Below are 57,671 nucleotides of genomic sequence, written 5' to 3'. Positions count from 1 at the left end.
GTGTACCAAGCTGTTCATCGGCTATATCAATCATTGTGTTAAGAATTTTGACTCTTAGCTTTTCGTCAACCAATTCTTGTTCTAACCGTTTAATTTTTTGCGCTGGAGTTTCTTCTGATTTTGACATAGTATAAATAATTGGTTTGCTCCAATCTAAGTTGCCATATTTTCTTAGCCAAACCAAAACTGTACTTTTTCCTTGTATTCCATAGCATTTTTGAGCTTGTTTGTAAGTAAAGTCGCCTTTTTCTACTTGAGAAACAACGGCTAATTTAAAGCCCAAGGTATAATCGCGCTGTGTTCGCTTTTTTCTCTCTAAATCTGATGATTTCATAATAAGTTGATTTTAGTGTCAACTTATTTCAGGACGGGACAATGTAATAAAAAAAGTCCTTTCTGTAGAAAGGACTTTTTTGTGATATGAGATTAATCGAATTAGATTAATGGTCCACCAGATAATAATTCTGGAGTTGCAAATTCCGCAAATTTCTCGAAGTTTGCTTTAAATTTACCTGCTAATTCTTTGGCGTTGTTTTCGTAAGCTTCAGGCGTATCGAATGATGTTGCTGGATTTAATTTTTCAGCATCTACTCCTTCGATAGCAACTGGTACTTCAAATCCGAAATATGGATCTTTTTTGTATTCTACGTTGTCTAAATCTCCTCTTAATGCAGCGTTAATTACCGCACGAGTATCTTTTAAAGACATACGTTTTTTCTGTCCATTCCATCCCGTGTTGATTAACCAAACGTTCACCCCTGTTTTCTCCACTTTGTCGCTTAACATTTCAGCATACTTCGTTGGATGTAATGGCATAAATGGAGCACCAAAACAAGAAGAGAATGTTGTTTGAGGTTCTGTAACACCTGCTTCAGTTCCCGCAACTTTTGATGTGTATCCAGAGATAAATAAGTAAGCGGCTTGATCTGGATTTAATTTTGCAATTGGAGGGAAAACTCCATAGGCATCAAATGATAAAAAGAAAATATTTTTAGGGTTTGTACCTAATGAAGGTTCAGCGATATTTTCGATGAAATCAATCGGGTAAGAAACACGTGTATTTTCTGTAATATCAGTATTTGCGAAATCAACTTCTTTTGTACCTTCAAAGTAACCTACATTTTCTAATAAAGCACCTTCTTTAATTGCTCCATAGATTTCTGGCTCTCCTTCAGCTGATAAGTTAATTACTTTAGCATAACACCCACCTTCAAAGTTGAATACCGTATTGTCATCTGTCCAACCGTGTTCGTCATCACCAATTAAACGACGATTTTTATCCGCAGATAAAGTCGTTTTACCAGTTCCTGATAAACCAAAGAACATTGCTGTATCTCCGTTTTCACCAGAATTAGCAGAACAATGCATTGGTAAAGTATTTTTCTCTACAGGTAAAATAAAGTTTAACGCTGAGAAAATCCCTTTTTTCATTTCCCCAGTGTATCCTGTACCACCGTTTAAAACGATTTTACGTTTAAAGTTTAAGATAGAGAAATTATGTTGTCTCGTTCCATCTGTAGCAGGATCAGCCACAAAAGTTGGAGCATTAATAATTGTCCATTCAGAATCTCCAAATGATTTTAATTCTTCCTCTGTAGGACGAATAAACATATTATAGATAAATAAGTTTGCACCTGGAGTTTCAGTTATAGCTCTAATTTTCGTTTTGAAGCGATCATCAGCACAAGCAAAAGCATCACGAACATAGATGTCTTTTCCGCTTAAATGAGCAACGACTTTGTCGTATAAAGCATCAAATTTTTCAGAATCGAAAGGAATATTAATGTTACCATCCCACCATACGGTTTCTTCCGTAATATCGTCTTTTACGATAAAGCGGTCTTTAGGTGATCTACCTGTAAACTCTCCTGTTAAAATATTAACAGCGCCAGATGTAGTAATTTCACCCTGACCAGTTTCAACCATTTTCGTAGTTAATTCTTCTGGGCTTAATTGATAGTGTATCGTGGAATTTAAAATTCCGTATTTTGCCAATTCTACGCTCATTTTTGTGATTTTATTATAGTTTTTTTTATTTTTATGTATAAATACGCGACAAATTTAAAAAAAATATAGCACTTAAATTTTGATTTATGTCATTTACTTAAACGATTTCGTAATCTTAAAATTATGCTATATTTAATGGTTCTTATGCATGCATATAAAAAAAAACTTGCATATCATTTAAGTTTTCTATTTTTGCAGTAGTTTACAACAATTAAAATTAGAATATTATGTCTGACATTACATCAAGAGTGAAAGCGATTATCGTAGATAAATTAGGAGTTGACGAAAGCGAAGTAACTCTAGAAGCAAGCTTCACTAACGATTTAGGAGCTGATTCATTAGATACAGTTGAATTAATCATGGAGTTCGAAAAAGAATTTGATATTCAAATTCCAGACGATCAAGCTGAGAAAATCTCTACTGTAGGTCAAGCTGTTAAATACATCGAAGACTTAAACAAGTAATAGTTCCTTATTCTATATGGAATTAAAAAGAGTAGTAGTAACAGGTTTAGGCGCTCTTACACCAATTGGAAACACTTACCACGAATACTGGGAAGCGTTAAAAAATGGTGTAAGTGGCGCTGCGCCTATTACGCTATTTGATGCTTCTCAATTTAAAACACAATTTGCGTGTGAAGTGAAAAACTTCAACATCGAAGATCACTTTGATCGTAAAGAAGCACGTAAGTTAGACCGTTGTGCACAATTAGGAATAGTTGCTGCTAGAGAAGCTGTGAAAGACAGTGGTATTTTAGACGATGCCAACGTAAACAAAGAGCGTATAGGTGTAATTTGGGGTTCTGGTATCGGAGGAATTAAAACATTCGAAGAAGAGGTTACAAGCTACGCAACCGGGAATGGAACACCACGTTTCAATCCATTCTTCATCCCAAAAATGATTGCAGATATTACTCCAGGGCATATTTCGATGGAATATGGTTTTATGGGGCCTAACTATACAACTGTTTCAGCATGTGCTTCTTCAACGAATGCCATTATCGATGCATTTATGTTAATCCAATTAGGAAAAGCTAATGCAATCGTTACAGGTGGTTCGGAAGCTGCAGTAACTGAATCAAGTATGGGTGGATTTAATGCTTTACATGCATTATCGACACGTAATGATGATCCAAAAACAGCATCTCGTCCATTTGATAAAGACCGTGATGGTTTTATCATGGGAGAAGGTGGAGGATGTATCATCTTAGAAGAATATGAACATGCCGTTGCGCGTGGAGCAAAAATTTATGCTGAATTAGTAGGAGGTGGACTTTCTGCTGATGCTCACCACTTAACTGCACCACATCCAGAAGGATTAGGAGCATTTAATGTGATGAAAAATGCATTAGATGATGCAAATATTCGTCTGGAAGATATTGATCACATCAATATGCACGGAACATCAACTCCATTAGGAGACATCGCAGAATCAAAAGCAATCACTAAATTATTTGGTGATCATGCCTACAATATTCAAATTAACTCGACTAAATCGATGACAGGTCACCTTTTAGGTGCAGCTGGAATCATAGAAGCTATTGCAGCGATTAGTGCGGTTAAAAACGACATTGTACCTCCAACCATTAATCACTTTACGGATGATGAAAATCTTGATCCAAAAATTGATTACACATTCAATGTGGCAAAAGAAAGAGTAGTTAACTACGCTTTAAGTAACACATTTGGATTCGGTGGACACAATGCATGTGTGATATTCAAGAAGTATAAGTAATGTTTTTTCTTCAAAAATTATTTTCTTTTAAAAAAAAACGAGTTGAGTCACCAGATGACGCACCTTTATTAGAGTTTTTACGATCGATTTTAGGATACTATCCAAGCAATGTAGAAGTTTTTAAAGAAGCATTTACACATCGATCTGCACAGAAAAAAGATGATAAAGGCAACAGTATTAATTTTGAAAGATTAGAATTTTTGGGAGATGCATTACTTGGTGCTTCTGCCGCTACACACTTATACTACCAAGCTCCAGATCAACAAGAAGGTTATTTAACGAAAATGCGTTCAAAAATTGTTTCACGTAAGCAATTGAATACCATTTCAAAACAATTGGGATTATTAACACATTTAGAACCCAAAAATAACCACGCCAATTTAGGGGAAGATGTGAATGGAGATTTATTAGAAGCCTTAGTTGGAGCAATCTATGTCGACAAGGATATCCAAGCCGTAGAATCTTTTATCAAAAGCAAAATTATCGATCCTCATGCGGATTTAGATCGTTTAGAGCATACCATTACCAGTCATAAATCATTGATTTTGGAGTGGTCTCAAAAAACGAGAAATACGTTGAGATTCAATACTTTTGAAGAACAAAATGCGGAAGATCTACAAGTATTTGTTTCGGTTATCCGTTTGAATGATAAAGTGATTGCGAAAGGAAGAGGAACTTCTAAGAAAAAAGCAGAAGAGAGTGCATCAAAACGCGCTTACTATATGCTACAGAAAAAAATGGATAATATATAATTGAATGGCAGAATACCTCTTATTAGACGATTTTATTGACTTTCAGTTAGTAGGAGTACATTCTTCATTTGAATCCTCGTTTCAATTTATATATCATTTGAATCAAACCTTTGATACCCGTTTTCATCGGATCAAAGATTTAGATATCTTGATTAATCAACAAGAATTCTTTTTTTCTACTTACCATTGGTTCGATACATTTAATAAAATCGAATATTATATTATTAAAAATCGCCCTATTCAGGTGGTTTCTAAAAATAAAGAAGTAGATTTATCTCAGCTATTTCAGGCCGAATTTCCTTTAATTCAAAAATATAAGGAATGTAATTATATCCTAAAAGTAGCAGGATGGGAAGATGATATAGAAAATTTGATTATTCCTTTCAAAACCAATAATTTTATAAATAATATTGAAGTTTATGATATTGATACGATTAGTGATGCTGATCGATTGATATTTTAACGATAAATAGTGTGCAAAAAAAGGGAAAAATATGGTTTACGATAAAAACTATCTGAAAAAAACAAAAATTGTTGCGACTTTAGGTCCTGCAACAGAACGTCGCGAAGTAATTCTTGAAATGATGAAAAAGGGAACGGATGTCTTCCGTATCAACTTTTCGCATGCGGATTATGCAGACGTAAAAAACAAAATTGATACAATACACCAATTGAACGAGGAGTTCGGTTATAATACTGCAATTTTAGCCGATTTACAAGGTCCAAAACTACGTATCGGTAAAATGGAACACGAGGATTTTGTAATTAATCCAGGGGACATTTTAACGTTTACAAATGAGGATGTTGTTGGGACAAACGAAAAAGTCTTTATGACGTACAAAAAGTTTGCTCAAGATGTACAAGTTGGCGAAAACATCTTAATTGATGATGGGAAGTTAATCTTAAAAGTAATTGAAACTAATGGAGTAGATGTTGTAAAAGCAGAAACAATCCAAGGTGGACCATTACGTTCTAAAAAAGGGGTTAATTTACCTAATACTAAAATTTCATTACCTGCATTAACTGAGAAGGATAAAGAAGATGCGAAATTCGCTATTGAAAACCGTGTGGATTGGTTTGCTTTATCGTTTGTACGTTCTGGGCAAGATGTAGTGGATTTACAAGAATTTATTAAAGAACATGCTTCATTTAAAATTCCAATTATTTCTAAAATTGAGAAACCAGAAGCGTTAGAAAATATCGATGATATCTTAGTTCATTCGGATGGATTGATGGTCGCTCGTGGAGATTTAGGAGTAGAAGTTCCTTTTGAAATTGTTCCAAAAGCGCAAAAACAATTAATTGATAAAGCGAAATTAGCGCGTAAGCCAGTTATTGTTGCAACGCAAATGATGGAAACAATGATTTCGAGTTTAACACCTACTCGTGCTGAAGTTTCTGATGTTGCGAATGCCGTGTTTGATGGAGCTGATGCTGTAATGTTATCAGGAGAGACTTCTGTAGGTTTATATCCTGTTCAAGTAATTGAAAAGATGACAAAAATTCTTCAAACAGTAGAAGATGATCATCACATCAATATTCCAGAACATAAGCCAAAAGTGAAAAATGAGCGTTTTGTAACAGATATTGTATGTTACAATGCAGCAAAAATGGTATCTCATACGGATGCCAAAGCTATTGCTACCTTAACGTATTCAGGGTATACGGCTTTTCAAATTTCATCTCACCGTCCAAATGCCTTTATCTTAGTCTTTAACCCAAGTAAACGTATCAATCGTATGTTGAACTTATTATGGGGGGTAAAATCGATCAACTATGATCCACGTGATACTTCAACAGACCAAACGGTAACGGAGGTAAATATCTTAGCAAAAAACCACGGATATGTGGATTATGGAGATTACATCTTAAATTTAAATGCAATGCCAGCTTTCGAAAAAGGAATCACGAATACATTACGTATTTCTATGGTATAAGCTTTTTTGTTAGTTTCATATATTATCCTTCTAAATTTCGGTTTAGAAGGATTTTTTATTCGTGAATATCCACGTTAAAAGTTGTCTATTCAGTTGAATAATTGTTAAATTTGTATCCAAATCGGTTTTAAATTATGATTGACCAAATCAAACAATATATAGAAGAAGTGAAAAACTTCCATTCGACAAATGCTGCCGAAATTGAGGAGTTTAGAATTAAATTTTTAGGTAAAAAAGGAATTTTAAATGACTTGTTTGCACAATTCAAAGCAGTTCCTAACGAAGAGAAGAAAGAATTTGGTCAAGTTGTAAATGAATTAAAAACATTAGCAACAGAAAAAGCGACTGTTCTTAAAAACGAAATTTCGTCTGAAGGTACAACGGACGCTGGATTAGATTTAACACGTCCAGGTGAGCCATTTACTTTAGGTTCTCGTCATCCAATCAACATTACGAAAAACAGAATTTTAGAAATCTTCAAACGTATTGGTTTTGGAGTTTCTGAGGGGCCTGAAATTGAAGATGATTGGCACAACTTTACAGCCCTAAATTTACCAACATATCACCCAGCACGTGATATGCAAGATACGTTCTTCATCGAGCAAGACCCAGATATTGTTTTACGTACACATACATCGTCTGTACAAATTCGTCATATGGAAAACCATCAACCACCAATGCGTTTCTTAGCGCCAGGTCGTGTTTACCGTAACGAAGCGATTTCTTCTCGTTCACACATGATGTTCCACCAAATCGAAGGGTTATACATCGATAAAGGAGTTTCTTTTGCCGATTTAAAGCAAACATTAAGCTACTTTACACAAGAGTTATTCGGTAAGTCAGAAATTCGTTTACGTCCTTCTTATTTCCCATTTACAGAACCTTCTGCTGAAGTTGATGTGTACTGGGGATTAGAAACAGAAACAGATTACCGTATGACAAAAGGTACAGGATGGTTAGAAATCATGGGATGTGGTATGATTGATCCTAACGTATTGAAAAACGTAAACATCGATCCAGAAGTTTATTCAGGTTATGCTTTCGGTATGGGAATTGAGCGTATCGCTTTATTATTATATCAAATTGGAGACATCCGTTTATACACAGAAAATGACGTTAGATTCTTAGAACAATTCAAATCAGAATTATTCTAAGGGTTTAATATTATTATAGACTTTAAAAGGAACTCCTCGGAGTTCCTTTTTTTATTTTAATTGTTCATAATAATATAATTCATGGGTTGGGAAAAGCTCTGGATGAAAAATTTTCCCTAAATCTTTTAATATAATGTCGGGACGAACGATTCCTGATTCATAAATATCCAATGCTCCAATCTTATTTTTACGTTTTGAATAATTATATACATGGCCCGTTTTATAGGCCTTAAACCAAGAATATTCCTTACGATCATTGCTCATTTGTACCAATGAAGAATAATTAATCACGTTTAACCAATGAGTAGCATCTTTCGCCTTTGTATATACTTCTTCGAAGGAAGAATTGGTCACCAAATCATCTCCTTTTTTGCCAAAAATATAATTTCCTTTTGCGTCTTCAATCAATTGAACTTGAATTGATTCTTTGTTGGGGATGTACCAAACGTCTCCCATCATGGTATTTAGAAAAGTTGAAACATTAGGGTTACCTTTTTCTTGAATTAACGCTTTTGTTTCTAAATAACTGTTTTTAATGGTTTCAAATTTTTGATGCGCAACCTCTTCTTTGCCAATCAACTTTCCGATTACTTTTAGATATTCTGCTTGTGCTAAAGGTGTTTTCTCTTTGTATTCGTCCAAATAAAGAATCTTAATTCCATTTTCTTTTAATTGATGATGATATTTAGCTAAAACAGGATTAGTGTTCGCTATTATTAGTTGAGGCCGATGTTTTAATATAAGTTCTGTATATAATTCGTTAGAGGCACCTATTTCTAGTATTTCTTGAAGAGTTATTTTATTTCTAATTTCAGCATTATAAATATAATTAGGATCTGTCACACCTTTTACCAAAGAAAGTGCTTCTAATTCGTTTAAATAAGCTACAGCAGCAGAACTTTCTACCATTATTGATGTGATAGGTAAATCATTTGGAGTAAAAGTTATAATTTCTTCACCAACTCGATAACTAATTTTTTCTTCATCATTAGTAACAACGATATTTTCGATATAATCGAACGATTTAGATTTTGTATGTTTTATTGGTTCATTTTCCTTGCTGCATCCGATGATAAGAGTAGTGGCAAGTAATAAAATGTAAAATTTACTCATTTTGAATTTTATTTTCTGACGTTGAAGGTAATAAATAATCGAAAGATAAAATTATTTTAAAATTTAAGTGTTTGAAAAAGATAGGATTATAAAATATTTTAAAAATTATTCAAAAAACGTTTGGAATTATAGTTTGAACTACCTTATATTTGCATCCGAATTAAAGAACAAACGTTCTCTCTTTCAAATGGCGTCGTGGCGCAACTGAATAGCGCACTTGATTACGGCTCAAGAGGTTGCAGGTTTGAATCCTGCCGACGTCACAAACTAAAACTCATCAAGCAATTGATGAGTTTTTTTTATGTCTTTACTTTTTTGGATTACTAAACTGTATCAAGTTTAAATGATTGTAGTAATTGGTTGAAATTTAGTGTATTAATTTTGTAATCGTCAGTATTAAATACTTCAATATTAAAAGTACTATCAGTTTTAAAAGCTGAAAAAGTTCTACCGGAATGTCCGACATAACTTTCATTTAATTTACTGTCAATTAGAGTTTTTAAATAAGTGTTTATAGCTTTTTTATGATTATTTGTAAGTTTAATCGTATCATTTTTAATCCATTGATGAAATTCTGGATCACTATATAATTCACTAATTGTATTGCAATCAACTCTTGATTTTCTGTAATTTAAGTAAACTTGGTTATCTTTTCCAAAGAATTCTAAAATTTCATCGTGACCACCCCATTCTCCACATTCATCAAATGAGGCAGTGATATAAAACCTTAATTGATTATTATTTTGACCTAATTCGTGACTACTGAAGAAGTGATTTAATTGGTTATTCTCAATAGGTTTCTGTTTGTTACACGATGCAAAAATTAATAGAAGATTTAGGAATAGAATTTTTTTCATATACAGGAGAATGACCTTACTAAAAATAATAAAAAAAGCCATCCCTTTCGGAATGGCTGAAGAAATTATTTTTTTCTGAAATAAATTTCGATTGGAACACCTGAGAAATCAAACTCACGTCTTAAATGATTTTCAATAAAACGTTTGTACGGATCTTTCACATACTGTGGTAAGTTTGCAAAGAATGCAAACTGAGGTGTTTTTGTTGGTAATTGTGTTACATATTTAATCTTAATGTACTTTCCTTTGATTGCTGGAGGAGGAGTAATCTCGATTAATGGTAACATAATTTCGTTTAACTTACTTGTACGGATACGACGAGAACGGTTTTCGTACACACGAATAAATGTTTCTACCGCTTTGTGTACACGTTGTTTTGTTAAAGCAGAAATAAATAGAATCGGAATATCGTTGAAAGGAGCAATACGACGACGTAATTGTTCTTCAAATTCTTTCATCGTGTTTGTTTCTTTCTCAACTAAATCCCATTTGTTGATTAAAATAACAACTCCTTTACGGTTTTTCTCTGCTAAATGTAAGATATTTAAATCCTGAGCTTCGATACCACGAGTAGCATCTACCATTAATACACAAACATCACATTCTTCGATGGCACGAATAGATCGCATCACAGAGTAAAACTCTAAATCTTCACTTACTTTACCTTTTTTACGCATTCCGGCAGTGTCCACTAAAACGAACTCTTGCCCAAATTTGTTGTATAAAGTCTCGATCGAATCACGAGTTGTTCCGGCGATATCTGTAACAATGTTACGTTCTTCACCTAATAAAGCATTAATAAATGTAGACTTCCCTGCATTAGGACGTCCTACAATTGTCACACGAGGTAAACCTTCGTATGGATCTTCGTATTCAACTTCTTCAAAGCATTCTACGACTTCATCTAATAATTCACCAGTACCCGATCCTGTCATTGCAGAAATCGTGTGCATTTTTTCGAAACCTAAGTTATAGAACTCATAGGTATCGTGTAAATTTTTGTTGGTATCGACCTTATTCACAACTAAGAATGTAGGCTTCTTAGTGCGTCTTAAAAGAGCGCCAACTTCCTTATCCATGTCCGTTAAACCAGCCTGATTATCTACAACGAATAAAATAACATTTGCTTCGTCGATAGCTAATTCTACTTGCTTACGGATCTCTTCTTCAAAGGTATCATCTGAACCAACGACATACCCTCCGGTATCGATTACAGTAAATTCTTTACCAATCCACTCCGATTTTCCATAGTGACGGTCACGTGTAACACCCGAAGTGTCATCTACGATTGCTTGTCTTTTTTGGATTAAACGGTTGAAGAAAGTTGATTTACCAACGTTTGGTCTTCCTACAATTGCAACTAAATTTGACATGTGGCAAAGGTACAACATTTGTCAAATAGTTAAATATGAAATTGATATTTACTCAAATAAATAATTTTAAGGCGTTTTTTCGATCAAAAAATCTACATCTAACGTACCTTTAGGGTAAAATTAGAATCAAATGTCCAGTTTAATTTTGATGTTCTTATGTTTATCCGTCGGGATAGCCATTAAGAAATTACCCAATTTTCCAAAAAATACGCATGTTGTTTTAAATCAATTTGTTCTGTTTATTTCGTTGCCTGCAATGGCATTGTATTATTTGCCTGAAATTAAAATTGGTTGGGATCTCTTGTTTCCTGCTTCAGTGGCTTATATTGGATTTTTATTTGCACTTATCATTTTTGTGCCATTAGCGAAAATATTTGGATGGTCTAAAAAATTATTAGGATGTCTTTTATTGACAGCAGGTTTAGGAAACACTTCATTTGTTGGAATTCCAATTATTCAAGCATTGTATGGGGATGAAGGAATTAAATCGTTGATTATTGTCGATATTCCTGGTACAGTGGTGGTATTGTCTAGTGCAGGGATGCTAACAGCGATAGCGTGTTCAAAAGGAAAATCGAATGCGAAGTCCATTTTGATGAACTTAATTAAATTTCCACCGTTTATAGCGTTTCTATTCGGATTAATTATGCTTGGTCTTAATTTACATTTTCCAGATTCTATACGCGAGGTATTTGCAAAATTAATGGCTACAGTAAGTCCATTAGCACTGGTCTCAGTAGGATTTCAATTGAAAATCGAGCGAAGAAGTAAACATTGGAAGTTTTTAGCCTTAGGTTTATTCTATTGTTTATTAATTTGGCCTATCGTATGTTTTGCTATTTATTGTTTAGGTTTTCAACAAACAGGAATTCCAATTAAAGTTTCTATTATGGAAGCAGCAATGCCCCCAATGATTACAGGAGCCATTTTGGCGGTACAATATGGATTAAAACCACGATTAGCTAATATGATGATTGGAGTGGGAATTCCGATCTCATTTTTAACATTAGCGATATGGTATTTCTTCTTAGAATGGTATTTAGGGGTATAAATAATATAAAAAAAGGATTGAAAAACATTTCAATCCTTTTTTATTATGCTTGTTTTAATAATTTCAATTGCTCTTTTTCAGCGACTACCTTGCGTAATCCTGAGCTTGAAAAACGGTGATCTCTTGAGTTAAAATATAATTCAATCCCCTTCTCTTCACAATATTCTCTTCCTGTAAAATTTTTGTCTTTGTACTCTACACCTAAAATACGAACATCAATATCAAAAGCTCTTAAAATGTCTTCCAAATCTTGTTCTGTAGCATAAGGTACAATTTCATCCACGTATTTACATCCTTTTAATTGAATGTAACGTTCAACAACAGTCTGAGTGGGTTTGTTTTTTTCTGGGCGGTCTAATGTAGGGTCAGTTTGTAATCCTACAATAAGATAATCACAATGTTTTTTGGCATCCTCTAACATTTTGATATGCCCGGCATGTAATAAATCAAATGCACTGAATGTAATACCGATTTTCATAGTTTATGGGTTTTAGGTTTTTTTAATCGTTTCCGCGATTGTAATCATCTTCGATGCGGATGATGTCATCTTCACCGAAATATGAACCATGCTGAACTTCAACAAAAATTAAAGTTTCGTCACCAATGTTTTGGATTCGGTGCTTGGCTTGTAATGGAATAATAACGACTTCGCCAGGTTTATAAACTGTATCTACACCATCTAAAGTGACTTTAGCTGTTCCTTTGATAATTGTCCATACTTCTGCGCGGTGTTTGTGATATTGGTAAGATAAACGTCCACCGATATTTACCTCGATGCGTTTTACTTTATGCGTCGCTTCATCTTCCAATACATAATAAGTACCCCACGGTCTGTTACCAATCTCCATATATTTTAATCGTTTATAATAAGATTTTTCAATCCTATGTTATTGCAAGTTAAAGAAAAAAATAATTCAAAACTCGCCTTTTAAGTTATTTTAATTTTAAATAAAAAAACCCCAAACTTACGTTTGAGGTTTTAAAGGTGGTGCCTCCAGGAATCGAACCAGGGACACAAGGATTTTCAGTCCTTTGCTCTACCAACTGAGCTAAGGCACCTTCTCATTTGGGACTGCAAATATATGGAATGTTGTATGATATCTCCAAATTATAACAATACTTTTTTTTATAATTTAAAATGAATGTCTTTTATTTTATTGATTATGATAGAACTAAATAAAAAATTATTTTTAAACAATTTTTACATCACATGGATTTAGGCATCAACTGGATAGAGATTTGGGTATTGGTAAAAGAATGGTACTGGATACCACTCATGTTAATTTATATCAGCGTTATTTTTACAATTCTCATTGAAAATAAAAATCCTACCAAAACGATCGCTTGGATATTGGTCATCATCTTAATTCCATTACTAGGGATTTTATTGTATTATTTTTTTGGACAAGATTTTAAAAAGGATCTCTATTTTAAAAAGATTGATAAAAAAACATCAGCCGAATTTATCCGAAATTGGAAGAAAATCAATCATTTAATTGAAAAAGATTTTGAAAAAATCGAAACATTAATCGGTAGCCAAGTAAAAGTTTTTAAATACCTAAACCATACATTATCCTCTCCACCTTTTATTCATAATCATGTTCGATTATTACGGAATGGGGAAGAAAAATTTCCTGAATTTTTAGCAGCTATCCAACAAGCAAAACACCATATTCATTTGGAATACTATATTTTTGAACCCGATCATATCGGGTTTAAAATTATTGACACGCTTATCAAAAAATCTAATGAAGGGGTAGAAGTTCGTATCACAACGGATGATTTTGGTTCGCCAAAATTGAATAAGAGGTATCGTGAGTTATTTAAAAACTCGAAGGTTCAATACCAAACTTTTTTACCGGTGAGGTTTAATTCGTTGGCCAATTCGAACTTTAGAAATCACCGTAAGATCTTAATTGTGGATGGAGAAATTGCTTTTGTAGGAGGCATTAATATATCTGATAAATATATTAATAACAATCAGAATGCATTGTACTGGCGGGATACATCTTTAATGATCAAAGGAGATGCCGTAAATCTATTGCAATTACGATTTTGGATGGATTGGAAGATGGCAGATGGAGAGGATTTTAACGTGTTTGGATATGATTACGTTAAGATTCATGATGAGGTAAAGAAAGGAGCAGTAGTTGGATTCGCGTTTACTTCACCGGGAGCATCTGTTCCTTCTGCGATGGAGTCAATGATTTTAGCCATTACCCTTGCAAAGAGAAAAATCCGTATTACAACACCTTATTTTATTCCAAGTGACGAATTTAAATCAGCCCTTTTGATTGCTGCAAATAGTGGAGTAGAAGTTGAACTTTTAATGCCCAAGGTGGGTGATTCTCTAATTGTGCAAGAAGCATCGCTTTCTTTTACAAAACGTTTAATGGAACATGGAGTAAAAGTTTATTTATACGAAAAAGGATTTGTGCATGCTAAAACAATTACTATTGATGACGATTTAGCCTTTATAGGAACAGTGAATCTTGATAATCGTAGTTTCTTTATTAATTTTGAATTAACAGCTGTTGTACACGATAAAATTCTGATCAGTAATATGATAAAAGATTTTGATGAAGATCGATTCAATTCAATGTTAATGACCATTGAGAAATGGAAAAATGTATCGATGTTTCGAAGAGCATTTGCATCCATATGTCGACTATTAGCCCCAATATTATAAGCATGGAAATACGTTTTATAGAACCTGAAGAAAAAGAAAAGATAAAAGCTCTATTTATACGCGAATGGAAATCCGATGTCATGGTTTCGCGCGAGAAGAAACATCAAATAGAAGATTTAGAAACGATTATTGCTCTTGAAAATGAAAAGATTGAAGGAATATTAACGTTTCATACTATGGGGAATCAAGCTGAAATTGTTTCTTTGGATAGTTTTGATGAAGGTAAAGGGATTGGAACAACATTGTTAGATTTTACCTTAAATCATTTTAAAAGCATGAAGTTAGACCGAATATGGTTAATTACTTCAAATGATAATTGCCATGCGATGCGTTTTTATCAAAAAAGAGGATGGAAAATGGTAAATATACATTTCAATGCAATTGAAGAAGCTCGAAAAATTAAACCTGAAATTCCTTTGGTTGGATACGATGGAATTCCTATTTTACACGAAATTGAATTTGAATATAGTTTATGAATAATATAAGTTTAAAAAAAGTCATCTTATTTGTCATCCTATTGATTGTGGGATACATTGTAATTGATGCCATAATGCATTGGGATGAAGCAGTTGAAGTATTTAATAGAGGCTTTAACGATATGAATGAAATAAATGAAAATAGAAGTAAAGCGAATTTAAAATAAAAAAAGCCACTTCGAAAGAAGTGGCTTTTCTACTATCTCAATACTACTATCTAGTATCTAATTTTATCCTACTTGTACACCGTTTGGCGTTTCAGCTTCAGGATTAACGAACGTTAATTTTCCGTCTGCTTTATCCGCAAATAATAACATTCCGTGCGATTCGATTCCACGAATTTTACGAGGTGCTAAATTTGCTAAAACCATGGCTTGTTTACCAACCACTTCTTCTAAAGTAAAGTGCTCAGCAATTCCAGAAACGATTGTACGAACATCCATTCCTGTATCCACTTTTAATTCGAATAATTTATCTGCTTTTTCTACTTTCTTCGCTTCTAAAATTGTTCCGATACGGATATCCATTTTTTGGAAATCATCAAAAGAAATTAATTCTTTTTGAGGTTCAGCATTTGGATTCGTCATATTATTTTTTGCTTTACTTTCTTGTAATTTATTGATTTGCGCTTCTACGGCTTCGTCTTCGATTTTACCGAAAATTAATGCTGATTCTCCTAATTGATGTCCTTCAGTAATGAATTCGTCCGCTGATTCTAACGTATTCCAATCGATTTTATCTACGTTCATCATGTTTAGAATCTTCTCAGAAGCAAATGGTAAGAATGGTTCAGCTAATTGTCCTAAAGCCACAGCAATTTGAGTCGCTGCATTCATAATTCCTTTTACTTCTTCTGGATTATCACCTTTTTTCCAAGGTTCTTGCGCTTGTAAGAATTGGTTTCCTAAACGTGCTAAGTTCATGTATTCTGTTAAAGCAGCACGGAATTCGTATTTCTCGATGTGTTCACCGATACGCGTCGCAAATCCTTTGATTTGTGCTACTTCTTCAAATTCGATTGTTTTAGCAGGAACAATTCCTTGGTAATATTTGTGTGATAACACCATGACACGGTTGATAAAGTTTCCTAAAATACCAACTAACTCTGAGTTGTTTTTCGTTTGGAAATCTTTCCATGTAAAGTTGTTATCTTTATTCTCAGGCATGTTAGCTGTTAATACATAACGTAATGTATCGGCTTGTCCTGGGAAATCTTCTAAATATTCGTGTGCCCAAACAGCCCAGTTTCTTGAAGTTGAAATTTTATCATCTTCTAAGTTTAAGAACTCGTTGGCTGGTACATTATCTGGCATAATGTAATCCCCGTGTGCTTTCATCATTGTAGGGAAAATAATACAGTGGAAAACGATGTTATCTTTACCGATGAAGTGAACTAATTTCGTTTCTTCATTTTGCCAGTAATCTTTCCAATCTTTTCCGTTTTTCTCCGCCCATTCTTGCGTGAAAGAAATATATCCAATTGGCGCATCAAACCAAACGTACATTACTTTTCCTTCCGCTCCTTCAACAGGAACTGGAATTCCCCAGTTTAAATCACGCGTCATTGCACGAGGTTTTAAACCATCGTCTAACCATGATTTAACTTGTCCGTACACATTCGACTTCCAATCGTCTTTATGCCCATCCAAAATCCATTCTTTTAAGAAATCTTGGTATTGGTCTAATGGTAAATACCAGTTTTTCGTTTCTTTTTTAATTGGAGTGTTTCCAGATAAAGCGGAACGAGGATTAATTAATTCTTCTGGACTTAACGTCGATCCACATTTTTCACATTGATCTCCGTAAGCATCTGGATTTTGACATTTAGGACATTCTCCACGGATGTATCGATCCGCTAAGAATTCTTTTGCCTCTTCGTCGTAATATTGTTCAGAAACTTCTTCTGTAAATTTTCCGTTATCGTATAAAGTTTTGAAGAAATCTTGGGCAACTTCTTTATGCTTTGCTGAAGTTGTACGTGAGTAAACATCGAAAGTAACTCCGAAATTTTCTAAAGTAGATTTGATGTTTTCGTGGTAGCGGTCAACGATATCTTGGGGAGTTACTCCTTCGTTCTTTGCACGAATAGTAATTGGAATTCCGTGTTCGTCCGATCCACCGATAAACGCTACATCTTTCCCTTTTCTTCTTAAGTAACGCGCAAAGATGTCAGAAGGTACGTAAACTCCTGCCATATGCCCGATATGTAATGGTCCGTTTGCGTATGGTAACGCAGCCGTAATTGTATATCTATTTGTTTTACACATTATCTATTACTTTATAGAGCAAAGATACAATTTGCATTTTGTTTGATGATTGAATTTGATTAAATTTAGGGGAATAATATTCTTATGATAAGTCAAAGCGAAGGAGAGGAAATCATCACAAAGGAATCTATCGATCAAGAATTGGCAGAGAAAATGATGGTAGATGAAAAATTATTGGAGATGTTGGATAACATTCAATTATTTTTGATTGTAGGGTTAGTATGTTTAATGATTTATATAACCTATAAGCAGGTTACAGAATATTTTAAGCGGAAAAGAAAAGAAGAGGAGCGGTTATTAGATGATGAACATCGAAAATTGATGAAGAATTTTAATGAACGTGAGCAAGAAAATAAATAATTGATAACAAAAAAGCGACCTCATTGGAGGTCGCTTTTTTGTTATGATAAGTGATTAAATTATTCTTCGATAATTTGTTCTTGTGGTTCTGGTGCATTATGATCAATTGATTCTCCTGTACCTTCAATAATATCATTGTTATGAACTTGTTGGTACTGATGGAATCCCATTAGTGATGAACAATCCCAACGTGAATCAATATCACTTGGTTTTTCAAACTTATCGCTTGCTAATACACCAAATGTATTTCCTTTCGCATAAACCAATTGCATATAATAAGCCCAAATAGGTAGGGCAGTAGCAGCACCTTGCCCCATGGCTGTACTACCGAAGTGAGCTGCACGGTCTTCGTTACCAACCCAAACTCCTGTAACTAAATTAGGTGTTAATCCCATGTACCAACCATCAGAGTTTTCATTGGTTGTACCTGTTTTACCAGCAACTTCTGATGTGATGTTATAACGTGTACGAATCCAAGATCCTGTACCACCGTCAGATACACCTTTCATCAAGTCGATCATTGTATAGGCAACATATTCATTAACTACTTCACGTGTTGTTGGTGTATAGTCACGGATTACTTTACCTTGTTTATCTTCAATTCTTAAGATTAACTGAGGTTTGATGTAAATACCTCCATTGGCAAATGCACTTAATGCTCCAACCATTTCATATAAAGATAAATCAGCAGAACCTAAGGCAATTGTAGGGTCTTTTGTAATTGGAGACTCTACACCTAAATCGCGACACATTTGGATTACTGCATCTTCACCTGTTTGCATAATCAAACGAGCTGCAACAACATTTGTCGATTGAGCTAATGCGGTTCTTAAAGATTGTGAACCTCCGTATCGTCCATTCGCATTACGTGGTGACCATTTTCCAGGGATACGATCATTTGAAATGGTATGACAAGGTGTTAACCCTAATTGATTAATAGCTGTTGCATAAACAAATGGTTTGAATGTAGAACCAACTTGACGACGCGCTTGTTTTACGTGGTCAAATTTAAAATAATCCCAATTGATACCTCCAACCCAAGCTTTAATTGTACCATCTTTTGGGTCCATTGACATTAAACCGGCTTGTAAAATGTGTTTATGATAAATGATGGAATCCATTAAAGTTTGATCTTTCATGTATTTAACACCATCCCAAGTAAAGAATTTTACAGAGTCTTTCGGTGTATTGAAAGCCGTTTTAATCTCTTCATCTGTACTTCCATTCTCCTTCATTTTCTTATATAAATCAGTACGTTTTACCGCTTGATCTAATAAAGCATTACGTTTTGCATCAGTAATGTTGTAAAAAGGAGCCAATTTACGTCCACGTTGTTCCGCAAAGAATTTTTCTTGTAAACCTTTCAAATGCTTCTTAACAGCCTCTTCAGCCAATAATTGCATACGAGAGTCTAAGGTTACGTAAATCTTAAGACCATCTTTATCTAAATTGTATGTTTTTCCAGTTTCTTTTTCATAATCTACTAACCAATCCTCAATCTCTTTACGAAGAGCTGTTTTGAAGTAAGCTGAGTATGTTTCATCCTGTTCAGTGATGTATTGACGATCAGTTACCAAAGGCATTGCTTTATATTCATCACCTTGAGCCTTTGTTAGTTTGTTGTATTTCACCATTTGATCAATCACCAAGTTTCTTTTTTCTTTCGAAACTTCAGGGAATTTTAATGGGTTAAATGCAACGGGATTTTGAAACATCGAAACTAATGTTGCAGATTCTACAACATCCAATTCTTTTGTTGTTTTATTGAAGTAAACTTTTGCAGCAGACTCAATTCCTTTCGCTCCATAAATGAAGTCGAATTTATTGAAGTACATTGCAATAATCTCTTCTTTGGTATATAACTTCTCTAATTGAACTGAAGTTACCCATTCTTTGATTTTTTGTAAACCACGTTTCACAACATTAGATGCAGGATCTTTGGTATACAATTGCTTCGCTAACTGTTGGGTAATCGTTGATCCCCCTCCTGCCTCTCCTGCAGAAGTTACAGCACGCATTGCAGCTTTAGCATCAATTCCAGGGTGTTCGAAGAAACGAACATCTTCTTTCGCTAATAAAGCATCGACCAAATGAGGTGGTAAGTCTTTATAATCGACAGGAGTACGACGCTCAGTCTCAAAACGATCCAATAGGACACCATCTGAAGAAATAATTTCAGAGGATACATAAATGTCCGGATTTTCAAGATCACGTACATCAGGAATTTCACCTAGCCATCCATTGGATGCAGCCCAAAAAGTACCTGCGATTCCTAACACGACAGCAAAAAATCCTAACCAAAGTAGTTTAACCATTTTCCCGAAAAACGAACCTTGTTTTTTCGACTTAGTTACTTTTTTAGTATTGTTTTTGTTTTCCATTGTTATAATTAATCAACAGCTTGATCAACAATCAAACTGATATCTTCAATCCCTTTTAGTTTATCTGTTCTCATTCCGTGCCAAACTTTTAACTTGTAAGTTCCGGTATCTTTCACAGCTAAATTTTCACGAAACACCAACACCATTTCTTTTGTATTCATTCCTTTACCAATCCATGTTCCATCCGGATTTGCAATGTAATACTGTAATGTATCGACCATTTCATTTCCTTTAGGATCAATAAATTTTGTAAACAAATACACATTGCTGTATTCGTAATCGGTATTATTTCTAAAAACAAATCCAAGATTCACTTTACCCAATGTGGAATCTTTTACATCAAAAGTGTACTCGATAGGTTTTTTGCTTCCCCATTCTCCTTTGACATCTTTTGTTTCTTGGTAATAATGTTTGGATTCACAAGCAGTGAATAAAAACATTAAAAGCATTAAAAAACTACTGTTTCGGATGATCTGGTTTCGGTCCACGATTAAATCTTTTTTTGTTTTTATTCTTAGGCTTTTGACCTTCAGAATTTTGCTGATTCTGTGCAGGGTTAGCAGGTTTTGGCTGCTGTTTTGCTTGCTGATTCGCGTTATTCTGATTTGTATTCTTTGGTTCAGCAGTTGGATTCTGTCCTTGATTTTGCTGAGGTTTGTTTTGATTTGGATTTCTGCGTTGTTGATTTGGGTTTTTCTTCTTTGCAGTTCCTTGTTTTGCACCCTCATTCGCTGGAACATTCGTTGTTTTAGCCTCAGTATTTTGTTGAGGTTTATTTTGTTGATTGTTCTGGTTTTGAGGTTTTTTCTTGCGATTATTCGGTTTACGATTATTCGAATTTTTCTCAGGATTATCAGTCGAAGCTGGTTTAGCTTTTGCTGGTTGAGAATTCGAATTGTTGGCACCTGTTTTCGCTTTGATGCGTTTACGTTTTGTATGTTCTTTACGTTCAAAACGTTCTAATGAGTTTTCTTCAATAACATCAGCAAAATTTGGTTTTGTATCGACTACATTCTTCGCTAATTCTTCTAATGAATCAGTTTTTTTGCCAGCTTTATTGATTTCTAAAAACTCTTGTACATCTTCGATCGAGAATTTGTACCATAAAACACTTCCTTTTTCGTAAGCAAACCACATTTCTTTTTTGAATACATCAATTTTTACACAATGTGCAAAACCTTTTTCAGTCTCAAATTTACTTTCAATAGAAGGGAAATGATTCAATGCATCTAAATACGAATCCAATTCGAAATTTAAACAACATTTCAATTTACCACATTGCCCGGCCAATTTCTGAGAATTGATCGACAATTGTTGGTAACGTGCAGCAGCAGTACTTACAGAACGGAAGTCTGTTAACCATGTAGAACAGCATAACTCACGTCCACATGAACCAATTCCTCCAATTTTAGCAGCTTCTTGGCGATAACCAATTTGCTTCATTTCAATTCTTACCCCAAATTTGCCAGCGTAATCTTTGATCAATTGACGGAAATCTACACGACCTTCGGCCGTATAATAAAAGGTTACTTTTGCACCATCACCTTGGTATTCAACATCACAAATCTTCATTTCCAAATCTAGCTTTTTCGCCATGATTCGGGCATCGATCATTGTCTGTTTTTCTTTATCACGAAACTCTTGCCAAGTTTCAATATCTTTCTGATTCGCTTTACGATATACTTTTTTTACATCTTCAGCTTCCCATGAAAGATTTTTCTTTTTCATTTGGATTCTAACCAGCTCGCCCGTAAGCGTAACAATTCCGATATCATGTCCCGGAGTACCTTCAACAGCGATGATATCGCCTACGTTTAACGAAATTCCGTTTTCGTTTTTATAATAGAATTTTCGATCGTTTTTGAATCGAACCTCCACAAAATTGAATGGCTGTTGACCATTCGGTAGTTTCATGTTCGATAACCAGTCGAAAACTGATAATTTACCACATCCATCAGTACCACAGGCACCGTTATTGTTACATCCTTTCGGAAGGCCACTGCTAGAAGTTCCACAAGATCCACAAGCCATAACTTCTTATTTTTAAAATGACAACACAAAGGTAAAAAAAAAAAGTTCTGTTTTATGATTTATGTTACGTTGTCATTCGATCAGGAAAATTAGCCGAAAATCTCAGTTAATGAATAGGTTTGGTCCAATCTAACTCCTTTTTCGGTCATTTTCAAGGTCGCTATTTCATGTTCGAAATCGTGCTCGAAGAATAATAAATATTCGTTTTCGACCGCTTCAGTTAAAAATTTACCTTTTTCTTCGACAGTTAATAGTGGTCGTGTATCAAAACCAATGACATATATCAAAGGAATATTCCCAATGGTCGGTATTAAATCGGCGATATAAACAATCTTTTTTCCTTTGTAATGAATAATCGGAATCATCTGTTTATCCGTATGTCCATTGACAAATAAAACTTCAAATCCTAATGGTGTTTCGATTAAACGATCTTCTCCTTCTTTGGGAACGGATAACATTTTCAGTTGTCCACTTTCCTTGAGCGGAAGGATATTTTCTTTCAAGAATGAGGCTTTTTCTCTAGGATTCGGATGCACTGCCCAATCCCAATGGGCATCATTCGACCAAAATGTCGCATTTTTAAATGCAGGTTCTAAGAATTCTTTGTTCTGATTCCATTGAATTGCACCTCCACAATGGTCAAAATGCAAATGCGTTAAAAAAACGTCGGTAATATCATCGCGATGAAAACCATGCTTTGCTAAGGATAAGTCTAAGGTGGCATCTCCAAATAAATAATAAAACGAAAAGAATTTAGCGTCTTGTTTATTTCCGATTCCTGTATCAATCAAGATTAAGCGATCACCATCTTCAATCAATAAACAACGCATTGCAAGATTGATTAGGTTATTGGCATCAGCGGGATTGGTTTTATTCCAAATTGATTTCGGAACAATTCCAAACATGGCTCCTCCGTCTAATTTGAAGAAGCCTGTTTCAATAGAGTATAATTTCATTTTGTGGTATAATTCTATGGTTTAAAAAATATCTTGATTTCGTTCGAGCATCAAGATAGCGGTCTGAGGAACAATATAATATTTTTCATCTTCATACATAACCTCATAAGCATGTTTTAGTAAAAACACGGCTTCATCTCCTTCTTGAGCTTGCAATGGGATGTATTTGATTTCTTGTTCCTTTTTCCAAGGCTCTTGGTTGTCATCAATTGAAATGGCATATCCAGGGCCTGTTCGAACAATCAGTCCGGTTTGAATTTCTTCTTTGGATTGAACACCCGGAGGTAAAAATAAACCTGATTTGGTACGATTGGTCTCTGATTTTGGTTTAATCAGAACTCTGTCTCCTACAATGATTAAGTTTTTTATTTTCATTTCCATAACACGAAGATAAAAAATTACAATATTTTAAAATTAAAACACTATTATTCTATTGAAGACCTTAAATTTGCATAAAATTTAGATACTTAATCAATGGCAAAAGAAGTTCGCGTAAGATTTGCGCCAAGTCCAACAGGTGCATTACATATTGGAGGAGTACGTACGGCGTTATACAATTATCTTTTCGCAAAACATCATAATGGAAAATTCTTATTAAGAATTGAAGATACAGACCAAACACGTTATGTTGAAGGTGCTGAACAATATATTATTGATTCATTAAAATGGTTAGGTTTAACTCCTGACGAAGGTGTAGGAGTTGGAGGAGAATTTGCTCCATACCGTCAATCAGAACGTAAAGAAATTTACAAAAAATACGTTGAGGAGTTATTAGCAAACGGAAAAGCATATTACGCATTTGACACAGCTGAAGAATTAGATGCAGCACGTGCAAAAGCAGAAGAAAATAAAGAAACATTCATCTACAATTGGTCAACTCGTGGTCAATTAAAGAACTCGTTATCGTTATCAAAAGAAGAAACACAAGCATTATTAGATGCAAACACACCTTATGTGGTTCGTTTCATTATTGATGATACACGTACAGTTTTATTGGATGATATGATTCGTGGTAAAATTTCGATTGATGCATCAACGTTAGATGATAAAGTGTTATTTAAATCTGACGGAATGCCTACGTACCACTTAGCGAATATCGTGGATGACCATTTAATGGAAATTACACATGTGATTCGTGGAGAAGAATGGTTACCATCAATGGCTTTACACGAATTATTATACGATGCATTTGGATGGGAAGCTCCTCGTTTTGCACACTTACCATTAATCCTAAAACCAGAAGGTAAAGGAAAATTAAGTAAACGTGATGGAGACAAACATGGATTCCCAGTATTCCCAATGGAGTGGGTAACAGAGGAAGGAACTGCAAAAGGATATAAACAAGAAGGTTATTTTCCAGAAGCGGTGATTAATATGTTAGCATTATTAGGATGGAGTTCAGGAACAGATAAAGAGATGTATACCATGGATGAATTAATCCAAGATTTCTCTTTAGAAAAAGTTTCTAAATCAGGAGCTCGTTTTTCTCCAGATAAAGCCGTTTGGTTCAACAATCAATATTTACAACAAAAATCTGCTGCAGAATTATTACCAGCTTTCCAAGACGTTTTAACTGCAGAAGGAATTGGAACAAATGATGCTTTAGATACGCAAGTAATCGAATTATTAAAAGAGCGTGCAAACTTTGTAAAAGATATTTTTGAACAAGGGAAATTCTTTTATGTTGCTCCAACAGCATATGACGAAAAAGCAGCGAAAAAAGCGTTTAAAGAAGATTCAACTGAAATTTTAACGAAGTTTATTGACGTTTTAAATTCAACTGAATTTACAGCTGAAGCATTACACGATGCAATGGCTAATTTTGTAACTGCTCAAGAAATTGGTTTCGGTAAAATTGGAATGCCATTACGATTAAGTTTAGTTGGTGCATTACAAGGACCAGATGTTCCAGTCATTATGGCAATGTTAGGAAAGGATGAAACAATTGTTCGTATCAATAAGATTATTGAAGTATTAGGATAATACCAATAAAATAAAAAATTAAAAAAGCCATTAATTCAATTAGAATCAATGGCTTTTTTATAAAACTAAAATAAATAATGAAAAAATTATAAGTTGATTTTTGTAGGTTCTAATTGCTCCAATTCATCAGGTTTAAAAATTCTGTAATTCACTTTAAATGTCCTTCCTAATGGAATTTCCAAAGAGAATCCACCTGCACCAATAGCTTCGATCACATCCAATTCAAAATGTGCGTGTTTCCAATATTCAAAAAGATCTTTATCTACCCAAAATTCGCATTCTTCGATCGTTCCTATGCAAATATCTTTATAGCGTAGATAATATTCACCTTTCTTGAAACATTGGGGTTGCGTTCCTTCACAACATCCACCTGCTTGATAAAACATTAATTCACCGTGTAAATGTTTTAGTTCCTCGATGAGGGCTTTAGCAGTTGAAGTTGCATCTATTCTTGATATCATAATCGATAAGATTAAAAGAAGGCAAAATAAGTTTGCCTTCCTAATTTATTATTTAAAAGAATCCCATTTTTTTCTTGTTATAAGAAACTAACATGTTTTTTGCTTGTCGGTAATGATCCAACATAATTTTGTGATTCTCACGCCCAATACCGGATAATTTATAACCACCAAATGGAGCTCCTGCAGGATAATTATGATAGTTGTTTACCCAAACACGTCCAGCTTGAATTGCACGAGGGATTTGATACAATTGATGAGCATCTCTTGTCCATACTCCAGCTCCTAAACCGTAGATGGTATCGTTTGCTATTTCAATCGCTTCTGCTTCATCTTTAAAAGTGGTTACAGCTAACACTGGCCCAAAGATTTCTTCTTGGAATACGCGCATTTTATTGTGCCCTTTAAGAAGGGTCGGTTTAATGTAATATCCTGATTCACATTCCCCTTGCAATTGATTTGCACCACCGCCAGTTAAGACTTCTGCACCCTCTTCTTTTCCTAATTCGATGTAATTTAAAATTTTATCGTATTGAATTTGTGAAGCCTGTGCACCGATCATTGTGTCTGGATCCAAAGGATTTCCTGCTTTGATGGCTTTAACACGTTCTACGACTCTTTCTAAAAATTTATCAGCAATTGATTCTTGTACCAATAATCGAGAAGGACATGTACAAATTTCACCTTGGTTTAAAGCAAATAATACTGCACCTTCAATCGCTTTATCTAAGAAGTCGTCGTCATGATCCATGACCGATTCAAAGAAAACATTTGGTGATTTCCCACCCAATTCTAAAGTAACAGGAATGATATTTTCAGTTGCATATTGCATTACATAGCGACCAGTTGCAGTAGATCCTGTAAAGGCAGCCTTGGAAATTTTGGGGTTGGTTACTAATGGTCGTCCTAATTCAGAACCAAATCCATTCACCACATTTACTACCCCTGGAGGCAATATATCTCCAATAATTTCCATTAAAAACATGATTGAAATTGGAGTAGACTCTGCAGGTTTAAGAACAACACAGTTACCCGCCGCTAATGCTGGAGCCAATTTCCAAACAGCCATTAAAATTGGGAAGTTCCATGGGATAATCTGAGCAACCACTCCAATAGGTTCATAAACAATGATAGAGACCGTATCTTTATCCAATTCATTTAAAGACCCTTCTTCTGCACGAATTACTGAAGCAAAATATCTAAAATGATCAATAGCTAAAGGAATGTCTGCATTTAAAGTTTCTCGAACAGGTTTACCATTGTCGTAAGTTTCAACTGCTGCAATATCTTGAAGATGTTGCTCCATTCGATCTGCAATTTTATTTAACAAAAGACTTCTTTCCGTAGGAGATGTTTTACTCCATGTTTGGAAGGCTGCGTAGGCTGCATCTACCGCAAGGGTTAAATCTTCTTCTGAAGAATGAGCAGCTTTTGAAAATACTTTGCCTGTTAAAGGTGTGATTACATCAAAATATTTTCCATTTGCAGGAGGTGTAAATTTACCGTTAATGTAGTTGTCATATTTATCCTTTAATGAAGGAAGTTGTACTAAATTTCCCATAATTGATTGAGGTTTAGATTTTTAATTTGTTCTAATTTAGGATTTAATCATAAGAAAATATGTTTACAAAAAGTTAATTAACATTGGTATAAAATTTGTAAGTTTGTCGTGGTTTGATGAAACTCAAATCAACTTATATGGGGCTGACTGGTTTTGACAGCAAGTCCAATGTGTAAGTAAGCATGCAGTGACATGTTGTGTACTCACTTTAATCAGGCACTTCGACTTTTTAACTGGCAACGAAGAGTACGCTTTAGCTGCATAATCCGAATTATAGTAGGATACGCCACGTCTATACAAGGTATAGAAGCTGAATATCCCTCAGAAGCCTTGACTTACGGCGTCTGATCAAGGGATACGGGAAAGTAAGAATAGGAACCCTAGTGCATCGGATGGGTTCCGAGATTTTAGATGATAAGCGGATGACAGAGTGTTTGTTCTCAGGATTCCGTCGAAAATTAAGAACAAACTAAGCATGTAGAAAGCTTATGTGTTGCTTGTTTGGACGCGGGTTCGAATCCCGCCAGCTCCACTTTTTAATGGTTATTTAACCACAAAAAGCCTTATTTCAACGGAAATAGGGCTTTTTTTATGCCTTTTTATGTGTAATTGTGCACAACTAAACACATAAATAGAGAGACCCTATCGAGACCCTAAATTACGACTAAAATTAGGGTCTCGGCAAATTCATGAAATCCTTTATACAAAAGGGATACAGAAGAGTTTAATAACCTATTTTATAACTGTTTTATAGGCTGTATTAATAGCTGTTACGATAACCTATACAACATTCGAACATCTTGATTCTCATTCAAAAACCAATTAAATTTTTATTAACCATTAAAATTTGAATCAGATGAAACAAGATTTAAAACTTCACATTTACCCAAGAAGTGCCAAAGCCAATAAACAAGGGTTTTATCCTATTTATGTGCGCATTACATTAAATGGGAAGCGATGGGAATTCAGTACTAAAAAGTTTATCAATCCTAAAACATGGGATGCTAAAAACGCTAAAATCAAGTCTACTGTAACTGAAGCTAGTTCAATTAATAATTATCTCAATCAAATCAAAACACAAATTATTAATCTTGAAATAGAATATAACATCCGAAATCAAGAGATCACTTTAGATGATATTAAAAACTTATTTGCTCGTAAACAAGATGAGGTCGTTCGTATGATTGTACCCATCTTTAAATTACACAATGAACAAATATCAAAATTAGCAAACAAAGAATTTGCTCCTGGTACCATCCTACGTTATGAAACTACATTAAAGCATTTACAAGATTTCTTAAGACATAAATACAACGTGGAGGATATCTCTTTGGAGAAAATAGATCATGCTTTTATCATGGACTTTGACTTTTACTTTCGAACAGTTCGTAATTGCAATAATAATACTACAGTGAAGTATATTAAGAACTTCAAAAAGATCATCAATTATTGCTTGGCAAATGATTGGATTCAAAAAGACCCATTTGTTAATTATAAAGTGAAAATTGAAAAAGTTGAACGTATATTTCTTTCAGAAGAAGAGATCGTAAAAATTTATATACATGAGCATCCAGCAGAACGTTTAAACTTAGTACGTGATATATTTATTTTTTCATGTTATACCGGTTTGGCTTATGTCGATGTGGATAACCTCACAAAAAATCATATTGTAAAAGGGATTGATGGTCAATTATGGATTCATACTTATCGTCAAAAAACCTCAACCCCAACCAAAATTCCTTTATTGGATATCCCTTTAGAGATCATCAACAAATATCAAGATCATCCATTGTGTAAAGGAGGGAAGTTATTGCCTGTATTCAGCAATCAAAAAATGAATGTTTACTTAAAAGAAATTGCAGCTATTGCAGGAATCAACAAAGAACTAACTTTTCATTGTGCCAGACATACCTTTGCAACAACAGTCACATTATCCAATGGAGTACCGATTGAATCCGTTTCTAAAATGTTAGGTCATAATAGTATTACAACCACTCAACATTATGCGAGAATCACAGAACAGAAAATCAGCCATGATATGGAACATTTGAAGAATATATTTGATAAGAAGAAAAGTAAAGTAATATAGATAGAGAAACTCCCGATTGGGAGTTTTTTTATTTAGTATTGTTGATTTTAATCAATTTTATTAAATTGAAATTGAATTAATAAACTAATCAACTAAATGCCAATATGAGTGAATCACTAGTAAAAGTATTCAGCGAATTGGAAAATGAATTAGCTGAATTAAGACAACAAATTGTAGATGATTTCGAATTTTCTTCATCAGCCATGCAATTAACCGAAGATTATTTAACCATCATTGAAGAGAAATTGAAAGCCCATATTTTCAATTCGAAAGAAGATGAAATAATCTACTTCAAAACATACTTTCCTAAAATATTCAAATTATATTATCTCCATAAATCCATTGCAATGATCGAAAAGGAAAAGTACCTCACTTGTTTTACGAAAAGTGAAGAACTCCTTTTTTATACAAAATGTATTCAACGCATTAATAATATCTATGAAGATGAATTATTATTATTAAATGAATCAAAAGCCCTTTCTAATAAAAAGAAAAAGCGTTTATTCTTACGTAAGCATTACCGTTGGAGGCGTAATAATTTAAGTTGTGCACTGAATGAAAATTACATTACTAACTCTATATCTATTGCAATAGGCAAGAGAGAGTCTATACCAGAAGTGATTCAATACATAGAACATAAGATAAGTGTACTGAAAGAGTTTATTCATCAGAAGGATAATTCGAAGAAAGACAAAAAATATAATTTACGCTGGACTTCTTCTAAAGTCTTATTAGTTGAATTGATTTATGCCCTGTATTTAAGCAAAACAATTAATGATGGAAGAATCGAATTACAAGAATTAGTGGAATTCTTTGAAGATATATTTAATATTGATTTACATAATCATAATAACGTGATTCAAAATATAAAGGCTCGAAAATCAAACAAAACGAAGTTTATTGATTTACTCCGTGATCAATTAAATGCGAAGTTAATCGATTAAAAAAAGTCAATTTATATACTTATCTACTACCTACTTTATCTTACTTCATTTTTTATATCCTTTACAAACCTCATCATTAGGGATATTAATATTTTTCTTTATGTAGTTAATATAGAGTACATAAAAATATTTTTTCAACTGTTTGAAATTTGTTTCAGTCAAAAATTAAACCTCAAAACAAATGAAAAACAAGAAAAGATTACATCCAGAAGACATTTCATTTTTGAAAGATGAAATTGTAAAAGAACTTAAAATTGCATTAGAAAATAAAAGTTTAAACCGATGGGTACAATCCAATGAATGTTGTGATATTCTAGGAATCTCTAGATCAAAACTATTGGAGTTAAGAAACACGCATCAAATCCCATTTTCACAAATAGGTAAACATTACTACTATAGCCTAGATGATATCGAGAAACTTCTCGTCAAGAATAAAGTTAGTGCGCATCGAATATAGATATTGCTTTCATTTGGTTTAGGTTGGTTATTTAAGGCAGGTTTAATTACGACAAATAAGTAATAATCCTGCCTTTATTTTTCCTCGTCAGTTCGAGTAATTTTCGTTGCTCCAGCAAAAGAAAATTGTATCGAGAAGTAAGACGACAAACCAACCACCAATCACTAAAATCTAATCTCAAACGTAAAACATACTACGTATAACTTAAAACATTTTATACATGAATTACATCAAACACTTATCATTCTTCTTTCAAAAAGTACAAAGTGATCCAGATATATCACCAAGTCAAATCTCGATTTATTTAGCATTATTCAATACATGGAACAGGCATCAATTCTCTAATCCAATCGTAGTCATTCGTGATGAAATCATGCGTTTAAGTAAGATCATGTCTAAAAGCACGTATCATCGCTCCATGAAGATCTTACATGATAATGGATATATCATTTACGAACCTTCTTACAATCCATTTTTAGGGAGTAAAGTGTATCTCATTGATTTTACAAAATCAGCACAGTTTTCAAAACGTAGGAGTTCAAAAAATAATCAAGTCAATAACACAGATATAAAACAGAGCAGTACACAAAATGATACGGCTTTAGATACAGCGAATGATAAAGGGAACGAGCCTTTTATAAAACATATAAACAATAAAACAATAAACAATAATAATTGTTTATCTAAACCTAACGATAAAAGTGATCAACAGTCTGAAATAAAATCAAGTGAAAAATCTAATATCCCAACATTGGATGAAGCAAAAGAATATTTTCAAGAAAAAGGAAAGCCCATGCTTGATGCAGAAAAATTCTTTTATTATTTCGAGTCGGTTGGCTGGCTAGTAGGAGGAAAGACTAAAATGAAAAATTGGAAAGCAGCTGCAAACAATTGGATGATTAATGCTTCACAATACACACATTATTCACGATTTACAGCCCAAAAACCATTAGATACATCCATCAACAAACGATACGACGAACCATTATAACCAAATTGTAATGCTATGATCAATTATCAAAAACTTTTATTTCATTTAGAACAACAAGGAAGAAAATACATTCATCCAGGATATACTTTCCATAAAGAAGATTTTCCGTTTATTGTACGTTTAGCTGCTTATTTCTTGCATGATGAAGAGAAATGTCAAGAGCTACAAATGGATTTAAGTAAAGGGATTTTATTAACTGGTCCAATCGGAATTGGGAAAACAACTTGGTTCCGTTTAATGCAACGCATCATGGTTAAAGAACAGAAGTTCTATTATACTACATGCAGAGATGTGTCATTCGAATTTATCAAAGAAGGATACAATACTATCGATAAATACAGTAAAGGTATTCCTTTCGATTTTCCAATGAAAAACATTTGCTTTGATGATCTTGGAACAGAAAACAATATCAAATATTTCGGTAACGAATGTAATGTAATGGCTGAGGTTATCCTTAGCCGTTACGACCTATTCATGAACCTCAACATCAAAACACACATCACAACTAATCTATCTGCTTCCGAAATCGAAAAGTATTACACCGAACGTGTCCGCTCTCGTTTACGACAGATGATGAATGTTCTTTCTGTTCCTGCGGATAGGAAGGATAAGAGAATCTAAAAATAATTTTATATTCGCATTAAATTATATATTTAAAAACTTATAAATGAAAATTAAATTACTATTCTTACTTCTATGTGTAGGTTCAATAACTTTTGGACAAAAAAAAGAATATGACAAAAAATTAATTGGTTGTTTTAAAGGATCTGAGCAAAACAAACAAGTAGATGGTATTTCTAAATATTGGATTTCTTGTCGATTTGAAAAAGGATTAAGTGTTCTTAATTTTATAACAATCGATGAAGATGGTGATGTAGAACAATTTACTGAGAATGGAAATTGGTGGACAAATGATGGAAAATATTATGAATACCATAAAACAAGTAATCTAACAGATATTTACACTTACCAAACACTTAAAAATGGTGATATAGCTTTTAAAGCAATAAAGATTATTGGTGAAGATAATAACACATACGAATTTATTGATTATAAGATTCAAGAAGATTAATAATTAAAGATAAAAATAAACTCCAACCTCAACTCCCCAGTTGAGGTTTTTTATTAATACTCTTTCAAAGAAAGCTTAGATAACTTCTTCAATCGTTTAAAATAATCATCCCATAATTTATCCTCATCATGGTTTACAGGATTAGTCCTATCGTTATACAAGTAAACTTGATAGATTTCACCTTGTTCATTTCGTAGTATACCTCTCTCTGCATCAAATGCAATTTCTAATAAAAGTTTTTCGGATAATCCATTGTACTTTGCTCGGATAGGTAAATGATTAAATAAACCTTGTCTTACACTTTCGTGCTCTCGTATAGTAAAACCTAAAGGTTGATATTCTCGATTAAATACAGCCCATTCATTTTTGTCATTTTTTATCAAACCATACGGTAAATTAACTTTAAAAAATTTGTCAAGCATTTTAATAAAATATTTAGTATTAACAATTAAAATTTAATGTTTTATCTAATATAAAAATTTTCTTTTAATAGATATTGATATTAGTATTCTAAATACTTTTACTAAACTTTTCCTTAATTTTACCATTCAACAAATAAAGTCCTCAACTAACTTTCAATGAAGAAAGCAGAAATTCAACATAACCTAGATACAATCGCCCAAAATATAGACCAAGAAAACTTTATTTACGATTTCTTAGCCTCATTTGGGTTATCAAAAACAACAATCACTCGTCTAAAAAAAGGAGACTATAACCTTTCTAAAAATGAAGGCGAATTATTCTACAAAGGCAAAATATTCTTCAAAGTAGAAAAACAAGCCAATCTTTTAAATCTAATCGATGACTTAGCAAAAGACGAGAAAATCAAAAAACAGAAACCTCGTTTCATTGTTGTAACTGATTTTGAAACCATTTTTGCTATAGATACCAAATTAGGCAACAACAAAGAATTTCAAATTCAAGAGTTAGGTGAACAAACAGATTTCTTCTTACCACTTTCTGGAGCCGAAATTTATCGTGTAAGCAACGATAATAAATTAGACCGTGATGCCGCGTACAAATTAGGGGAACTATACGATATCTTAATTGCGGATAATCCAGAATGGGTAGCCAACGGAAGTCACAACCTAAACATATTCTTATCGCGTTTACTATTTTGTTTTTTCGCAGAGGATACGGGAATTTTCGAGCAGAAAAGTATTTTCACCGAAGCCTTAGTTAACAATACAGTAAAAGATGGTTCAGATGTAGATCTATTTTTATCTACACTGTTCCGTAAATTAAATACACCGAATGGCCAAGGGACTTTTCCATCACATTTAAACAATTTCCCTTATGTAAATGGAGGTTTATTTCGTGATGATATCCAATGTCCTAAATTCTCAAAAAAAGCACGTCAAATTTTAATCGATTCTGGCGAGTTAGATTGGTCCGAAATTAATCCGGATATCTTCGGATCAATGATTCAAGCAGTTGCTGATCCTGCCGAACGTAACAACTTAGGGATGCACTATACATCAGTAGTCAATATCCTAAAGTTAATCAAACCTTTATTTTTAGACGATTTATACGAGGAGTTCGAAAAAAATAAAGGCAACGTCAAAAAGTTAGAAGCATTATTAGACAGATTGGGGAAAATAAAATTCTTCGACCCTGCCTGTGGTAGTGGGAACTTCTTAATCATTACCTACAAAGAATTACGTAACCTCGAGATTCAAATTATTAAAGAGTTAATAGACCTAAATACAACCCAACGTAAGATCTATTTCTCTGAAATTAAATTGGCTCAATTCTACGGCATCGAAATCAAAGATTTTGCACACGAAATGGCGATTCTTTCACTTTGGTTAGCAGAACACCAAATGAACCAAGTCTTCGAACAGGAGTTATTAGATTACGGAAAATCAAATCCTATTCTGCCATTACAACAAAGTGGGAACATTACCCAAGGGAATGCAGCGCGTGTAGATTGGGAACAGGTGTGTCCAAAAGAAACAAACGACGAAGTGTACATCATCGGGAATCCACCGTATTTGGGGAGTAGAAACCAAGATGCAGAGCAAAAATCAGATATGGAGTTAGTTTTTAAAAAAGACTATAAAAGTTTAGATTATGTATCCATTTGGTTTTATAAAGGAGCTAAATACATTGAGGGGATAAATGCACAATTAGCATTTGTTTCGACCAATTCTGTTTGTCAAGGGTTATTGGTTGCATTAACTTGGCCACGTATTTTAACAGATAAATTAGAAATTGGTTTTGCATATCAATCATTTAAATGGATAAATAATGCAAAAGGAAATGCTGGTGTAACGGTAATTATTGTTGGATTAAGAAATATCTCAAATAAACCGAAATTTATATACAATGATTCAATAGCAAAGGAAGTTAAAAATATTAATTCATATTTAATTGAAGGCAATAATATTTTTATTGAACAGCAAAATAAATCTATATCAAATTTCCCTCCAATGAATTTTGGTAATATGCCTGCTGATGGAGGTAATTTATTATTTACACCAATAGAGAAACAAGAACTGATATTAAGAAGTCCAATAACAGAAAAATATTTTAAAAAAGTAATTGGTTCTACTGAATTAATTAATGGAATTGAAAGATGGTGTCTGTGGTTTGAAAATGAAGATTATAATGAGTTAAATAAAGTAGATGAATTAAAAAATATTTTTGATAAAATTAGGGAAACAAGAGGGAAATCATCGAGACCTAAATTGGCTGAAATACCACATTTATTTGCTCAAATAACTCAAAATACAGATAAAGATTTTATTATTATCCCAAGTGTTTCTTCAGAAAGAAGAGAATATATTCCTATTGATTTTTTATCAAAAGATAATATTTCAACTAATCTATGTATGATAGTCTCTGATGCTCAACCTTGGCTGTTCGGTGTACTCCATTCAAAAATGCACATGGTTTGGGTAGACGCTGTAGGTGGTAAATTAAAAACAGATTATCGTTACTCAGCGAAACTATGTTACAATACTTTTCCATTTCCTACATTAAGCGAAAAGAAAAAAGAAACCATCAACCAATATGTATTTAGCATATTAGATGAACGTGCCAAATACCCAGAAAAAACATTGGCGTGGTTATACAATCCCGAAACAATGCCTGCGGGATTAAAACAAGCACACAAAGAATTAGACGAAGCCATCGAACGCATCTACCGTTTAGCGCCTTTCAATTCAGACGAAGAACGTTTAGAATACTTATTCAAACTGTACGACGAAATGACCTCGAAAGAAACTTTGTTTGCGAAACCTAAAAAGACAGCAAAAAAGAAATAGTGAAAAAATGGAGCATTTAATAGTGAAAAGGCAAATTACATACTCTTGTATATTTCCTAATGGGAATGACAATCTAAATGAATTAATTAAAATAATACCTTCGAAAAGTGCTATTAAATGGCTTACATATTTATTATTAAAAAAAAATTTACAGACAAATAATCAAGATGAATTTCATTTTCTTATTCCTCTTTTATTTAATATGAACAAAAAATTACAGCATGTAATTAGTAAATATTTAGAGTTTATAAATAATGAAATAAGTAATTATCAATTTATAGATAAAACGGCTATACTTATTCTAATTGAATATATTTTAGAAAACCATAATGATATAGATGTAGAAGTACTTGAATCAAAAGATGATTTTTCAAATCTATTTATAGCTTATTTAATATGTTGTGATGAAAGAATTAAGTATTCATCAGAAAATTTAATGAATATTAAAGATGCTGAATCGCAAGTTTTACACCATTTACCAGAGCAATTAAAAATCAATGATATAATATTTCCTAAAGATTATAGAGTTGAATTTATACGATTTTATTCCTTTATGATTTTCTGTAAAGAAGATCCTGAATTTAAAGAATATTTAAATCTATTCCTAGAAGAAAATAAAATTGAAAAATGGGAAGATTATTTAATTTTTATCTTGGATACTTATCTCAAAATTGTTACTAATAAAGATGGTGCTTCAAATTTGATACAAATAAATCCAAATACTTATTATGGTAAAAAGTTTTTAGATTCAATGAGTGTTGATATTAAGAACTTTAAACGAACTCCAGATTTTATTGGATTAAGAAGTAAACCTGTCTATAATTACGGTAATAATCTATACAGTATTATTTCATCTAAGTTTTTCATAGATAAAATGTTCCAAAGTTTTTTATTTGATTTTGCATCTATATTAAAAGGTAAAAGCAAAATCAAAAATTATCCTCAACTAAAACAATTGGTAGGTGAACGATTTACAGAAAAATATCTTTTTTATGAAATTATGAAAGGTTGCTTTTCTAATAATTATAAAAAACTTTTTTCAGGGGAAGTGTTAAAAAGAACTTTAGTAGATGGTGAGCCTGATTTTTATATTAGAAAAGGAAAAAATATATTTCTTTTTGAATTTAAAGATGTTATGTTAAGTGCTGATATTAAAAATTGTGGTCATTTAGAAAGAATAAACAATGAAATATTACAAAAATTTGAACTTAGCACATCGAATAAACCTAAAGGAATTACTCAATTGTTAAATGTTATAGAAAATAAATTATCTTCCATTCTTAATGAATATGACAATTTTGAAGTATTAGATAAATTGAATGTGTATCCTATTGTTATTTATCAAGATTCTAATTTTGATATTGAAGGGGTAAGATATTTACTAAACAATAGATTTAGCTTATTAAAGAAAGATAGAGTGATTTCTGAAGATTATTTAATCAAAGATTTTATAATGTTACCCCTCGAAACCTTAATTAAGCTAGAGGATTATTTTAAAGATGGTACAATTATTCTGAACGATCTTATTGATAACTATATAATGGAAATCCAAAAGTCTGAACAAAATAAATTACTTCCTTTCAATAAATATGTAATGAGAGTAGCCCAAGGGAAAGGATATAAAGAAAAGATGAGTTCAAGATTTGGAGATATTATTAATTCACTTCAATAAAAAAAGTATAAATAATCCTATAAATCAATGTGTTTTGTGTATTTAAAAATAGATTTGATAAGTGACTTAAATGTAATAATCGTTTAGCACCTTTCAATTCAGACGAAGAACGTTTAGAATACTTATTCAAACTATACGACGAAATGACCTCGAAAGAATCCCTATTCGCTAAACCAAAAAAGACAACAAAAAAGAAATAAATAAATTTTGGTTACAATAAATAAGATATTTATGTAAGCAAAAAAGTTTGATAACAGAAATTGTAAGCAAACTTTGTTGTTTACATTTTTTAAACAAAAGTTGTAATCAAATCTTTTTGGTTACAACTTTTGTAATCAAAAAGATTTGATTGTTGTTTTTGATTGTATTTTGTAATCAAACACTATTGTTTACATAATTTTAAGTATATTTGAATACAATAAGATAGAAAATGGATTTTAATATAGATAATGCAGTAAAATATCACTACAATAATTTTCCTCCTCAAAATATTAACTACGCAGTTTTTATTCAAGAATTAGTAAAGGCAACAGATGCACTTGCTCGTTTTGATCAAATGCTTAAAAACTTACACAATACCGAAATACTTTTGGCTCCATTAAGAAATCAAGAAGCCGTAATATCTTCTCGTATTGAGGGTACGATTAGTACAATGGACGAAATTATGTTGTATGAAGCAGATAACGAAGGGCAAGAAAATCCAAATGTTAAAGCAGATGTCATTGAGACCATCTTATATCAGCGAGCGTTAAAAAATGCACAGAACGCATTAGAAAATGGATATAATTTTTCAATTAGCTTCATCAAACAAATGCACCAACAATTACTGTACTTAGGAAGAGGAGCTAACAAATCTCCTGGCGAATTTAAAAAAGAACAAAATTATTTAGCCGATACGCGTAAGAAAGAAATTCAATTTATTCCAATCAATCCAGAAAACTTAGATCAAGGATTAGAAAATCTATTTGAGTACATTAAAACCTGTGATTTACCACCTCTAATTAAAACTGCAATTATGCATTTAGAGTTTGAAGCACTGCATCCTTTTAAAGATGGGAATGGGCGTATTGGACGAATGCTAATAACTCTTAATTTGTGGCAAGAAAAAATTCTTTCACAACCTCATTTTTATATCAGTGGATATTTCGAAGAAAACAAAGACGAATACATCGAACAAATGCGCGAGGTTTCTCGTTCAAACGATTGGAACCAATGGATTAAGTTTTTCTTAAATGCTGTAGAAAGTCAAGCAATTCGTAACCTAGAAATTGCAGAAAGTATCAAAAACTTATACGAAACAACGAAAACAGAATTTTCAGATATATTATCCTCTAAATGGAATATGGAGATTTTAGATTTTATATTCACGTATCCAGTATTTAGAAATAATAAATTCGTCAACACGACTAAAATACCAAATGCTACAGCTGTTTTAATCATAAAAAAATTAGAAGAAAATGGGTATTTAGTTTTAAGAGAAAAAGCGGCTGGTAGAAGAGCTGCCCTTTATTCTTTCGAACCTTTAATGAAATTAGTACGTGTATAATATAATTTCGTAACTCAATTAAAACTAATATGGAAAACAACTCAACTCAACACTATAAAAAACCAATCAACATTGTTGAGGTTAATTACAAACAAACAGGGAAAAGTAAAGCAACGAACGAACTAGGGATGCGTCAAATGCAAGCCAATGCATTCGAGGCGCGTTCAGCTCAATACCTATTATTAAAAGCACCTCCTGCTTCGGGTAAATCAATGGCTTTAATGTTTATTGCATTAGACAAGTTAATCAATCAAGGCATCAAGAAAGTAATTGTTGCTGTTCCTGAACGTTCAATTGGGAATTCATTCGCACCTACGCAATTAACAAAGTTTGGGTTCTTTGCCGATTGGGAATTCAACATAAAATATAACCTATGTACGCCTGGTTCAGATAAAAGTAAAGTGCAAGCATTCAAAGACTTTATGCTGTCTGATGAAAAGATTTTAATTTGTACACACGCCACATTACGCTTTGCATTCGAAGGCTTAACAGAAACAGATTTCAACGATTGTTTAATTGCAATTGATGAGTTTCACCACGTTTCTGCCGATGGGGAGAATAGATTAGGAAATGTCTTACGCAACTTAATGCAAAAATCAAATGCGCATATCGTAGCAATGACGGGTTCTTACTTCCGTGGCGATAGCGTACCTGTTTTAGCTCCAGAAGATGAATCTAAATTTACACCTGTCACATACAATTACTACGATCAATTAAATGGGTATGAATACCTAAAATCATTAGGGATTGGGTATCATTTTTACCGTGGAAGATATTACAAACACGATGAAGAAAGAGGAATGTCTGCCTTAGAGGAAATCTTAGACGAAAACCTTAAAACAATTATCCATATCCCAAGTGTAAACTCTGCTGAATCTTCAAAAGAGAAATTAGAAGAGGTAAATCATATCATTGATTGCATTGGTGAACTAGAGTATCAAGATACGGAAACAGGGGTTCTATATGTAAAAAGTAAACGTTCTGGACGTATTTTAAAAATTGCAGATTTAGTCAACGATAATCAAAAAGAAAGAGATAAGATTATAGCATACTTACGTGGAGTAAAAACACCTGACGATATCGATATGATTATAGCATTAGGAATGGCTAAAGAAGGATTCGACTGGCCATTTTGTCAACATGCTTTAACGATCGGATACAGAGGTTCATTAACCGAAATTATTCAAATCATCGGGCGTGCGACACGCGATAGCAACAACAAAACACACGCTCAATTCACCAACCTAATTGCGCAACCAGATGCAATGGATGATGATGTAAAATTATCTGTCAATAACATGCTGAAAGCAATTACAGCTTCATTATTAATGGAACAAGTCCTAGCACCGAACTTCAAATTTAAACCAATGCAAGACGAGGACGAGGATGTGATAGAGGGTGAAAATGACGAGGAGAATACAATCAGAATTAAAGGATTCAAAAAAGCAAAAACCCAACGTGCAAAAGAGATTCTTCAAAACGATTTAAATGATTTAAAGGCTCGTATTTTACAAGACGAGACAATGCTAAAAGCAATGCCTGGTAATTTGGAACCTGAAGTAATCAATCAAGTAGTAATTCCACGCATCATCAAAGAGGTTTATCCTGATTTAAATGAAGAAGAGGTAGAAGCGGTTCGTCATTATGTAGTGGTAGATTCTGTCATCAAAAATGGAGAAGTCGAAGAACAGGGTTCAAAAAAATTCATAAAAATGGCAGGTAGCTTTGTGAATATTGATGACATTAATATCGATTTAATTGATACAATTAATCCATTCCAAAAAGCCTTCGAAATCCTTTCAAAGAATGTAACTTCAAGTGTCCTAAAGTCAATACAAGATACAATCAATGTAACCAAAATTGAACTTACAGAAGAAGAAGCGATTTTACTTTGGCCTAAGATTAAAGAATGGGTAAAACGTACAGGGGATAAACCAAGTATGCAATCTTACGACCCAAAAGAACAGCGTTTAGCTCAGGCATTATTATTTATTCAAGACGCAAAAAGAAAAAAAGCGCAAAATGGCTAAAACTTTAGATGATATTTTTGATGATGATGACTTTGGTTTATTAGATACAAAACCAACGCAAACATACAATAAGACAGACGAAGACCGTTTAATCGATGCTTTCGAAGAAATCAATACCTTTTATCAAACTAATAAAAGAGAACCTTCCAATGCTTCGATGTCTGAATATACATTGGCTTCTCGTTTAAAAGAGTTAAGAAATAACGAACATAAAAAAGGAACTTTAAAAGCTTTTGATCGTTTTAATTTGTTAGGTGATTACACTCCTAAAATTGAATCCTTAGACGATATTCTAGACGATGATGACTTAGGTTTATTAGAAATGGAAGGAGACCAATCCATTTTTAATTTTAACCATACGCCTAAAGGTCCTTCACGTGATACAGCGGATTACATTGCTCAACGTACTTCAATTTCCGATAAGGATTTCGAGAAATATGAGGTGATGTTCAAACAAGTACATCGTGAATTAAAAGAAGGGAAGCGTAAATTCAAAGAGTTTAAAAATGCAGAAAAGAACCTGAAAGAAGGGAACTTCTATTTAGTGGATGGATTGTTGGCTTATCTAGAAGTTTCTAAAGCTGAAAAAGTGGAGAAATTAAAAGACGGGCGTAGAATTGATGGGCGAACATTCACCATATTTGAAAATGGTACAATGTCAAATATGTTATTTAGATCATTAGGTAAAGCCATTCTTAAAAATGGAAAACTAATTACAGATGTGATTGATGGGGGTGAAAAAGAATTATTCCAAAATGCAGGGGTACAATACCCAGAATCCAAAGAAGCAGGATGGATATACATTCTAAAATCGAAATCAAATAATCCCGATATTAAGGCCATTCAAAATTTACATAAAATTGGGTTTAGTAAAGGAGAAGTAAAAGACCGCATTAAAAATGCAGCTAAATCAGCAACGTATTTATACGATGAGGTCGAGGAAGTTGCATCATTCCAAATTGCAGATGTAAACATCCAAAAATTCGAAAATCTAATCCACCGTTTCTTTGGCGACGCACGCCTTAGCATTGATATAGAAAATAACGGATACCGTATCTCTCCTCGAGAATGGTTCGATATCCCTTTACCAATCATTATTGAAGCAATTAACCTAATTGTTAATGGTAATATCATCGAATACAAATACGACAGAGAAACTCAAGCTATTATTTTAAAATAATTCTATATATGAGAATTAAAGATATAACTCATTTACATCAATTATTAGAAAAGTATCGTACAAATTCAGGTGTTAAATATAGAGGACAGAGTGATGAATCTTGGAAATTAATACCTAAAGCAGGTAGAGATATATTTAATTCTTCTAATGATGAAGATATTTTTAATCATTGGAAAAGAAGAGCTGTTGGTATGTTGGATAAAAATTATGAAAATAAACTTCAATATTTAAGTATAGCTCAACATACAGGATTACCAACAAGATTATTAGATTGGTCCCATTCACCTTTAATAGCATTATTTTTTGCTGTAAGTGATGACAATTATAAAGATCAAGATGGTGCATTGTTTGTTTATAATGTTATTAAAAGTGAAACATTATCATTTGATGAACTGAATGATTTTAATCCTTTTGATAAGAATTTAGAAAAGGAGTATTATTTTCATTTGCCTATTTCAACAATAAATCGTTTAGATAATCAATTTGGACATTTCACAATTCATAAAAATCCTAGTATACCATTTGAAGATATTTGTACAAAAAATAGTCTAACAAAATATATTATTCCAAAAGAATTAAAAAAAGATATATTATTACTTCTTAATCAATATGGAATTAATTATTTATCAATATATCCAGATCTAGAAGGTTTAGCTAAACATCTTAGTTGGTATTATGAAAATATTGAGACTTTTAAATCTCATAGTCAATAATTTTATTTTTTAAATCTAACACCCCATCTCAACTACAATCCAGTTGAGGCTTTTATGATTGCTATATCATCTTAAAATAAATCCAAATAGTTTAGATAGACTTTAGATAAAGAGATAAAAATAATAAATGCGAGATTATCGCAAAATCTCGCATTTTTTACTTTTAGTTTATTAGAACCACATCTGCCAACCCTCTCCAAAAACCATCCATAATCCAACATACAACAATTCAATAGCTCTCAAACATTTCGGAAGTAAAACCCATCCAACAGCGTATAACATGTATATACGCAATACCTTTTCGGGCTGAAGTAAATTTATTGATCATAGGAAAAAAAGGTACTGCGTATATACACCGGAATGTTAGACGCTATTGGATTGAAGTTCCGGCGCTTTCCGATGATCTGATTCCTTCCATTTTCCGAAAGTCCTTGATGATGGATTTTTGGAGATTGTTGAAGTTTTAAATTATCGCTACAATCATTTTTGCACAAACGATTTACTCCAATAATGTGCAACTTCAATTTCATTCAGTAACAATCATTCTAACCTATAAAAATGGCTAGGTTTTGAGTAAGAAATATAAAACCTATCCATTTTAAACTTGATTCGAAAATTACTATTCAAACAAAAAGTTGCACACCATTGGGCAAAATCAGCCCTTGCATTCGTTGCTCTGTACTGTTTTTCACAAAGCAGAAAAACAAAAGCAACCAATGCTAATAAGGGCTTTCGTTAGGTGCAAAAAATGTTTGATTAGCGATAAGATTTCCTCTTTTCCCCGCCACCCCATCAATGGATGCAGGAAGCCTTACAGCAGATCTATTAGTGGGACATTTGGTACAGGCAACAGCAAGTTGTATCACATAGGCTGGTACGCCATTGCAAGCCTGTGCTGAGCCCAGTCGAAGTGCAATTTGTAACCCCAGCCTATTTGTGCTACAATAATCTTGCAATTGCCCGTACTCAAAATGGCGAGGAGTAGGACAACACGTCGTTTATTTTACAAATAAAAACCCTCATAATTCTAAATCTCACTACACAATACAAATCCTTCAACGTTGCCCTACTTAATCCTCGCCACCCTCTGAAAGTATGGATTGCTGTAAGGCTCCTGCGCGCATTGCCCCGTTTTAAAACCTTGAATTCTAACCAAAATCCACTCTTGAAAAGAGACCCTTGAATTGAAATCAAAATCTTGAAAAGAAGAATTTTGAAAAAAATCCAACAAAAAGAACCGCAAAGGTCTATCAGTTGCATTTTTAGTCAAGGTCAAGCCCTTTGGGTTTTTAAAAAAATCTCCACCTATTCAGGTTGTATTTTTTCAAAAAACCTTGCCTTTAAAAATGCCTCTGATAATGAAAAGTGGCTTTCTTTTTTTTCGTTTTTTCTTTTGAAGAATATTCTGCGAAGCGTAGCGAGCATAAATTTTTAAATGACTAGCTATGAACTTACCAGAAATTAAAAATTATTCAGAGAAAGCAATGAGCAATCATTATGATCTATTTGCATTGTCCAAAGGTTTAAATGTGGGGAAACCACTTGAAAAACCTTGTCCGAATTGTTTTGTGATACATTGTAAAAGCTGGAGACAATACGAAATGTATAAAGCGATTTTATATACTGCATGGAAAGCTAATGCTTTTGATGCTTATCTATTTGGATCCGTTATTCCATATATCCGAATCAGCGATTTTAAAAAAGTAGTATATGAAAAAGCACATAAAATATATTGTAATTACCGCCAATTTGAGAATGATTTTCAACGCTATCTCGAATTGGAGAAATATGAAGAATCAATCGCTAAACAACTTCAACTCATCCGAGAACTGAAACAGGTGTACATCATGCGACACATCAAGTAAAAACAAAAGGCCCTTCAAACGAAGAGCCTTTTTATTTTTCTATTTTTTTCAATAAATAAGATACGATAAAGCTGACAAAAGCACCTACACCAGCTAAAACTGCCGTCTGTACAATATCATTCAAGCCTAAATTCCCAATGATACTAAACATTGTACCACAGAGAACCCCCATTTTCATTTGACTATCCTGTATCATCTTTATTCACGCCATCTACAACCGTCAATTGGCTCACTGCACCCAATACACCACCTGCAACCGTTAAATAACCGCCAAGATCATTTAACCATTCCGGTAATGCTACTGGTGAAGCTAAAAGCACTCCACCAACAGCAGCTAAAACCAAACCGATATTTCGGAGCCATTGAAACAACTTAGGCGTTGGGGATTGTAATCGATCAATTATTTTCATCCGTTTAAAAATTTTAATTAATACATCATCCAAAACGGCCTCTAAATCGTTCGCGTGAAGAAAATCATTTTCATGAAGGAATAGAATGAATTAGTGAGTGAAACGAATCATTTAATTCATTCCCGAAATGAAAAGGATTTTTAGCGTAAACGATTTAAAGCCTTGAATTTTTTGGTTCGTTTTTGTGTCAAGACAAAAATGAACATAGAAATTAAAGTAATGAAGATTTAATTTCAAGCGTAACCAATTCTCCTTTATCAATCGCTTGATAAACCAAATCCTTCACTTGATTAAAAGCCTTCCGACTTTCCCATCCAATTCCAGCACCACCCAAAGAAGTCACTGGAGCAATACAACCTAATAATTCTTTTTTGGCATGATTCGCAGGATGCATCAGAATATAAGTCCTGTTCGGTACATCCTTCAACCAAATATGCCACCCATACTTTTGGCTGTATCGTTTCACTAAAACATATTTCCCTTCCGGAATACACGATTTTCTCACTTCATTATTCAACCATGGCAACTCAATCGTATAACAAATGATACCCTTCGAATTTTGAAGAATACCATTTGTTCCATTAGGGAAATATGTTCTGATCAATTCTAACTTCATTACGCAGGACTAACTTCAATTAATTGCAAAGCATTGTACGCACCATTTTTCAGCACATACATTTCGCCATTAATCTCTTGATAGAACTCCACACCCAATACCAAAAAGATTGGTTCTGTACTATTTGCAGGTAGTTCCGTTTCCAAACTGATAGCTGAAGTCGCAACCCCATCATAAGGTAGTATCCCTGTATCAGCATTCGACACATTGAATGAACCATCCGTAAAATTGACATCCGCAGATGCAGCTTCAATTTTAAAATGTGTTGTTCCAGATGGCGCATTAATCATATTTGAAGGTACAAAGGATGGAAAGTTTACTACAATTTCACCTTGAACACGATTTAAAGAAGTGGTATACGGTGCATAAATAGTAGTGGATAATTTACCATTGATATTGAAATCAAATCCTTTTAACAACGATAAATCTCCATTGATCACATTACGTTGTCCGCGCTCACTTACCTCATCTTTTTGAAGTACTTTAACCATTTCTCGCGTCAATCTTCCAACCATTCTCGAATCAGATGAATTCATCAAAACCGCTCGAAATGCAGTTCGCAACATCTTTCCAGATGCTCCTGCTCGCCCAAATTCTTCACCATTTTCTCGCGTTCTTTGAAAGTTTGGATCATTCATAATTCTGTTCTTATCCACGCCACCTTTTTCACGTGCTAAAAACCCTTCTTTTGCTTTATAAAAGGTAATGTCTCCCACAGTACCCAAAAGCTTAATAATACCTTTCTGTCTTGCCATTTTTTTCTACATTTTTTCGTTCAACATTTAATCCTTCTACCGGTAGACAAAACAAGAATAAGAAAAATCGTAACTTTATTAAAACCAGACTTTTCCAAATGACTTTTTATTCATCTTTTGTCACAAGATGACATATAGATGAGGTATATATACAGTATAGATAAAGCATAGATAGTGTATGAAAATGTATAATTATGCAAAACAAGAAGTTACAACGAATTTGTGTTTACCCAAAAGACATTCAGATCATCACAGGCAAAAGTTATAGACAATCCCTTCGCATCTATAACCAAATCAAAAAGCATTACAACAAACAACCTCATCAGGTCATTACATGGAGGGAATTGGAAGAGTATTTGGGGATAAAGGAGATTTAAAGTGTCCGTAACAAATAAACCAATTCCAACGTAAATAGGGGGCTCCAGAGGGACTATTTTATTTTTTTGACTTATCTAATTAGGCACTAATTGAAAATCAGTTAATTATAAATAAAAATAAGTTTTATAATTTTAATTATGTTTAGTGAATATATTTGAGTTAAATATAATTTTTAAATAGGTTTTACAGATTTTTTTTATTATTTACTATTATGGTGTAATATAATAGGTTATAATTTGTATTATTGTTTTTTTTAGATTAAATAACCTATTTAAAAACATTATGAATAAATTCTATCTCAATTACCTTTTAATTTTATTTGTTTCTTTTTTAGCCATCATTGGTTGCTCTACTGATGATGAAATAATTGTACCAACACAGAAAATAGAAAAAAATCAAAAATTTTATATTTTTTCTAATCCTTCCAATATCCAGAATAAAGGTGTTCAAATAAATGATTATGCAAAAGGTTTTGCTATCACAATGCAAAAATATGACAGTGTTCAAAAAACTAATATAACAGGACTTGTAAATACTCAAAACACTTTTTCTAATAATGCAAAACTTAGACAGAACTTCATAAATGAAGCTATTGAACCTTATGTAGAAACTAGGATTCATTCAGAAAACATTATTGACAAATACGGTAACATAAGTGTTTTTTATCCTAAAATTTTCAATAATAAAGTTCAAGATATTTTTATTGCTCAGATATCTGAAGATGAAACATTAATTAAATATTATATATTAAATAAAGATTCAAATATTTACAATAACACTGTTAAACTTTTTCAGGAAAAATATGATTTTATTTTTTTAAACAAAATCAGTAAATTATTGAATAAAACAAATTCTGGCTTTGAGGAATGCGGATTTGAAGGTTTACCTTCTTGTGATTTAGGAACTGTAATTATAACTCCAGGAGGTGGAGGTGGTAATGGTACTATTCCTTGGTCACCAGGAGGTGGGGCTACTGACATTGGTGGAGGCGGATGTAAACCTCATGAAATGTGTTCGGCACCTCCTAGTGATGGAGGTGGGTCTGGCGATAATGGTGAAATATCTCTTTCTGAAGTAGTAATAAAAGCAGCTATTAAAGACAAACCTTTTGCTTTTATTGATGTTCCTTGTGATATAATTAAGCAATGGTTAAATACAGCTAAACATTCTGTTTCTAATGATATTATTGCTAAATTAAATAATATTTCTAAAACATCTAGCACCACAACAGCATATGGTTCAATATCAACAACTAACGTAGCTAAGTTGCAAGATATTAATAATGCTTATAGTACAGTTGTAAATATGGATTATTTTCCTGTTACAATAGACAAATTACCTCCAGGTACAACTGCAGAGCAATTGTTAAATCATATCAGAACTAACATTAATAGTTTTGTTGATACTAATTACAGCTATTTTGAGCCTTATCATTGGAATGGAATTAATGACACAAATTTATGGAATTCATCTAATCCATTAGGAGCAGTAATAGGTATTGATATTAAAGGTCCTGATAACGGATCAGTTGTTGTTACTAAATACTCTTCTAGTGGTTGGACATTTTCAACTATCTACGACCCTACATATCTAAGTCATCCTGTAAGTGGTCATAGGGATTTTGGTTTTACAAAGAATACTGATGGTTCTTACACTTTTTACACAAGAGGTGTTGATAGATTAACAGATTTCACAGGAGATTCTGCTCATAAAATTTCAGAATATTTTAGTGGAAAAAGTTTTCCTTTTAGCCAAGCAGATAGTCTATGGAAATCTTTCCAGAAAAAAATTTCTGAATATGTTAATTTAAAAGGAGGGAAGGCAAATACTAATACACCTCAAATAGAACGCCCAGATTGGCAAAAAGTAAAAGATGTTTTAGATGGCAAAAAACCTTTAAGCACTTTAAGTAATGACTGTAAATAATAAAGATTAATTTATATGAAATTTATATATTATACAATAATAATTCTATTTTCATTAATTCTCGTAATATTCCTAATAATGCCTTATGGAGGTGTATTTACTATCTGGGATATTATAAATGATGGTTTTTATAGCGAAACTGTTTTTCAAAATAAGATAAACAATTCTTTATACTTCATTTGGATTAATAAGTTTGTTTCATTTTTATTTTTTTTATCTATTTTAACTCCTTTAATATTACTTTTAATAAAAAAAGTTAGTATTAAAAGTAAAACAACTATTTCTGTAATCTGTTTAATAATAATTCTTTTGATAATATTTGTTCCAAAAATAATTTAAATAAAAATTCATTATTAGTCTTAATTATAAATACACAGAAATAAATAATCTTTAAATATTTATTATCTATAACAGAGATTATGTAAAATAATATTATAAAAACCTAACTAAATATTAGTTAGGTTTTTTATTTTCAGGCAGATACATTGTATCTTTGCAGAAGAATAAAGATGTTCTTATAAATATCAAGGTACCCAACCGAGACCCTAAGTTATTTAGATTTTTCAATCCCTCTGAAATAAAGGAATTTTGGCGTAGGTTCGAATCCCGCCAGCTCCACAGATAAAAAAACGCTTATCAAATCGATAAGCGTTTTTTTTATTTTATAAAGTATTTTTCTTTTGATTAAGGCTCCCAAATAATACGGGTCATCACATCCAATTTACTTGGTTCATGACGTGTTAATGGTACTCCAGTAACTAAACCGATCATCAGGTTGTGTTGGATAGCCAATTTAAGCTGAGGTCTTAAGTAGTAATGAAAACCATCTTTATCAATATCCATATTATTTTCAATCCCGATAAAGTTTTTTGAGTTTGGTAAAACATACATCATACTGGCATTAATTGTAGCACCAACTTCTACTTCACCACTTTTATATTCATGTTCAATTACAGGACCTGTATATAACATGGTATTGAATTGATTAAAGTTTTTAGCGGCTACGAAAACTGGATTCATTTTCATTCCAGTTAATACACTTCCTTTATCTCCTAATTTTTTAAATGAATTTAATTCAAACTCATGTACATAAGCAAAAGCCATGGATAATTTACGCTTTTCATTGACTAAGAATGTATATTGAGTGGCCAATTTTAACCCTTCAATTTTATTTTGTGGTGTAGCAGTTGGAATTCCTGCATCACCATTGGCATGATTAAACGAAAATGGAATCTCTACTTCTAATCCTAAACGATCGGCTGCTGCCCATTCGTATTCTACAAAACCAAAGTATTCGTTATAATTCCTGTGAGCACCTACTCCGAAACCAACATTGATTTCGGCTTCACCTTTACGTGCTCCTAAATCGCGCATCAAGTCGATGTTCAAAGGTTCAGCGTGGTCTACTTTTGGTTTTAGATTTTCTGTTGGCGTTGTTTCAGATATCGAATCATTGGTTTGACCAAATAATATAAAACTACAAAAGAGAGATAGGAGTAGGGTAATTTTTGTTTTCATTCCTTAAATTTTGAACAAATCAACGGCAAGAATTAGGAAGAAATTAGGAATTCTATAGATATTGTCTCAAGAGTTATTTGGTCTAGATTTTTTCATTATTTAAAACTATCTTATCTTAGTTGGCGAATTAACACGACAAAAAGGGTATAATAAATTTATAATGAGTTCGTACGAATACTATAATTTTCCGATTCAATTGGTAAAAGGGTTTTTAGATGATTCTAAAAGAGTTTTAATTGATATATCACATTACTGTATTTACCGTGTGTTTTTCGATAATTTCGAGAAATACTCTGGATCTTTTACAGGATATCAACAAGCTTGTAATGATTTTGGAATAGAATTTAAGAACATTGCTGCAGCTTATCAAAATGGGAAAAATCTGTATGAAGCTACCATTGAAAAAAGTCCAATGGTGGGAATGACATCAGAAATGTATTGGGATTACTTTAATAATGAGAAAACCGAATTCGAAAAGATGTTGTTGTTGGGTGATTTAGCATTTAAAAGTATTTTAGGTTCTAAATCATACATCAAATTGGATAATAAATATTGGTTTAGTCGTATTGATGGAAATGTAAAATCATTACCGAAAGAGGATTTAGATCCAAAAATTCAGCGTTATTACAACGAGTATCAAACCAAGAAAATTAAAAATAAATTGGTTGCAGATTGGGGATTAGCCTCATATTCGCGATACAATAGAGGTTTTTATATTAGTTATAAGATGTCGTTGGAAGATTTGGCTTACCATGCGGAAAAGATTAGAAAATCAACACAAGACAAAAAGATAAAAGCAGACGTACAAAGTGCTCATGAAAAAGCAATGGCGCGTTTGGCAAAAGAAAATATTTAAATGACAAAAGGATTGGGGTTACCCAATCCTTTTGTTTAATATGTAATTTCTCGTTGAACGATATATTCTAAAATTCCATTTTGGTAGATATCCGCTCTAATCCAATTATTTTGAGCATCCGATTGATATAGGATTGTATAGGTACTCAGAAAAGGTTTTCCAGTTCTGAATGATTGAACTTTAGCTGCTGTAACGTGATGATTGGAATCAAAATTCAACTCTAACTTCAATTGTTGGTTTTGATCAAATTGTTGAAATTTTGATGTTTTATAATTTAAGTTCACAAATGTCATTTGAGCTCGACCATCGATATTCAATTCTTCATAAATTGGAGTATTGCCATCATACATAAAATAACGTTTCTGACCATTTCTTCCATCAAAACCGAAAGATTCTTGTTTGATTAATTGACCAACTTTATTGTAAGAAAATTTTAATTCTCCAGACTTTTTCCCATCCGTTTTATGAACCACTGATTCTAATCGATTAGTATAAGAAAATTCTGTCTGATATTGTATTGAAGTAGTTTTTGATTGGACCGCTTCATACAATTGCTGAAGTTGTCCATCAGGATTGTATTCATATGTTTTCAATGAACTGATTCGTTTAGGATCTTCCCCATTATTAATTACCGTGGTCTTTATTTCTGTTGGTTGATGTTGGCGATTATACTGATATTCGGTGTAACTATAAGTCGCCAAATTTCCTCTGTAATCTAAATTATTGGTTTGTTTTTGGAGATACCCTTGCGAATTAAATTCTAAAATAATTTGATTAAAAAATTCATTCTCTAAAAAAGGAAGAGTCGCCCAATGACCATTTCCATCTTTAGCCGTCGAAATTACTTTTGTAACTTTTCCGTTCAGATGAAAATCGTTGAGGTGCGTCTTTACATTATACTCATTCAATTGTATTTCCTGTGCATGAATCAGCTGAGAGCTCGCGATTATAATTCCAATGAATAATTGTTTAATCATAAGTTGAATATAAATGGGATATAAAATCAAATGTATAATTTATTGATGGAAAAATTTAGTTCTAAAAAAATACTTTTCAAATTGTTTACGAAAAGTTAAAACTAATTGATATCGAATGAATTGAGTTTTTAATCGCTATCTTTAATAAAACCAAACTAAATAAAATTTTTTATGAGTATTAAAGATCAGTTAACAAAATTAGCAAGTCAAAAAAGTTATCCTTCAGTTACTATCGCATTTAACACTAGTAGAACAATACCAGATAATCAACAAGATCCAATCAAGCTTAAAAACTTAACAAAAGAGGCGGAAGAACGTATTTTAGAAGAAATGCATTGGAGAGAAGCTCCTGAAGTGTTAGAAAAATTAAAGGGGTTATCCGATGAGCTTGAAGTTCATAAAAACTTAGAAAGTTTACACATTTATTTATCCAAAGATACATTTGAGTTTATTCGAACAACTTGGCCTGTAGCCAATGAAGGAGTATGGATTGATGATACCTTTGCGATACGTCCTCTGATAAAAGCGATGAATAGGACAGAAGAATACTTGGTCTTATATCTTACTCAAAAAGGAGTTCGCTTATATCATGCGGTGGATGATGCGATTATAAGAGAAGAAGAAAATGATGATTTTCCGTTTACAGAATCGGCATATAATTTAACGCATTTGTTTTCTGAAACAGATAATCAATCGAGTAAATTAAAAGAATTCTATAATCAAGTGGATAAAGCTGTACAACATGCTAATCCAGATCAAAATTTAGAATGCTTAGTTATATCTACCGATGATAACTATAGTATGCTTCAGCAAGTAGCAGATTATCCAGCAATGTATATTGGAAATATTTCAACTGATTTTAATTCGCCTAATCAGAAAAATGAATTCATGAAAGATGCTTGGGAATTTATGAAGCAACGTCAACATGAAAATCGAGGAGCAGCTATTGAAGAAATGCAAGAAGCGGTTGGGAAAGGACAAGTGTTAACAGATTTACAAGAAATTTATCAAGCAGCGATTGATGGTCGTGGAGAATTGTTAGTTGTGCATCAAGATTATCAACAACCAGTGAAAATGGTTGATGATCGAACGTTTGAATTAGCAGATGATCCTACAGCAGAAGGTGTAGTAGATGATATTATCAGTACAATTGCTTGGGAAGTTATTTCTAAAAAAGGACGTGCCATTTTCACAAGTCAGGAAGAGATTAAAGATTTAGGACAAGTCGTTTTAAAGACTAGATATTAAATCAAATAATAAAGCCTCGCGAATGCGAGGCTTTTCTTTGTTATATATGCTCAATTTTAATCTTGAGGATGTTATTATATTCTATCCTACGATATTAATAATCTTACCTGGAACAATGATAATGTTCTTTGGTGTACGATCTCCTAATTGTTTGATTGTACGTTCGTCGTTCATTACAATTTCTTGAATTTCCTCTTTTGATAATGATAAAGGTAATTCCAATAAGTACTTCATTTTACCATTGAATGAAACTGGATATTCTTTTGAATCTGCGACTAACCATTTCTCTTCAAAAACTGGGAATTCCGCTTCTGCAATTGAAGTTTCGTGTCCTAATTTCGACCATAATTCTTCAGCAATGTGAGGTGCGTAAGGCGAAAGAACAATCGCTAAGGGTTCTAAAATAGCACGTTTGTTTGATTTTAATTTACCTAATTCGTTCACTGCAATCATAAATGTAGAAACCGATGTATTGAACGAGAAGTTGTTCACGTCTTCGTCTACTTTCTTGATCGTTTGGTGTAACGCTTTCATTTCTTCTTTCGTAGGTTCATCATCTGAAACGAAGAATGTTTCTTCTGCTCCTGAGTGGTATAAACGCCAGAATTTCTTTAAGAAAGAATAAACGCCAGATAATCCTTGTGTGTTCCAAGGTTTAGATTGCTCTAAAGGTCCTAAGAACATTTCGTATAAACGTAAAGCATCTGCTCCGTATTCGTCACAAATGGTATCCGGTGTTAAAACGTTGTATTTTGATTTCGACATTTTCTCCACTTCACGACCTGTAATGAATTTACCGTCTTCTAAAATGAATTCAGCATTTGCATAATCTTCACGCCACGCTTTAAATTGATCTGTATCTAATTCGTCACCTCCATCTTTTAACATATTTACGTCAACGTGGATTGGAGTTGTCTCGTATTGATCTTTTAATCCTTTAGACACGAATGTATTTGTCCCGTTGATACGGTAAGCAAACGCACTCATTCCTAAAATCATCCCTTGATTGATTAATTTCTTCGCGTATTCGTCTGTAGGTACTAATCCTTTGTCGAATAAGAATTTTTGCCAGAAACGAGAGTATAATAAGTGACCCGTCGCGTGCTCCGATCCACCTAAGTATAAATCGACGTTTTGCCAATAATTAGCAGCCGCTTGAGAAACGAATTCTTCTTCGTTTTTCGCGTCCATATAACGTAACCAATACCAAGAAGAACCTGCCCATCCTGGCATTGTGTTCAACTCGATTGGGAAAATAGTCTCGTTGTTGATTAAGCTATTATCTACGACTTGATTTGTTGTTGTATCAAAAGCCCATTGTGTCGCGCGTCCTAATGGTGGCTCACCGTCAGAAGTTGGTAAATACTCATCGACTTCAGGTAAGATAATTGGTAACGCTTCTGTTGGAATTGTATAAGGCATTCCATCTTTGAAATAAACCGGAACTGGTTCTCCCCAATAACGTTGACGAGAGAATACCGCTTCGCGTAAACGGAAGTTTGTTTTTCCTTTTCCAACTCCTTTTTCTTCTAAAGCCGCAATAATTTTTTCAACGGCTTCTTTGTAATCTAATCCGTTTAAGAAATCAGAATCTTGTAATTCGAATCCACCTTTTTCAGTAAAAGCAGCTTCTGAAATATCTTGACCTTTGAAGATGTTGATAATTGGTAAATTGAAGTGGTTTGCAAAAGCAAAATCACGCTCATCACCAGCAGGAACAGCCATAACAGCTCCCGTTCCGTAAGATGCTAATACGTAATCACCAATCCAAATCGGAACTTGTTTTCCTGTAAATGGGTGAATCGCATAAGCTCCTGTGAACTCTCCTGTAATATTCTTCGCATCCGCTAAACGATCACGCTCCGAACGTTTTGAAGTGTAATCCACGTAAGCGTCAACTTTTGTTTTGTATTCTTCTGTTGTAATTTCAGCCACTAATGGGTGTTCTGGCGCTAATGTCACGTAAGAAACACCGAAAACTGTATCAGGACGAGTGGTAAAAACTTCGATTTTTTGATCATTACCCACTACATCAAAGAAGATAGACGCCCCTTTTGATTTTCCAATCCAGTTACGTTGTGCTTCTTTGATCGCGTCTGACCAATCTAATCCATCTAATCCTGTTAATAAACGATCGGCATAAGCTGTGATACGCATCATCCATTGTGTCATTTTTTTACGCACAACTGGATATCCACCACGCTCAGATAATCCGTTGATTACTTCGTCGTTTGCTAATACAGTTCCTAAATCTGCACACCAGTTTACTTCTGCTTCCGCTAAAAATGTTAAACGGTATTTTAATAAGATTGCTTGTTGCTCTTTTTCAGAGTAAGCATTCCATTCATCGGCAGTAAAGATTGTTACATCTTCGTCTGCAACCGCATTTACATTGGCATTTCCTTCTGCTTTGAATGTTTCAACTAATTTGCTGATTGGTTCCGCCTTATCAGTTGTATTATCGTAATATGAATCGAATAATTGGTTGAAAATCCATTGTGTCCATTTGTAGTATTCTGGGTTTGATGTACGAATCTCACGATCCCAATCGTATCCCATTCCAATTTTTTTCAATTGATTCTCGTAACCTGCGATTACATTCCCTTGCTTATCAACTCCACCTTCAATATTTACTTTAGTTGTCACTGCTGGATGCTGTCCTGTTTGGATGGCATATTGTTCTGCAGGTAAACCAAATGAATCATATCCTATTGGGTGTAAAACATTGAAACCTTTTAATTTTTTGTAACGTGCAAAGATATCAGACGCGATGTACCCCAGTGGGTGACCAACGTGCAATCCCGCTCCAGATGGATAAGGGAACATATCTAATACATAAAATTTAGGTTTATCTGAATTGTTATCAGCTTTAAATGTTTTGTTATCGATCCAAAATTTTTGCCATTTTGGTTCAATTTCATTAGGATTATATTGCATTACTGAAGATTAATTAATAATTAAATTTGAGCAAATTTACATTTTTTACTTATCTTTTAAGGAAGATTGGCGATATTTGTCGTTGATTAATAACTAACCAACCAATTATTAATTTATATATGAAAAAGGGCCTTATAGCATATTATGGTATTGTGCTATTCTTCTTTCTTATTATCTTGTTTTCCGTTCGGTATATTGTGAATACGACTCGAATTTTTATTGGATATGAAGAATCAATTAATCCTGTTGAAATCTTTTGGGATATTGATGATAAAGATTCAATTCTTCGTGTGCAAGATCCACTTTACATGACAAAGGATTATTATTTAACGAAAGAACATCAGAACAAAATCAAAGAAGACTCAGCATTAACTGCTCAATTATTCCATGATTCAGTACCGAATAAAGGTTCGATAATGAATCTAAAACCACCTTTTGTTTTATGGAAAAGTCCGAAAAACGATACGGTTAAGATTTTTAAGAATGAGAAAACGTTACGATTCGTAAAAAATTAAAGTGCTTTTCTCAAATAAAAATAAAAAGTTGATCCTTTTCCCACTTTACTTTGGACATAAATCTTTTGATTGTGCGCTTCAAGGATATGTTTAACAATAGCTAAACCAAGTCCAGAACCACCTTGATTACGATTTCTTGATTTGTCGACACGATAAAAACGTTCAAAAATACGGGATAAATCTTCGTTTTTAATTCCAACACCTTGGTCTTTTACCATTATTTTCACTGCTTCTTCGGTCTCTTTTAATTCGATTTTAATCGTTGTATTCTCATCCGAATAATTGATCGCATTTACGATAAGGTTAATTAGTACTTGTTGGATTTTTTCAATATCGCCAACAACGCGTAAGGTATAATCGGAAGGATGATTTAGGACCAATCGAATATTGTTTTTTTCTGCTTTGATTTCAAGTAAATCAATGACATCCTGAATTAAGGCTACAAGATTAAATGGATTATTTTGAATGTCAATTCGACCTTTTTCTAGTTCCGAAATCATATCCAGATCACGTACTAAGTATATTAAACGATCCACAGATTTATTGATTCGGTTCAAGTATTTATCG

The 57,671-nt window shown here is 33.0% G+C and carries 53 protein-coding genes, 2 tRNA genes and 1 other RNA gene (2 of these 56 running past the window's edge); 32 read left to right on the top strand and 24 right to left on the bottom strand.

Features of this window, described 5'->3' with window-relative positions; translation table 11 throughout:
* Together AC1QSP_RS09715 and pckA are read right to left on the bottom strand one after the other, a co-directional pair.
* Positions 1-334 (bottom strand): IS3 family transposase gene (locus AC1QSP_RS09715; RefSeq protein WP_484078525.1) (it extends 892 nt beyond the left edge of the window). Within the gene, positions 1-334 belong to an annotated coding region that runs on past the window's edge; the region does not span the whole gene.
* 101 nt (positions 335-435) lie between these two features.
* On the bottom strand, positions 436-2,007 hold the full coding sequence (gene pckA, locus AC1QSP_RS09710) for a phosphoenolpyruvate carboxykinase (ATP) (RefSeq protein ID WP_484078524.1): 1,572 nt from the start codon (positions 2,005-2,007) through the stop codon (positions 436-438).
* A gap of 227 nt (positions 2,008-2,234) precedes the next feature.
* Here pckA and AC1QSP_RS09705 point away from each other — a divergent pair, with 227 nt between their 5' ends.
* From AC1QSP_RS09705 to pheS, 6 genes are all read left to right on the top strand, one after another.
* Complete coding sequence (locus tag AC1QSP_RS09705) at positions 2,235-2,471, top strand: acyl carrier protein (protein ID WP_019975541.1); 237 nt, start codon at positions 2,235-2,237, stop codon at positions 2,469-2,471.
* 16 nt (positions 2,472-2,487) lie between these two features.
* Complete coding sequence (fabF, locus tag AC1QSP_RS09700; RefSeq protein ID WP_484078523.1) at positions 2,488-3,741, top strand: beta-ketoacyl-ACP synthase II; 1,254 nt, start codon at positions 2,488-2,490, stop codon at positions 3,739-3,741.
* Positions 3,741-4,493 (top strand): ribonuclease III family protein, encoded by a 753-nt coding sequence (locus AC1QSP_RS09695; protein ID WP_484078522.1) that lies wholly within the window; start codon positions 3,741-3,743, stop codon positions 4,491-4,493. Before fabF ends, AC1QSP_RS09695 begins: the two co-directional genes overlap by 1 nt.
* Positions 4,494-4,497: 4 nt before the next feature.
* Entirely contained in the window at positions 4,498-4,956 is a 459-nt protein-coding gene (locus AC1QSP_RS09690) for an IPExxxVDY family protein (protein ID WP_484078521.1), read from the top strand.
* Positions 4,957-4,987: 31 nt separating this feature from the next.
* A complete protein-coding gene (gene pyk, locus AC1QSP_RS09685) occupies positions 4,988-6,430 on the top strand; it encodes a pyruvate kinase (protein WP_484078520.1) in 1,443 nt (480 codons plus the stop codon).
* Positions 6,431-6,564: 134 nt separating this feature from the next.
* On the top strand, positions 6,565-7,584 hold the full coding sequence (gene pheS, locus AC1QSP_RS09680) for a phenylalanine--tRNA ligase subunit alpha (RefSeq protein WP_322971495.1): 1,020 nt from the start codon (positions 6,565-6,567) through the stop codon (positions 7,582-7,584).
* A gap of 51 nt (positions 7,585-7,635) precedes the next feature.
* On the opposite strand, the gene AC1QSP_RS09675 is transcribed toward pheS, so the two are convergent.
* Positions 7,636-8,697, bottom strand: a complete 1,062-nt coding sequence (locus AC1QSP_RS09675) for an ABC transporter substrate-binding protein (RefSeq protein WP_484078519.1) — start codon at positions 8,695-8,697, stop codon at positions 7,636-7,638.
* Between the two features lie 189 nt (positions 8,698-8,886).
* On the opposite strand from AC1QSP_RS09675, the gene AC1QSP_RS09670 reads away from it, so the two are divergent.
* Positions 8,887-8,960, top strand: a tRNA-Arg gene (locus AC1QSP_RS09670).
* 60 nt (positions 8,961-9,020) lie between these two features.
* On the opposite strand, the gene AC1QSP_RS09665 is transcribed toward AC1QSP_RS09670, so the two are convergent.
* Both AC1QSP_RS09665 and der read right to left on the bottom strand, forming a co-directional pair.
* Positions 9,021-9,554: a hypothetical protein gene (locus AC1QSP_RS09665; RefSeq protein WP_484078518.1), complete on the bottom strand. Its 534-nt coding sequence runs from the start codon at positions 9,552-9,554 to the stop codon at positions 9,021-9,023.
* 65 nt (positions 9,555-9,619) lie between these two features.
* On the bottom strand, positions 9,620-10,927 hold the full coding sequence (gene der / locus AC1QSP_RS09660; RefSeq protein WP_322971497.1) for a ribosome biogenesis GTPase Der: 1,308 nt from the start codon (positions 10,925-10,927) through the stop codon (positions 9,620-9,622).
* 130 nt (positions 10,928-11,057) lie between these two features.
* Between der and AC1QSP_RS09655 the strand changes: the two genes are divergently transcribed.
* Positions 11,058-11,978, top strand: coding sequence for an AEC family transporter (locus tag AC1QSP_RS09655; RefSeq protein WP_484078517.1), 921 nt, complete (start codon positions 11,058-11,060; stop codon positions 11,976-11,978).
* A gap of 43 nt (positions 11,979-12,021) precedes the next feature.
* On the opposite strand, the gene AC1QSP_RS09650 is transcribed toward AC1QSP_RS09655, so the two are convergent.
* The 3 genes from AC1QSP_RS09650 to AC1QSP_RS09640 all read right to left on the bottom strand — a co-directional run bounded on the left by AC1QSP_RS09650 (position 12,022) and on the right by AC1QSP_RS09640 (position 13,037).
* A complete protein-coding gene (locus tag AC1QSP_RS09650) occupies positions 12,022-12,456 on the bottom strand; it encodes an adenylyltransferase/cytidyltransferase family protein (RefSeq protein WP_322971499.1) in 435 nt (144 codons plus the stop codon).
* A gap of 22 nt (positions 12,457-12,478) precedes the next feature.
* Positions 12,479-12,826 (bottom strand): phosphomannose isomerase type II C-terminal cupin domain, encoded by a 348-nt coding sequence (locus AC1QSP_RS09645; RefSeq protein ID WP_322971500.1) that lies wholly within the window; start codon positions 12,824-12,826, stop codon positions 12,479-12,481.
* Between the two features lie 138 nt (positions 12,827-12,964).
* Positions 12,965-13,037 (bottom strand) — tRNA-Phe (locus AC1QSP_RS09640).
* Between the two features lie 151 nt (positions 13,038-13,188).
* Here AC1QSP_RS09640 and cls point away from each other — a divergent pair.
* Genes cls through AC1QSP_RS09625 form a run of 3 tightly spaced genes read left to right on the top strand, consistent with a single transcriptional unit; the run spans position 13,189 to position 15,310 of the window.
* Positions 13,189-14,667, top strand: coding sequence for a cardiolipin synthase (gene cls, locus AC1QSP_RS09635; RefSeq protein ID WP_484078516.1), 1,479 nt, complete (start codon positions 13,189-13,191; stop codon positions 14,665-14,667).
* A 2-nt stretch (positions 14,668-14,669) separates the two neighbouring features.
* Positions 14,670-15,143, top strand: a complete 474-nt coding sequence (locus AC1QSP_RS09630) for a GNAT family N-acetyltransferase (protein WP_484078515.1) — start codon at positions 14,670-14,672, stop codon at positions 15,141-15,143.
* Positions 15,140-15,310 carry a hypothetical protein gene (locus AC1QSP_RS09625; protein ID WP_484078514.1) on the top strand — a complete coding sequence of 57 codons (171 nt, stop codon included), beginning with the start codon at positions 15,140-15,142 and terminating at the stop codon, positions 15,308-15,310. The genes AC1QSP_RS09630 and AC1QSP_RS09625 overlap by 4 nt, the downstream gene beginning before the upstream one ends.
* Before the next feature lie 63 nt (positions 15,311-15,373).
* On the opposite strand, the gene metG is transcribed toward AC1QSP_RS09625, so the two are convergent.
* On the bottom strand, positions 15,374-17,410 hold the full coding sequence (gene metG / locus AC1QSP_RS09620; protein ID WP_484078513.1) for a methionine--tRNA ligase: 2,037 nt from the start codon (positions 17,408-17,410) through the stop codon (positions 15,374-15,376).
* An 84-nt stretch (positions 17,411-17,494) separates the two neighbouring features.
* On the opposite strand from metG, the gene AC1QSP_RS09615 reads away from it, so the two are divergent.
* The gene (locus AC1QSP_RS09615; RefSeq protein ID WP_484078512.1) at positions 17,495-17,770 is read left to right on the top strand and encodes a hypothetical protein; all 276 of its coding nucleotides are present in this window, start codon (positions 17,495-17,497) and stop codon (positions 17,768-17,770) included.
* Positions 17,771-17,829: 59 nt separating this feature from the next.
* Here AC1QSP_RS09615 and AC1QSP_RS09610 read toward each other — a convergent pair whose 3' ends face one another.
* The 5 genes from AC1QSP_RS09610 to AC1QSP_RS09590 form a co-directional block, all read right to left on the bottom strand.
* Positions 17,830-20,151 carry a transglycosylase domain-containing protein gene (locus AC1QSP_RS09610; RefSeq protein ID WP_484078511.1) on the bottom strand — a complete coding sequence of 774 codons (2,322 nt, stop codon included), beginning with the start codon at positions 20,149-20,151 and terminating at the stop codon, positions 17,830-17,832.
* A gap of 8 nt (positions 20,152-20,159) precedes the next feature.
* Entirely contained in the window at positions 20,160-20,591 is a 432-nt protein-coding gene (locus AC1QSP_RS09605; RefSeq protein ID WP_484078510.1) for a gliding motility lipoprotein GldH, read from the bottom strand.
* Between the two features lie 16 nt (positions 20,592-20,607).
* Positions 20,608-22,182 (bottom strand): PSP1 domain-containing protein, encoded by a 1,575-nt coding sequence (locus AC1QSP_RS09600; protein ID WP_484078509.1) that lies wholly within the window; start codon positions 22,180-22,182, stop codon positions 20,608-20,610.
* An 89-nt stretch (positions 22,183-22,271) separates the two neighbouring features.
* Positions 22,272-23,138: an MBL fold metallo-hydrolase gene (locus AC1QSP_RS09595; RefSeq protein WP_322971510.1), complete on the bottom strand. Its 867-nt coding sequence runs from the start codon at positions 23,136-23,138 to the stop codon at positions 22,272-22,274.
* A 21-nt stretch (positions 23,139-23,159) separates the two neighbouring features.
* Positions 23,160-23,519: a co-chaperone GroES gene (locus AC1QSP_RS09590; protein ID WP_322971511.1), complete on the bottom strand. Its 360-nt coding sequence runs from the start codon at positions 23,517-23,519 to the stop codon at positions 23,160-23,162.
* 93 nt (positions 23,520-23,612) lie between these two features.
* On the opposite strand from AC1QSP_RS09590, the gene gltX reads away from it, so the two are divergent.
* Entirely contained in the window at positions 23,613-25,121 is a 1,509-nt protein-coding gene (gene gltX, locus AC1QSP_RS09585) for a glutamate--tRNA ligase (protein WP_484078508.1), read from the top strand.
* A gap of 86 nt (positions 25,122-25,207) precedes the next feature.
* Here gltX and AC1QSP_RS09580 read toward each other — a convergent pair whose 3' ends face one another.
* Positions 25,208-25,582 (bottom strand): DUF779 domain-containing protein, encoded by a 375-nt coding sequence (locus tag AC1QSP_RS09580; protein WP_484078507.1) that lies wholly within the window; start codon positions 25,580-25,582, stop codon positions 25,208-25,210.
* Positions 25,583-25,634: 52 nt separating this feature from the next.
* Positions 25,635-27,140, bottom strand: a complete 1,506-nt coding sequence (locus tag AC1QSP_RS09575) for an aldehyde dehydrogenase family protein (protein WP_484078506.1) — start codon at positions 27,138-27,140, stop codon at positions 25,635-25,637.
* A 139-nt stretch (positions 27,141-27,279) separates the two neighbouring features.
* Here AC1QSP_RS09575 and ssrA point away from each other — a divergent pair.
* The 7 genes from ssrA to AC1QSP_RS09540 all read left to right on the top strand — a co-directional run bounded on the left by ssrA (position 27,280) and on the right by AC1QSP_RS09540 (position 32,693).
* Positions 27,280-27,675, top strand: a transfer-messenger RNA (tmRNA) gene (ssrA, locus tag AC1QSP_RS09570).
* Positions 27,676-27,996: 321 nt separating this feature from the next.
* Positions 27,997-29,229 (top strand): site-specific integrase, encoded by a 1,233-nt coding sequence (locus AC1QSP_RS09565; protein WP_484078505.1) that lies wholly within the window; start codon positions 27,997-27,999, stop codon positions 29,227-29,229.
* Between the two features lie 104 nt (positions 29,230-29,333).
* Positions 29,334-30,173, top strand: coding sequence for an RteC domain-containing protein (locus AC1QSP_RS09560; protein WP_484078504.1), 840 nt, complete (start codon positions 29,334-29,336; stop codon positions 30,171-30,173).
* A gap of 181 nt (positions 30,174-30,354) precedes the next feature.
* A complete protein-coding gene (locus tag AC1QSP_RS09555) occupies positions 30,355-30,630 on the top strand; it encodes a helix-turn-helix domain-containing protein (RefSeq protein ID WP_484078503.1) in 276 nt (91 codons plus the stop codon).
* Positions 30,631-30,850: 220 nt separating this feature from the next.
* The gene (locus AC1QSP_RS09550) at positions 30,851-31,621 is read left to right on the top strand and encodes a transcriptional regulator (RefSeq protein ID WP_484078502.1); all 771 of its coding nucleotides are present in this window, start codon (positions 30,851-30,853) and stop codon (positions 31,619-31,621) included.
* A 15-nt stretch (positions 31,622-31,636) separates the two neighbouring features.
* Complete coding sequence (locus tag AC1QSP_RS09545) at positions 31,637-32,242, top strand: ATPase (protein WP_484078501.1); 606 nt, start codon at positions 31,637-31,639, stop codon at positions 32,240-32,242.
* 46 nt (positions 32,243-32,288) lie between these two features.
* Positions 32,289-32,693 (top strand): hypothetical protein, encoded by a 405-nt coding sequence (locus AC1QSP_RS09540; RefSeq protein ID WP_484078500.1) that lies wholly within the window; start codon positions 32,289-32,291, stop codon positions 32,691-32,693.
* A 53-nt stretch (positions 32,694-32,746) separates the two neighbouring features.
* Here the strand turns inward: AC1QSP_RS09540 and AC1QSP_RS09535 are convergent, their stop codons facing one another.
* Entirely contained in the window at positions 32,747-33,115 is a 369-nt protein-coding gene (locus tag AC1QSP_RS09535) for a hypothetical protein (RefSeq protein ID WP_484078499.1), read from the bottom strand.
* A 156-nt stretch (positions 33,116-33,271) separates the two neighbouring features.
* Between AC1QSP_RS09535 and AC1QSP_RS09530 the strand changes: the two genes are divergently transcribed.
* From AC1QSP_RS09530 to AC1QSP_RS09500, 7 genes are all read left to right on the top strand, one after another.
* Positions 33,272-35,962, top strand: a complete 2,691-nt coding sequence (locus AC1QSP_RS09530) for a class I SAM-dependent DNA methyltransferase (RefSeq protein WP_484078498.1) — start codon at positions 33,272-33,274, stop codon at positions 35,960-35,962.
* A gap of 7 nt (positions 35,963-35,969) precedes the next feature.
* Positions 35,970-37,634, top strand: coding sequence for a hypothetical protein (locus tag AC1QSP_RS09525; RefSeq protein WP_484078497.1), 1,665 nt, complete (start codon positions 35,970-35,972; stop codon positions 37,632-37,634).
* A gap of 430 nt (positions 37,635-38,064) precedes the next feature.
* Complete coding sequence (locus tag AC1QSP_RS09520; protein ID WP_484078496.1) at positions 38,065-39,180, top strand: Fic family protein; 1,116 nt, start codon at positions 38,065-38,067, stop codon at positions 39,178-39,180.
* Between the two features lie 29 nt (positions 39,181-39,209).
* Positions 39,210-41,210, top strand: a complete 2,001-nt coding sequence (locus tag AC1QSP_RS09515; RefSeq protein WP_484078495.1) for a DEAD/DEAH box helicase — start codon at positions 39,210-39,212, stop codon at positions 41,208-41,210.
* Positions 41,203-42,390: a GIY-YIG nuclease family protein gene (locus tag AC1QSP_RS09510; protein WP_484078494.1), complete on the top strand. Its 1,188-nt coding sequence runs from the start codon at positions 41,203-41,205 to the stop codon at positions 42,388-42,390. The genes AC1QSP_RS09515 and AC1QSP_RS09510 overlap by 8 nt, the downstream gene beginning before the upstream one ends.
* A gap of 8 nt (positions 42,391-42,398) precedes the next feature.
* Entirely contained in the window at positions 42,399-43,103 is a 705-nt protein-coding gene (locus AC1QSP_RS09505) for an FRG domain-containing protein (RefSeq protein WP_484078493.1), read from the top strand.
* Between the two features lie 1,445 nt (positions 43,104-44,548).
* Positions 44,549-44,968 (top strand): DUF6943 family protein, encoded by a 420-nt coding sequence (locus AC1QSP_RS09500; RefSeq protein WP_484078492.1) that lies wholly within the window; start codon positions 44,549-44,551, stop codon positions 44,966-44,968.
* A 182-nt stretch (positions 44,969-45,150) separates the two neighbouring features.
* On the opposite strand, the gene AC1QSP_RS09495 is transcribed toward AC1QSP_RS09500, so the two are convergent.
* From AC1QSP_RS09495 to AC1QSP_RS09485, 3 genes are all read right to left on the bottom strand, one after another.
* Complete coding sequence (locus tag AC1QSP_RS09495; RefSeq protein ID WP_230475401.1) at positions 45,151-45,378, bottom strand: hypothetical protein; 228 nt, start codon at positions 45,376-45,378, stop codon at positions 45,151-45,153.
* A 211-nt stretch (positions 45,379-45,589) separates the two neighbouring features.
* Entirely contained in the window at positions 45,590-45,994 is a 405-nt protein-coding gene (locus tag AC1QSP_RS09490) for a DUF5675 family protein (RefSeq protein WP_484078491.1), read from the bottom strand.
* On the bottom strand, positions 45,994-46,749 hold the full coding sequence (locus tag AC1QSP_RS09485) for a hypothetical protein (protein WP_484078490.1): 756 nt from the start codon (positions 46,747-46,749) through the stop codon (positions 45,994-45,996). Before AC1QSP_RS09485 ends, AC1QSP_RS09490 begins: the two co-directional genes overlap by 1 nt.
* 194 nt (positions 46,750-46,943) lie before the next feature.
* On the opposite strand from AC1QSP_RS09485, the gene AC1QSP_RS09480 reads away from it, so the two are divergent.
* Both AC1QSP_RS09480 and AC1QSP_RS09475 read left to right on the top strand, forming a co-directional pair.
* Positions 46,944-47,126 (top strand): hypothetical protein, encoded by a 183-nt coding sequence (locus AC1QSP_RS09480; protein ID WP_484078489.1) that lies wholly within the window; start codon positions 46,944-46,946, stop codon positions 47,124-47,126.
* 283 nt (positions 47,127-47,409) lie between these two features.
* A complete protein-coding gene (locus tag AC1QSP_RS09475) occupies positions 47,410-49,053 on the top strand; it encodes a hypothetical protein (RefSeq protein ID WP_484078488.1) in 1,644 nt (547 codons plus the stop codon).
* A 684-nt stretch (positions 49,054-49,737) separates the two neighbouring features.
* Here AC1QSP_RS09475 and AC1QSP_RS09470 read toward each other — a convergent pair.
* On the bottom strand, positions 49,738-50,571 hold the full coding sequence (locus AC1QSP_RS09470) for an HAEPLYID family protein (protein ID WP_484078487.1): 834 nt from the start codon (positions 50,569-50,571) through the stop codon (positions 49,738-49,740).
* Positions 50,572-50,731: 160 nt separating this feature from the next.
* Between AC1QSP_RS09470 and AC1QSP_RS09465 the strand changes: the two genes are divergently transcribed.
* Positions 50,732-51,427 (top strand): hypothetical protein, encoded by a 696-nt coding sequence (locus tag AC1QSP_RS09465; protein WP_484078486.1) that lies wholly within the window; start codon positions 50,732-50,734, stop codon positions 51,425-51,427.
* Positions 51,428-51,462: 35 nt separating this feature from the next.
* Here the strand turns inward: AC1QSP_RS09465 and AC1QSP_RS09460 are convergent, their stop codons facing one another.
* Complete coding sequence (locus AC1QSP_RS09460; RefSeq protein WP_484078485.1) at positions 51,463-52,404, bottom strand: hypothetical protein; 942 nt, start codon at positions 52,402-52,404, stop codon at positions 51,463-51,465.
* Between the two features lie 171 nt (positions 52,405-52,575).
* On the opposite strand from AC1QSP_RS09460, the gene AC1QSP_RS09455 reads away from it, so the two are divergent.
* Entirely contained in the window at positions 52,576-53,652 is a 1,077-nt protein-coding gene (locus AC1QSP_RS09455) for a baeRF3 domain-containing protein (RefSeq protein ID WP_484078484.1), read from the top strand.
* 81 nt (positions 53,653-53,733) lie between these two features.
* Here the strand turns inward: AC1QSP_RS09455 and leuS are convergent, their stop codons facing one another.
* Complete coding sequence (gene leuS / locus AC1QSP_RS09450; RefSeq protein WP_484078483.1) at positions 53,734-56,589, bottom strand: leucine--tRNA ligase; 2,856 nt, start codon at positions 56,587-56,589, stop codon at positions 53,734-53,736.
* Between the two features lie 197 nt (positions 56,590-56,786).
* Here leuS and AC1QSP_RS09445 point away from each other — a divergent pair, with 197 nt between their 5' ends.
* Positions 56,787-57,104 carry a hypothetical protein gene (locus AC1QSP_RS09445; RefSeq protein ID WP_484078482.1) on the top strand — a complete coding sequence of 106 codons (318 nt, stop codon included), beginning with the start codon at positions 56,787-56,789 and terminating at the stop codon, positions 57,102-57,104.
* Here the strand turns inward: AC1QSP_RS09445 and AC1QSP_RS09440 are convergent.
* Positions 57,101-57,671 carry the 3' portion of a sensor histidine kinase gene (locus tag AC1QSP_RS09440; protein WP_484078481.1) on the bottom strand. It continues 461 nt past the right edge of the window, so the window shows 571 of its 1,032 coding nt (coding positions 462-1,032); its start codon lies beyond the right edge, outside the window — the gene reads right to left on this strand; the stop codon is at positions 57,101-57,103. The two genes, AC1QSP_RS09445 and AC1QSP_RS09440, sit on opposite strands and share 4 nt — an antisense overlap.

Source organism: Faecalibacter sp. (assembly GCF_057177045.1).
The sequence above is the reverse complement of the archived record's forward strand: the minus strand, read 5'-3'. Positions and strand labels throughout refer to the sequence as shown.

Coding starts and splice junctions, on each gene's coding strand:
- pckA (WP_484078524.1), bottom strand. CDS start 2,007: ATGAGCGTAGAATTGGCAAAATACGGAATTTTAAATTCCACGATACAC.
- AC1QSP_RS09705 (WP_019975541.1), top strand. CDS start 2,235: ATGTCTGACATTACATCAAGAGTGAAAGCGATTATCGTAGATAAATTA.
- fabF (WP_484078523.1), top strand. CDS start 2,488: ATGGAATTAAAAAGAGTAGTAGTAACAGGTTTAGGCGCTCTTACACCA.
- AC1QSP_RS09695 (WP_484078522.1), top strand. CDS start 3,741: ATGTTTTTTCTTCAAAAATTATTTTCTTTTAAAAAAAAACGAGTTGAG.
- AC1QSP_RS09690 (WP_484078521.1), top strand. CDS start 4,498: ATGGCAGAATACCTCTTATTAGACGATTTTATTGACTTTCAGTTAGTA.
- pyk (WP_484078520.1), top strand. CDS start 4,988: ATGGTTTACGATAAAAACTATCTGAAAAAAACAAAAATTGTTGCGACT.
- pheS (WP_322971495.1), top strand. CDS start 6,565: ATGATTGACCAAATCAAACAATATATAGAAGAAGTGAAAAACTTCCAT.
- AC1QSP_RS09675 (WP_484078519.1), bottom strand. CDS start 8,697: ATGAGTAAATTTTACATTTTATTACTTGCCACTACTCTTATCATCGGA.
- AC1QSP_RS09665 (WP_484078518.1), bottom strand. CDS start 9,554: ATGAAAAAAATTCTATTCCTAAATCTTCTATTAATTTTTGCATCGTGT.
- der (WP_322971497.1), bottom strand. CDS start 10,927: ATGTCAAATTTAGTTGCAATTGTAGGAAGACCAAACGTTGGTAAATCA.
- AC1QSP_RS09655 (WP_484078517.1), top strand. CDS start 11,058: ATGTCCAGTTTAATTTTGATGTTCTTATGTTTATCCGTCGGGATAGCC.
- AC1QSP_RS09650 (WP_322971499.1), bottom strand. CDS start 12,456: ATGAAAATCGGTATTACATTCAGTGCATTTGATTTATTACATGCCGGG.
- AC1QSP_RS09645 (WP_322971500.1), bottom strand. CDS start 12,826: ATGGAGATTGGTAACAGACCGTGGGGTACTTATTATGTATTGGAAGAT.
- cls (WP_484078516.1), top strand. CDS start 13,189: ATGGATTTAGGCATCAACTGGATAGAGATTTGGGTATTGGTAAAAGAA.
- AC1QSP_RS09630 (WP_484078515.1), top strand. CDS start 14,670: ATGGAAATACGTTTTATAGAACCTGAAGAAAAAGAAAAGATAAAAGCT.
- AC1QSP_RS09625 (WP_484078514.1), top strand. CDS start 15,140: ATGAATAATATAAGTTTAAAAAAAGTCATCTTATTTGTCATCCTATTG.
- metG (WP_484078513.1), bottom strand. CDS start 17,410: ATGTGTAAAACAAATAGATATACAATTACGGCTGCGTTACCATACGCA.
- AC1QSP_RS09615 (WP_484078512.1), top strand. CDS start 17,495: ATGATAAGTCAAAGCGAAGGAGAGGAAATCATCACAAAGGAATCTATC.
- AC1QSP_RS09610 (WP_484078511.1), bottom strand. CDS start 20,151: ATGGAAAACAAAAACAATACTAAAAAAGTAACTAAGTCGAAAAAACAA.
- AC1QSP_RS09605 (WP_484078510.1), bottom strand. CDS start 20,591: ATGTTTTTATTCACTGCTTGTGAATCCAAACATTATTACCAAGAAACA.
- AC1QSP_RS09600 (WP_484078509.1), bottom strand. CDS start 22,182: ATGGCTTGTGGATCTTGTGGAACTTCTAGCAGTGGCCTTCCGAAAGGA.
- AC1QSP_RS09595 (WP_322971510.1), bottom strand. CDS start 23,138: ATGAAATTATACTCTATTGAAACAGGCTTCTTCAAATTAGACGGAGGA.
- AC1QSP_RS09590 (WP_322971511.1), bottom strand. CDS start 23,519: ATGGAAATGAAAATAAAAAACTTAATCATTGTAGGAGACAGAGTTCTG.
- gltX (WP_484078508.1), top strand. CDS start 23,613: ATGGCAAAAGAAGTTCGCGTAAGATTTGCGCCAAGTCCAACAGGTGCA.
- AC1QSP_RS09580 (WP_484078507.1), bottom strand. CDS start 25,582: ATGATATCAAGAATAGATGCAACTTCAACTGCTAAAGCCCTCATCGAG.
- AC1QSP_RS09575 (WP_484078506.1), bottom strand. CDS start 27,140: ATGGGAAATTTAGTACAACTTCCTTCATTAAAGGATAAATATGACAAC.
- AC1QSP_RS09565 (WP_484078505.1), top strand. CDS start 27,997: ATGAAACAAGATTTAAAACTTCACATTTACCCAAGAAGTGCCAAAGCC.
- AC1QSP_RS09560 (WP_484078504.1), top strand. CDS start 29,334: ATGAGTGAATCACTAGTAAAAGTATTCAGCGAATTGGAAAATGAATTA.
- AC1QSP_RS09555 (WP_484078503.1), top strand. CDS start 30,355: ATGAAAAACAAGAAAAGATTACATCCAGAAGACATTTCATTTTTGAAA.
- AC1QSP_RS09550 (WP_484078502.1), top strand. CDS start 30,851: ATGAATTACATCAAACACTTATCATTCTTCTTTCAAAAAGTACAAAGT.
- AC1QSP_RS09545 (WP_484078501.1), top strand. CDS start 31,637: ATGATCAATTATCAAAAACTTTTATTTCATTTAGAACAACAAGGAAGA.
- AC1QSP_RS09540 (WP_484078500.1), top strand. CDS start 32,289: ATGAAAATTAAATTACTATTCTTACTTCTATGTGTAGGTTCAATAACT.
- AC1QSP_RS09535 (WP_484078499.1), bottom strand. CDS start 33,115: ATGCTTGACAAATTTTTTAAAGTTAATTTACCGTATGGTTTGATAAAA.
- AC1QSP_RS09530 (WP_484078498.1), top strand. CDS start 33,272: ATGAAGAAAGCAGAAATTCAACATAACCTAGATACAATCGCCCAAAAT.
- AC1QSP_RS09525 (WP_484078497.1), top strand. CDS start 35,970: ATGGAGCATTTAATAGTGAAAAGGCAAATTACATACTCTTGTATATTT.
- AC1QSP_RS09520 (WP_484078496.1), top strand. CDS start 38,065: ATGGATTTTAATATAGATAATGCAGTAAAATATCACTACAATAATTTT.
- AC1QSP_RS09515 (WP_484078495.1), top strand. CDS start 39,210: ATGGAAAACAACTCAACTCAACACTATAAAAAACCAATCAACATTGTT.
- AC1QSP_RS09510 (WP_484078494.1), top strand. CDS start 41,203: ATGGCTAAAACTTTAGATGATATTTTTGATGATGATGACTTTGGTTTA.
- AC1QSP_RS09505 (WP_484078493.1), top strand. CDS start 42,399: ATGAGAATTAAAGATATAACTCATTTACATCAATTATTAGAAAAGTAT.
- AC1QSP_RS09500 (WP_484078492.1), top strand. CDS start 44,549: ATGAACTTACCAGAAATTAAAAATTATTCAGAGAAAGCAATGAGCAAT.
- AC1QSP_RS09495 (WP_230475401.1), bottom strand. CDS start 45,378: ATGAAAATAATTGATCGATTACAATCCCCAACGCCTAAGTTGTTTCAA.
- AC1QSP_RS09490 (WP_484078491.1), bottom strand. CDS start 45,994: ATGAAGTTAGAATTGATCAGAACATATTTCCCTAATGGAACAAATGGT.
- AC1QSP_RS09485 (WP_484078490.1), bottom strand. CDS start 46,749: ATGGCAAGACAGAAAGGTATTATTAAGCTTTTGGGTACTGTGGGAGAC.
- AC1QSP_RS09480 (WP_484078489.1), top strand. CDS start 46,944: ATGCAAAACAAGAAGTTACAACGAATTTGTGTTTACCCAAAAGACATT.
- AC1QSP_RS09475 (WP_484078488.1), top strand. CDS start 47,410: ATGAATAAATTCTATCTCAATTACCTTTTAATTTTATTTGTTTCTTTT.
- AC1QSP_RS09470 (WP_484078487.1), bottom strand. CDS start 50,571: ATGAAAACAAAAATTACCCTACTCCTATCTCTCTTTTGTAGTTTTATA.
- AC1QSP_RS09465 (WP_484078486.1), top strand. CDS start 50,732: ATGAGTTCGTACGAATACTATAATTTTCCGATTCAATTGGTAAAAGGG.
- AC1QSP_RS09460 (WP_484078485.1), bottom strand. CDS start 52,404: ATGATTAAACAATTATTCATTGGAATTATAATCGCGAGCTCTCAGCTG.
- AC1QSP_RS09455 (WP_484078484.1), top strand. CDS start 52,576: ATGAGTATTAAAGATCAGTTAACAAAATTAGCAAGTCAAAAAAGTTAT.
- leuS (WP_484078483.1), bottom strand. CDS start 56,589: ATGCAATATAATCCTAATGAAATTGAACCAAAATGGCAAAAATTTTGG.